Origin of the sequence: Micromonospora sp. SD12 (assembly GCF_052068495.1) — a bacterium.
In the GTDB taxonomy this organism is placed as follows: Bacteria; Actinomycetota; Actinomycetes; order Mycobacteriales; family Micromonosporaceae; genus Micromonospora; species Micromonospora echinofusca.
This window is the reverse complement of the sequence record NZ_JBQHDF010000004.1, coordinates 1-56,430: the sequence shown is the minus strand read 5'-3', so window position 1 is coordinate 56,430 and position 56,430 is coordinate 1. Positions and strand designations below refer to the sequence as shown.

At 74.7% G+C, this 56,430-nt stretch carries 46 protein-coding genes and 5 tRNA genes (1 of these 51 only partly in view); 24 read left to right on the top strand and 27 right to left on the bottom strand.

The genetic code is table 11. The features are described from left to right. From ACTMS2_RS10155 to ACTMS2_RS10140, 4 genes are all read right to left on the bottom strand, one after another. On the bottom strand, positions 1–865 hold the beginning of the coding sequence (locus tag ACTMS2_RS10155) for an AAA family ATPase (RefSeq protein ID WP_441175191.1). It extends 1,610 nt beyond the left edge of the window; 865 of the gene's 2,475 nt are visible here — the first part of the coding sequence; the start codon lies at positions 863–865; its stop codon lies off the left edge, out of view. Then, complete coding sequence (locus ACTMS2_RS10150) at positions 865–2,013, bottom strand: exonuclease SbcCD subunit D (protein WP_441175190.1); 1,149 nt, start codon at positions 2,011–2,013, stop codon at positions 865–867. Before ACTMS2_RS10150 ends, ACTMS2_RS10155 begins: the two co-directional genes overlap by 1 nt. Before the next feature lie 66 nt (positions 2,014–2,079). Next, on the bottom strand, positions 2,080–3,834 hold the full coding sequence (locus ACTMS2_RS10145) for an ATP-binding protein (RefSeq protein WP_441175189.1): 1,755 nt from the start codon (positions 3,832–3,834) through the stop codon (positions 2,080–2,082). Positions 3,835–3,976: 142 nt separating this feature from the next. Next, positions 3,977–4,723 carry a pyrimidine reductase family protein gene (locus ACTMS2_RS10140; protein ID WP_441175188.1) on the bottom strand — a complete coding sequence of 249 codons (747 nt, stop codon included), beginning with the start codon at positions 4,721–4,723 and terminating at the stop codon, positions 3,977–3,979. A gap of 151 nt (positions 4,724–4,874) precedes the next feature. Here ACTMS2_RS10140 and ACTMS2_RS10135 point away from each other — a divergent pair, with 151 nt between their 5' ends. From ACTMS2_RS10135 to ACTMS2_RS10110, 6 genes are all read left to right on the top strand, one after another. Further along, positions 4,875–5,420 carry a plasmid pRiA4b ORF-3 family protein gene (locus ACTMS2_RS10135; RefSeq protein ID WP_441175187.1) on the top strand — a complete coding sequence of 182 codons (546 nt, stop codon included), beginning with the start codon at positions 4,875–4,877 and terminating at the stop codon, positions 5,418–5,420. Between the two features lie 378 nt (positions 5,421–5,798). Further along, positions 5,799–7,091 carry an ABC transporter substrate-binding protein gene (locus tag ACTMS2_RS10130; protein WP_441175186.1) on the top strand — a complete coding sequence of 431 codons (1,293 nt, stop codon included), beginning with the start codon at positions 5,799–5,801 and terminating at the stop codon, positions 7,089–7,091. 158 nt (positions 7,092–7,249) lie between these two features. Next, positions 7,250–8,215: a carbohydrate ABC transporter permease gene (locus tag ACTMS2_RS10125; protein ID WP_089001332.1), complete on the top strand. Its 966-nt coding sequence runs from the start codon at positions 7,250–7,252 to the stop codon at positions 8,213–8,215. 11 nt (positions 8,216–8,226) lie between these two features. Then, the gene (locus tag ACTMS2_RS10120) at positions 8,227–9,069 is read left to right on the top strand and encodes a carbohydrate ABC transporter permease (protein ID WP_089001331.1); all 843 of its coding nucleotides are present in this window, start codon (positions 8,227–8,229) and stop codon (positions 9,067–9,069) included. Beyond that, positions 9,066–10,499 (top strand): GH1 family beta-glucosidase, encoded by a 1,434-nt coding sequence (locus tag ACTMS2_RS10115; RefSeq protein ID WP_441175185.1) that lies wholly within the window; start codon positions 9,066–9,068, stop codon positions 10,497–10,499. Before ACTMS2_RS10120 ends, ACTMS2_RS10115 begins: the two co-directional genes overlap by 4 nt. 85 nt (positions 10,500–10,584) lie before the next feature. Continuing rightward, positions 10,585–11,631 carry a LacI family DNA-binding transcriptional regulator gene (locus ACTMS2_RS10110; RefSeq protein WP_089001329.1) on the top strand — a complete coding sequence of 349 codons (1,047 nt, stop codon included), beginning with the start codon at positions 10,585–10,587 and terminating at the stop codon, positions 11,629–11,631. 158 nt (positions 11,632–11,789) lie between these two features. Here ACTMS2_RS10110 and ACTMS2_RS10105 read toward each other — a convergent pair whose 3' ends face one another. Beyond that, entirely contained in the window at positions 11,790–13,004 is a 1,215-nt protein-coding gene (locus tag ACTMS2_RS10105; RefSeq protein WP_441175184.1) for an acyl-CoA dehydrogenase family protein, read from the bottom strand. After that, entirely contained in the window at positions 13,004–14,089 is a 1,086-nt protein-coding gene (locus tag ACTMS2_RS10100; protein WP_441175183.1) for a phosphotransferase family protein, read from the bottom strand. The genes ACTMS2_RS10105 and ACTMS2_RS10100 overlap by 1 nt, the downstream gene beginning before the upstream one ends. Positions 14,090–14,240: 151 nt before the next feature. Here ACTMS2_RS10100 and ACTMS2_RS10095 point away from each other — a divergent pair, with 151 nt between their 5' ends. Together ACTMS2_RS10095 and ACTMS2_RS10090 are read left to right on the top strand one after the other, a co-directional pair. Then, positions 14,241–14,945 carry an amino acid-binding protein gene (locus ACTMS2_RS10095; protein WP_441175182.1) on the top strand — a complete coding sequence of 235 codons (705 nt, stop codon included), beginning with the start codon at positions 14,241–14,243 and terminating at the stop codon, positions 14,943–14,945. Between the two features lie 123 nt (positions 14,946–15,068). Continuing rightward, positions 15,069–16,130, top strand: coding sequence for a GNAT family N-acetyltransferase (locus ACTMS2_RS10090; RefSeq protein ID WP_441175181.1), 1,062 nt, complete (start codon positions 15,069–15,071; stop codon positions 16,128–16,130). Positions 16,131–16,151: 21 nt separating this feature from the next. On the opposite strand, the gene ACTMS2_RS10085 is transcribed toward ACTMS2_RS10090, so the two are convergent. The 3 genes from ACTMS2_RS10085 to ACTMS2_RS10075 all read right to left on the bottom strand — a co-directional run bounded on the left by ACTMS2_RS10085 (position 16,152) and on the right by ACTMS2_RS10075 (position 19,307). Continuing rightward, positions 16,152–16,547, bottom strand: a complete 396-nt coding sequence (locus ACTMS2_RS10085) for a VOC family protein (protein WP_441175180.1) — start codon at positions 16,545–16,547, stop codon at positions 16,152–16,154. Positions 16,548–16,618: 71 nt separating this feature from the next. After that, positions 16,619–18,184 carry an aldehyde dehydrogenase family protein gene (locus ACTMS2_RS10080; protein ID WP_441175179.1) on the bottom strand — a complete coding sequence of 522 codons (1,566 nt, stop codon included), beginning with the start codon at positions 18,182–18,184 and terminating at the stop codon, positions 16,619–16,621. A 334-nt stretch (positions 18,185–18,518) separates the two neighbouring features. Next, positions 18,519–19,307, bottom strand: a complete 789-nt coding sequence (locus ACTMS2_RS10075) for an LPXTG cell wall anchor domain-containing protein (protein ID WP_441175178.1) — start codon at positions 19,305–19,307, stop codon at positions 18,519–18,521. A 399-nt stretch (positions 19,308–19,706) separates the two neighbouring features. On the opposite strand from ACTMS2_RS10075, the gene ACTMS2_RS10070 reads away from it, so the two are divergent. After that, on the top strand, positions 19,707–22,643 hold the full coding sequence (locus ACTMS2_RS10070) for a glycoside hydrolase family 9 protein (RefSeq protein ID WP_441175177.1): 2,937 nt from the start codon (positions 19,707–19,709) through the stop codon (positions 22,641–22,643). Between the two features lie 130 nt (positions 22,644–22,773). On the opposite strand, the gene ACTMS2_RS10065 is transcribed toward ACTMS2_RS10070, so the two are convergent. Continuing rightward, a complete protein-coding gene (locus ACTMS2_RS10065; RefSeq protein WP_441175176.1) occupies positions 22,774–23,733 on the bottom strand; it encodes a hypothetical protein in 960 nt (319 codons plus the stop codon). Positions 23,734–23,860: 127 nt separating this feature from the next. Between ACTMS2_RS10065 and ACTMS2_RS10060 the strand changes: the two genes are divergently transcribed. Next, positions 23,861–24,370: a DUF488 domain-containing protein gene (locus ACTMS2_RS10060; RefSeq protein WP_441175175.1), complete on the top strand. Its 510-nt coding sequence runs from the start codon at positions 23,861–23,863 to the stop codon at positions 24,368–24,370. A 24-nt stretch (positions 24,371–24,394) separates the two neighbouring features. On the opposite strand, the gene ACTMS2_RS10055 is transcribed toward ACTMS2_RS10060, so the two are convergent. Genes ACTMS2_RS10055 through bioB form a run of 3 tightly spaced genes read right to left on the bottom strand, consistent with a single transcriptional unit; the run spans position 24,395 to position 26,132 of the window. Next, positions 24,395–24,901 carry a GNAT family N-acetyltransferase gene (locus tag ACTMS2_RS10055; RefSeq protein WP_441175174.1) on the bottom strand — a complete coding sequence of 169 codons (507 nt, stop codon included), beginning with the start codon at positions 24,899–24,901 and terminating at the stop codon, positions 24,395–24,397. Positions 24,902–24,906: 5 nt separating this feature from the next. Further along, entirely contained in the window at positions 24,907–25,134 is a 228-nt protein-coding gene (gene bsaP / locus ACTMS2_RS10050; RefSeq protein ID WP_441175478.1) for a biotin synthase auxiliary protein BsaP, read from the bottom strand. Between the two features lie 2 nt (positions 25,135–25,136). Then, positions 25,137–26,132, bottom strand: a complete 996-nt coding sequence (gene bioB, locus ACTMS2_RS10045; protein ID WP_132233178.1) for a biotin synthase BioB — start codon at positions 26,130–26,132, stop codon at positions 25,137–25,139. Positions 26,133–26,286: 154 nt separating this feature from the next. On the opposite strand from bioB, the gene ACTMS2_RS10040 reads away from it, so the two are divergent. The 4 genes from ACTMS2_RS10040 (at position 26,287) to ACTMS2_RS10025 (ending at position 30,778) form a co-directional block, all read left to right on the top strand. Beyond that, complete coding sequence (locus ACTMS2_RS10040; RefSeq protein ID WP_441175173.1) at positions 26,287–27,423, top strand: 8-amino-7-oxononanoate synthase; 1,137 nt, start codon at positions 26,287–26,289, stop codon at positions 27,421–27,423. Between the two features lie 191 nt (positions 27,424–27,614). Beyond that, entirely contained in the window at positions 27,615–28,343 is a 729-nt protein-coding gene (gene bioD, locus ACTMS2_RS10035; RefSeq protein WP_441175477.1) for a dethiobiotin synthase, read from the top strand. 54 nt (positions 28,344–28,397) lie between these two features. Continuing rightward, positions 28,398–30,104, top strand: coding sequence for a sensor histidine kinase (locus ACTMS2_RS10030; protein WP_441175172.1), 1,707 nt, complete (start codon positions 28,398–28,400; stop codon positions 30,102–30,104). Then, positions 30,101–30,778 carry a response regulator gene (locus tag ACTMS2_RS10025; RefSeq protein ID WP_441175171.1) on the top strand — a complete coding sequence of 226 codons (678 nt, stop codon included), beginning with the start codon at positions 30,101–30,103 and terminating at the stop codon, positions 30,776–30,778. The genes ACTMS2_RS10030 and ACTMS2_RS10025 overlap by 4 nt, the downstream gene beginning before the upstream one ends. A gap of 93 nt (positions 30,779–30,871) precedes the next feature. Here ACTMS2_RS10025 and ACTMS2_RS10020 read toward each other — a convergent pair whose 3' ends face one another. The 4 genes from ACTMS2_RS10020 to ACTMS2_RS10005 form a co-directional block, all read right to left on the bottom strand. Further along, positions 30,872–31,624 carry an ABC transporter permease subunit gene (locus ACTMS2_RS10020; protein WP_441175170.1) on the bottom strand — a complete coding sequence of 251 codons (753 nt, stop codon included), beginning with the start codon at positions 31,622–31,624 and terminating at the stop codon, positions 30,872–30,874. Next, complete coding sequence (locus tag ACTMS2_RS10015; RefSeq protein WP_441175169.1) at positions 31,621–32,553, bottom strand: ATP-binding cassette domain-containing protein; 933 nt, start codon at positions 32,551–32,553, stop codon at positions 31,621–31,623. The genes ACTMS2_RS10020 and ACTMS2_RS10015 overlap by 4 nt, the downstream gene beginning before the upstream one ends. A gap of 356 nt (positions 32,554–32,909) precedes the next feature. Next, the gene (locus ACTMS2_RS10010; protein ID WP_441175168.1) at positions 32,910–34,073 is read right to left on the bottom strand and encodes a cytochrome P450; all 1,164 of its coding nucleotides are present in this window, start codon (positions 34,071–34,073) and stop codon (positions 32,910–32,912) included. Between the two features lie 9 nt (positions 34,074–34,082). Continuing rightward, positions 34,083–34,751 (bottom strand): class I SAM-dependent methyltransferase, encoded by a 669-nt coding sequence (locus tag ACTMS2_RS10005; protein ID WP_441175167.1) that lies wholly within the window; start codon positions 34,749–34,751, stop codon positions 34,083–34,085. A gap of 281 nt (positions 34,752–35,032) precedes the next feature. On the opposite strand from ACTMS2_RS10005, the gene ACTMS2_RS10000 reads away from it, so the two are divergent. After that, positions 35,033–35,899 (top strand): hypothetical protein, encoded by an 867-nt coding sequence (locus ACTMS2_RS10000; protein WP_441175166.1) that lies wholly within the window; start codon positions 35,033–35,035, stop codon positions 35,897–35,899. Between the two features lie 203 nt (positions 35,900–36,102). Here ACTMS2_RS10000 and ACTMS2_RS09995 read toward each other — a convergent pair whose 3' ends face one another. Next, complete coding sequence (locus ACTMS2_RS09995; RefSeq protein ID WP_441175165.1) at positions 36,103–39,033, bottom strand: M36 family metallopeptidase; 2,931 nt, start codon at positions 39,031–39,033, stop codon at positions 36,103–36,105. Between the two features lie 261 nt (positions 39,034–39,294). On the opposite strand from ACTMS2_RS09995, the gene ACTMS2_RS09990 reads away from it, so the two are divergent. Further along, positions 39,295–40,470 carry an alkane 1-monooxygenase gene (locus ACTMS2_RS09990; protein ID WP_441175164.1) on the top strand — a complete coding sequence of 392 codons (1,176 nt, stop codon included), beginning with the start codon at positions 39,295–39,297 and terminating at the stop codon, positions 40,468–40,470. A gap of 40 nt (positions 40,471–40,510) precedes the next feature. On the opposite strand, the gene ACTMS2_RS09985 is transcribed toward ACTMS2_RS09990, so the two are convergent. Both ACTMS2_RS09985 and ACTMS2_RS09980 read right to left on the bottom strand, forming a co-directional pair. Beyond that, a complete protein-coding gene (locus ACTMS2_RS09985) occupies positions 40,511–41,086 on the bottom strand; it encodes a TIGR03086 family metal-binding protein (protein WP_441175163.1) in 576 nt (191 codons plus the stop codon). An 81-nt stretch (positions 41,087–41,167) separates the two neighbouring features. Beyond that, positions 41,168–41,770: a TetR/AcrR family transcriptional regulator gene (locus ACTMS2_RS09980; protein ID WP_089003611.1), complete on the bottom strand. Its 603-nt coding sequence runs from the start codon at positions 41,768–41,770 to the stop codon at positions 41,168–41,170. Between the two features lie 315 nt (positions 41,771–42,085). Between ACTMS2_RS09980 and ACTMS2_RS09975 the strand changes: the two genes are divergently transcribed. From ACTMS2_RS09975 to ACTMS2_RS09965, 3 genes are all read left to right on the top strand, one after another. Beyond that, a tRNA-Gly gene (locus ACTMS2_RS09975) sits at positions 42,086–42,158 on the top strand. A gap of 34 nt (positions 42,159–42,192) precedes the next feature. Then, positions 42,193–42,263 (top strand) — tRNA-Cys (locus tag ACTMS2_RS09970). 13 nt (positions 42,264–42,276) lie between these two features. Next, positions 42,277–42,351 (top strand) — tRNA-Val (locus ACTMS2_RS09965). 287 nt (positions 42,352–42,638) lie between these two features. Here ACTMS2_RS09965 and ACTMS2_RS09960 read toward each other — a convergent pair. Then, complete coding sequence (locus ACTMS2_RS09960) at positions 42,639–42,878, bottom strand: DUF6458 family protein (RefSeq protein ID WP_441175162.1); 240 nt, start codon at positions 42,876–42,878, stop codon at positions 42,639–42,641. A gap of 163 nt (positions 42,879–43,041) precedes the next feature. On the opposite strand from ACTMS2_RS09960, the gene ACTMS2_RS09955 reads away from it, so the two are divergent. From ACTMS2_RS09955 to ACTMS2_RS09945, 3 genes are all read left to right on the top strand, one after another. After that, positions 43,042–43,114 (top strand) — tRNA-Gly (locus ACTMS2_RS09955). A gap of 48 nt (positions 43,115–43,162) precedes the next feature. After that, positions 43,163–43,237: transfer RNA gene (locus ACTMS2_RS09950), tRNA-Val, on the top strand. 173 nt (positions 43,238–43,410) lie between these two features. Next, a complete protein-coding gene (locus ACTMS2_RS09945) occupies positions 43,411–44,421 on the top strand; it encodes an NAD-dependent epimerase/dehydratase family protein (protein WP_441175161.1) in 1,011 nt (336 codons plus the stop codon). 59 nt (positions 44,422–44,480) lie between these two features. Here the strand turns inward: ACTMS2_RS09945 and ACTMS2_RS09940 are convergent, their stop codons facing one another. Then, positions 44,481–45,455 (bottom strand): Acg family FMN-binding oxidoreductase, encoded by a 975-nt coding sequence (locus ACTMS2_RS09940; RefSeq protein WP_441175160.1) that lies wholly within the window; start codon positions 45,453–45,455, stop codon positions 44,481–44,483. Between the two features lie 177 nt (positions 45,456–45,632). Between ACTMS2_RS09940 and ACTMS2_RS09935 the strand changes: the two genes are divergently transcribed. Next, positions 45,633–46,271: a response regulator gene (locus tag ACTMS2_RS09935; RefSeq protein WP_101414802.1), complete on the top strand. Its 639-nt coding sequence runs from the start codon at positions 45,633–45,635 to the stop codon at positions 46,269–46,271. Between the two features lie 41 nt (positions 46,272–46,312). Here the strand turns inward: ACTMS2_RS09935 and ACTMS2_RS09930 are convergent, their stop codons facing one another. Then, the gene (locus tag ACTMS2_RS09930) at positions 46,313–47,944 is read right to left on the bottom strand and encodes a GAF domain-containing protein (protein ID WP_441175476.1); all 1,632 of its coding nucleotides are present in this window, start codon (positions 47,942–47,944) and stop codon (positions 46,313–46,315) included. A gap of 139 nt (positions 47,945–48,083) precedes the next feature. Further along, on the bottom strand, positions 48,084–49,094 hold the full coding sequence (locus tag ACTMS2_RS09925; protein ID WP_441175159.1) for an Acg family FMN-binding oxidoreductase: 1,011 nt from the start codon (positions 49,092–49,094) through the stop codon (positions 48,084–48,086). 191 nt (positions 49,095–49,285) lie between these two features. On the opposite strand from ACTMS2_RS09925, the gene ACTMS2_RS09920 reads away from it, so the two are divergent. Beyond that, positions 49,286–51,628 carry a heavy metal translocating P-type ATPase gene (locus tag ACTMS2_RS09920; protein WP_441175158.1) on the top strand — a complete coding sequence of 781 codons (2,343 nt, stop codon included), beginning with the start codon at positions 49,286–49,288 and terminating at the stop codon, positions 51,626–51,628. 42 nt (positions 51,629–51,670) lie between these two features. Here ACTMS2_RS09920 and ACTMS2_RS09915 read toward each other — a convergent pair whose 3' ends face one another. The 3 genes from ACTMS2_RS09915 to ACTMS2_RS09905 form a co-directional block, all read right to left on the bottom strand. Then, the gene (locus tag ACTMS2_RS09915; protein WP_089003609.1) at positions 51,671–52,543 is read right to left on the bottom strand and encodes a universal stress protein; all 873 of its coding nucleotides are present in this window, start codon (positions 52,541–52,543) and stop codon (positions 51,671–51,673) included. A 155-nt stretch (positions 52,544–52,698) separates the two neighbouring features. Continuing rightward, positions 52,699–55,101: a phosphoketolase family protein gene (locus ACTMS2_RS09910; RefSeq protein WP_441175157.1), complete on the bottom strand. Its 2,403-nt coding sequence runs from the start codon at positions 55,099–55,101 to the stop codon at positions 52,699–52,701. Positions 55,102–55,197: 96 nt separating this feature from the next. After that, positions 55,198–56,055: a universal stress protein gene (locus ACTMS2_RS09905; protein WP_441175156.1), complete on the bottom strand. Its 858-nt coding sequence runs from the start codon at positions 56,053–56,055 to the stop codon at positions 55,198–55,200. Between the last annotated feature and the right edge of the window lie 375 nt (positions 56,056–56,430).

The following is a 56,430-nucleotide window of genomic DNA, read 5'->3' as shown; positions in this document are numbered from 1 at the left end:
CCGCCCGGGCCACCTCCGCCACGCCGTCGGGCGCCCGCACGGCCGCCAACACCGCCAGGTCGGCGTCGAGGGCCGCAAGGGCCGCGCCCGCCTCCCGCGCCGACGCCCGGGCCGCCTCCAGCTCCGGTACGGCGCTCGCCACCGCCCCCGCCAGCTCCCGCATCCGGTCGACCTGCCCGATCGCCGCCTCCAGCGCGGCGTCGTCGACGTCGGTGAGCCCGGCGAGCGCCTGGTCGACCGCCTCCAGCTTCGCCTCGGCCTGCGCGGCCCGCGCGGTCGCCCGCTTCTGCACGTCCTCGTAGACCCCGAGGCCCAGCAGGTTGACCAGGATCTGCTGCCGGGTGGCCGGCTTGGCGTGCAGGAAGTCCGCGAACTGCCCCTGCGGCAGCACCACGCAGCTGGTGAACTGCTCGTACGGCAGCCCGACCGCCTCCAGCACGGCCTGCTCCATCTCGGCGGGGGTGCCGGCCACCACCTCGCCGAGGTCCTCCGGGCTCAGCCCGGTGTCGAGCTTGGTCACGTCGAAACCGGCCGGCATCAGCTGCAATCCGGCGTTGGCCGTCTTGACGTTGCCCCGGCCGTCGCGGCGGACCACCCGGGTCGCCACGTAGCGGGAACCGGCCGACTCGAAGACCAGCCGGACCCGCGCCTCGGTGGCCGACGGCGCCAGGGCGTTGGACAGGCCCCGGGCGCCACCCCAGCGGGGCACCGTGCCGTAGAGGGCGAAACAGATCGCGTCCAGCACCGTCGACTTGCCGGAGCCCGTCGGCCCGACCAGCGCGAAGAAGTCGGCGTCGGTGAAGTCGATCGTGGTCTCGTCGCGGAAGACGGTGAAGCCCGCCATGTCCAGCCGCATCGGCCGCATCAGTGGTCGACCTCCTCGAAGAGCTCGTCGAAGAGCTCCCGCACCCCGTCGTCGGTGTGCCCCCGGCTGTCGAGGTAGTCGGCGAAGAGCTGCCGGGGCGAGCGGCCCGCCCGCTGCGCCACCCGGGCGCCGCTGCCCGGGGCGGGCACCAGCTCCGGGTCGATCCGGATCTCCAGGGCCTGCGGGAGCAGCTCCTGCACCTCCTCGCGCAGCCCGGCGCGCGGCTGCTCCCGGACGTAGACCCGCAGCCAGGCGTCCGGCACGTCCATGTCGGCGAGCTGGGCCAGGGTGCCCCGGACGGTACGCAGCGTGGTGGCGGCGGTCACCGGCACCTCCCGCACCTGCGCGGCCGTGGTCGCGGTGACCTCGACGACGGTCACCGACGGCACGTTCTCCTGCTCGCCGAAGTCGACCGCGAGCGGGCTGCCGCTGTAGCGGATCGGGCAGGGGCCCTGCACCCGCTGCGAGCGGTGCAGGTGGCCCAGCGCCACGTAGTGCGCCGTGCCCGGGAAGACGGTCGCGGGCACCGCGTAGCCCAGCACGGTGTGCGCGTCGCGCTCCCCGCCGCCAGTGGTCGCGCCCACCACGGTCAGGTGGGCGGTGACCAGGTGCACCCGGTCCGGTTCGGTGAAGCTCTCCGTGAGCCGGCCCAGCACCCGGCCCAGGTGGTCGGCGTACGTCTGGGTGGTCTCGGCGGCGGTCAGCTCGTACATCTCCACGGCGCGGATGGCGTAGCGCTGGGAGAGGAACGGCAGCGCGGCCAGCCGCCACCGCTCGCCGCCGGCGGTGGTGCCGTCGATGACGTGCTCGTCGGGGTTGTCCCGGACCCCGCCGCGCAGGGTGATGCCGGCGGCCTCGGCCCAGGGCCGCAGCGCGTCGAGGGCCTGGCCGTTGTCGTGGTTGCCGCCGATGGCCACCACGTCGGCGCCGGTGCGGCGCAGCGCGGTCAGCGCCCGGGTGACCAGCCGGGTGGCCTCCGGCGTCGGGGCGGCGGTGTCGTAGAGGTCACCGGCGACGATGACCAGGTCGGGCGCCTCGGCGCGGGCGACGTCGATCACGCCGGCCAGGACCCGCTTGTGCTCCTCGGCCCGCGACTGCCCCTTGAGGACCTTGCCGACGTGCCAGTCGGAGGTGTGCAGGATCTTCACGGGGCCCGCCTTTCGTTCGCGACTGCGGGGCTCGCAAGCTCACTCCTCGCGCTCACCGGATTCCCCCTAGAACGGGATGTCGTCGTCGGAGGTGCCGCCGCCGGAGCCGACCACCGCGAACGGGTCGACGGACTGGGTGAGCGACCGGAGTGTCTCGGACGGGGCGCGGCCGGCCTCGGAGACCCGGGTGGCCCAGGCCGGGAACGGGAACTCCAGGCAGAGCGGCACCGGGATGTCGGGCTGGTTGACGAACATCGTGCCCGGCTTGGCCAGCAGCGCGCGCTGCCGCTGGGCGGGTGGGAGGAAGCCGTATTCCGGGCGGGACGCCTCGGCCGGGTCGAGCCGGCCCACCACCCGGATCGCCGAGTTGGTGACGATGCGCCGCTCCACCTCGCTCGCCGTCTGCTGGGCGCCGACCAGGATCACCCCGAGGGAGCGGCCCCGCTCGGCGATGTCGAGCAGCACCTCCTTGATGGGGGAGGAGCCCTCGCGGGGGGCGTACTTGTTGAGCTCGTCGAGCACCACGAAGAGCAGCGGCTTGGCGGTGCCGGCCTTCTCCTTGCGCTCGAACTCGCTCTTCAGCGTCACGCCGACCACGAACCGCTGCGCGCGGTCGGGGAGGTTGTGCAGGTCGACCACGGTGACCTGAGCGCTCTCGGCGGTGTTGATGCTGTGCGGGCGGCGGGTGGCCAGGTCGCCCCGGATCAGCCGGGACAGGTCCTTCTTGCTGCCGATCAGCCGCCGGGCGAACGCGTTGACCGTGCCCAGCCCGACGGCGCTGCCGGCCCAGTGGGAGCGGGTCTCGTCGTCGTTGAGCTGCTCGACGACGTGGTCGACCAGGTCGGCGTACGAGCCGAGACGCACCCCGTCGATGCTCACCCCGCCGTCGGCGGGCTGGGCGTAGCGGGCCAGGTGGGCGGCGACCGAGTGCACCACCATCGTGTACTGCTGGCGTTCGTCGTCGGCGTCGGCGAACACGTAGGGCAGCAGGCGGTCGGCGCAGAACTCGCTCAGCGTCCAGTAGAAGCTGTCGACCCCGGTGAGCCGGCTGCTCACGTCGGGCGTGCCGGAGGAGTCGCCCACCCGGGGCGGGGCGTAGACCCGCACGTCGGGGAAGGCGCCGGCGACCAGGCCGAGCTTGGCGTAGGAGGCGCGGGTGGCGTCGTCGAGCCGGGTGTTGGGGTGGTCGAGGAAGAGCAGGTCCTCGCCCTTGACGTTGAAGATGAGCGCCTTGGCGTTGACCGCGTCGCCGCCCAGCACTCCGGAGCGGAAGACCGAGTAGAGCAGGAAGGTCGCGAAGCTCGTTTTCGTGGCGACGCCCGAGATGCCGGAGATCGACACGTGCGCGCCCCGGCTGCCGTCGAGGAAGTCGGCGTTGAGGTAGACCGGCACCCCGTCGCGGCCCATGCCCATCGGGATGCGCCGCTCCATCCGGTCGAAGTGCAGCGCGCGGGCCCGGGCGTCGCCCTCGGCGCGGTGCACCACCGCGCCGGGCGACGGCGGTACGTAGAGCTCCGGGTCGACGCGGGTGGTGGTGATCTCGGCGGCCTCCTGCACCTGGGCGGGCAGCGTGCCGTCGGCGATGGCGAAGACGTCGGACTCGAACTGGGCGCCCTCGTGCCGGGCCCGCACCTGGGTGACCACCCCGGCGATCGTGACCGGCTCGCGGTCGGGCAGCTCGCGCCGGGTCACCACGACGTCGTCGAGCTGGAGGTAGCTGCCGGGGGAGACCGCCGTCCAGAACTGCAGGGGGGTGGCGTCGGCGGTGCCCAGCACCCGGCCGACCGCCTCGCCCGGGCCGTCGAACCCGTCGTCAGTCATCGGGCAACTCCGGTCGGCTGGTCGTCGCGGTCGGGGCACACGCCTGCATCCTGCCCGAGGAGTACGACACGTTGCCACGCGACGCGGCGGACGCCACGCCGTCGTCGGTGTCCTCAGCCGCAGGGTGCCCGCCCGGCCACGGTCAGTCGCGGGCGTAGCGGAGCATGAGCACGCCGTCGTCGGCGGCGAGCACGTGCCGTAGCGGCAGGTGGCGCACGTCGCTGGCGTCGCCGGCGGTGATCCGCCCCGGGCCCGCCCCGGCGAGCAGCGGGGCGACGGTCAGGCAGACCTCGTCCACCAGGTCGGCGGCGGTGAGCGCGCCGAACAGCTGCGGGCCGCCCTCGCAGAGCAGTTGGCCGAGCCCGCGGCGGCGCAGCTCGGTCAGGCCCGCCGCCAGGTCCACCCGGTCGTCGCCGCGGCGCACCACGTCGGCGACGTCGCTCAGGCCGGGCGGCGCCGTGGCGCCGGCCCGGGTGAGCACCACGGGCCGCACCGGCGCGTCGGCGAACGCGGCCTGCGCCGGGTCGAGGTCGAGCGAGCCGGAGACGACGACCAGCGTCGGGTACTCGGGCAGGCCGTGCTCGCGGCGCCACGCCCGGCGCCGTTCGTCGAGGCGTACCGCCCGGTAGCCCTCGCGCCGCAGCGTGCCGGCGGCGACGACCAGGGCGTCGCAGAGCATGCGCAGCAGCCCGAAGACGCGCTTGTCCGGCTCCCCGGAGAGCCCGGCGGAGTAGCCGTCGACGGAGACGCCGCCGTCGACGCTGGTCACGAAGTTGACCCGCAGGTGGGGTCGGTCGACCCGGCCGTAGAGCGCGGTGAGCGCGGCGTCGTCCAACGGGCGCGCCGACGGTCGCGGCCAGAGCGCCGAGATCGGGATTCCGACGCTCATTCGCCGGCCGGACCGGTGACCGGAGGGGTGGGTCGGGAGGTACGGTGCTGGCAGTCGCACCAGTTCCGCCCCGGGCAGTCGTCGTGCCGCCTGGCCCGGCACGCTCGGCAGATCATGCCCCGCAGCCTATGCCGAGGAAGGATGGGACAGCATGCCGCGTCAGATCTTCCAGCTGAAGATTTCCCTGGCCGGGGTCCGGCCGCCCGTCTGGCGTCGGGTCCTCGTCCCCGGTGGCTACACGCTGGACCGGCTGCACCGGGTGGTGCAGCACGCCATGGGCTGGCGGGACTGCCACCTGCACTCGTTCGAGATCGAGGGCCGCCAGTACGGCGAGCCCGACCCCGACGGCGAGCTGGCCCTGCACGACGAGTTGGACGTCCGCCTCGACGCCGTCGTCGGCAAGGGCAGCCGCTTCCACTACACGTACGACTTCGGCGACTGGTGGGAGCACGACCTGGTGGTGGAGGACGCCTTCACGGCCGACCCGGACGAGCGGTACCCGTCCTGCTCGGGCGGCGAGCGGGCGTGCCCGCCCGAGGACACCGGCGGCCCGGCCGGCTGGCAGGCGCTGCTGGCCGCGCTGGCGGACCCGGCGCACCCCGGGCACCCGGCGGCGCGGGACCTGGTGGGCGACCGGTTCGACCCGGACGCCTTCGACGCGCGCCGGGCCGGCACCCTGCTGCGCCGCTTCTGCTGAACCGCTTCGGCCCGCGACGCGTCCGCGGCCCGTATCCGGTTGCCGGGCGGGCCGTTGAGCGTGCCTGTCGTCCCCGCACGGGTGTGCTGAACCGCTTCAATCCGACGGATGCCCAGGTGGTGCCGGGGTGCGGATCGGCCCGCGGCGCGCGGCGTTGCGGGCGGACGCGTTCGCGGTAACGATCTGGGAACGCTCCCATAGGCCTATTGACACCCCTGACACCCGCCGGCAATCTCATGGGAGCGCTCCCGCGAACGTGGCACGACTCACCCGCGCCCCGCTCCCGGTCGTCGAGCGCCGGCCCCGGCCGGCACCGACGGCGCGCACGGCACCCCCCACCACACCCAGTCAGCCTCACCACCGAAAGAGGGGTCTCCGATGAGCCTCACCACGCGGCGCACCCGCATGGCGGCTGCCGCACTGGCCGCGATCACCGCCATCGGCGGTCTCGCGGCCTGCGGCAAGGACGACGACGCGCCCGCGGCCGGCGAGAAGCCCGCCAAGCTGGTCGTCGACACGTTCGGCGAGTTCGGTTACGACGAGATCATCAAGCAGTACGAGAAGGACACCGGCATCAAGGTCGAGCTGCGCAAGACCGCCCAGCTCAACGAGTACCGGCCGAAGATCGTCCGGGCGCTGGCCACCGGCAAGGGCGCGGCCGACGTGGTCGCCCTGGAGGAGGGCATCCTCAACGAGTTCAAGGCCAACCCCGCCAACTGGGCTGACCTCGCCCCGCTGGTCGCCGACCACAGCAAGGACTACCTGCCCTGGAAGTGGGAGCTGGGCAAGGCGCCCGACGGCCGGCTGATCGGTCTGCCGACCGACGTCGGCAGCCTCGCCGTCTGCTACCGCCGTGATCTCTTCCAGGCCGCCAAGCTGCCGGTCGAGCGGGACCAGGTCGCCGCCCTCTGGCCGGACTGGAACGCCTTCATCGAGACCGGCAAGAAGTACCGCGCCGCCACCGGCAAGGGCCTGGTCGACTCGGTCACCACCGCCGCCAGCGCGGTCATGTTCCAGCAGGGCGGCGACCTGTTCTACGACAAGGACGACAACATCGTCGCCGACAAGAGCGCGGCGGTGAAGGCCTCCTGGGACACCGCGGTCGCGATGGCCGACGCCAACATCACCGCCGAGACGGCCACCTGGTCGCCGGAGTGGTCGGCCGGCTTCAAGCAGGGCACCTTCGCGGCGACCTTCTGCCCGTCCTGGATGCTCGGCATCGTCGCGGACAACTCCGGCCCCGAGAACAAGGGCAAGTGGGACGTCGCCCCGGTGCCCGGCGGCGCCGGCAACTGGGGTGGCTCCTGGCTCGGCGTGCCGACCCAGAGCAAGTACCCCAAGGAGGCGGCGAAGCTCGCCGAGTACCTCACCAACGCGCAGAGCCAGGTGGCGGCGTTCAAGCTCAAGGGCCCGCTGCCGACCAACCTGGAGGCGCTGAAGAACCCGGAGTTCCTCGCCTACACCAACGAGTACTTCAACAACGCGCCGACCGGCAAGATCTTCGGTGAGAGCGTCGCCAAGATCCAGCCGCTGCACCTCGGCCCGAAGCACCAGGCGGTGAAGGAGAACGCGTTCGAGCCGGCGCTGCGCTCGTACGAACAGGGACAGGCCACGAAGGACAAGGCCTGGGAGCAGTTCGCCAAGGACGCCAAGACGCAGGGCGCCTTCTGACCCACCTCGTCGCCAGGTGGCGTCCGGGTCCTCACACACCCGGGCGCCACCGGCGCCGTCCCCGTTCCGTCCCCGGACGCCATCGGCGCCGTCCCGTTTTCGCGTAAGAGCGCCTGGGCGTCGGCGCGCGCCCGTGCCGACGCCGGGAAAGGACCCCCATGAGCCTCTCGGCCACGACGGCGCCGCCGTCACCCGCCGCACCGCCACCCCGCCCGCCCGCGCGGCGCCGGTCGCACTCGCTGACCCGGCTGGACCTGAAGTACTCGCCGTACCTCTACATCGCGCCGTTCTTCGTGGTCTTCGGCATCTTCGGGCTCTACCCGATGCTGCGGACCGCCTGGATGTCCCTGCACGACTGGAACCTGATCGGCGACCACAGCTTCATCGGGTTCGACAACTACGTCGCCCTGGTCAAGGACGAGTACTTCTGGAACGCCACGCTCAACACGTTCGGCATCTTCCTGCTGTCGACCATCCCGCAACTGCTGCTCGCCCTGTTCCTGGCGAACCTGCTCAACCGCACCTTCCTGCGCGCGCGCACGTTCTTCCGGATGGCGATCTTCATGCCGAACGTGGTCTCGGTGGCCGCCGTGGCGATCGTCTTCGGCATGCTCTTCCAGCGCGACTTCGGCGTCATCAACTGGCTGCTGAGCTTCGTCGGGATCGACGCGATCGACTGGGACGCCGAGCGCTGGAGTTCCTGGACCGCCATCGCCTCGATGGTCAACTGGCGGTGGACCGGCTATAACACCCTGATCCTGCTCGCGGGCATGCAGGCCATCCCGCGCGACCTGTACGAGGCGGCGGCGCTCGACGGCGCCAGCCAGTGGAAGCAGTTCTGGCGGATCACCCTGCCGATGCTCACGCCGACCTTCGTCTTCGTGGTGATCCTCTCCACCATCGGCGGGCTCCAGCTCTTCACCGAGCCGCTCGTCTTCGCCAACGGCAACATCATCGGCGGCGACCAGCGCGAGTTCCAGACCCTGGCCATGTACATGTACGAGCTGGGCATCGAGAACCTCAACACGGCCGGCTACGGCGCGGCGGTCGCCTGGGCGATGTTCCTGATGATCGCCCTCGTCTCGGGGATCAACTTCCTGCTCGTCCGCCGCACGGTGAAGTGAGGAACGCCCAGATGAACTCGGCATCCCGGCGCCTGTGGCGCACCAGCCCGCTGACCTACGTCGCGCTCGTCCTGGCGACGCTCTTCTCGATCTACCCGTTCTACTACATGGTGGTCATCGCCACCCGCAGCCTGGACTCGATCAACGACGTCCCGCCGCCGGTCGCGCCCGCCGGGTCGTTCGGCGACAACTTCGGCCGCGTGCTCGACAACGAGGCGGCGAACTTCCTCACCGGCCTGCTCAACTCGGTGATCGTCTCCGGCATCGTGACCGTCTCCGTGGTGATCACCGGCTCGCTGGCCGGCTTCGCCTTCGCGAAGCTGCGTTTCCGGGGCCGCAACGCCCTGCTGCTGACGATCATCGTCACCATGATGATCCCGACGCAGCTCGGGCTCATCCCGCTGTGGGGCATGATCCAGGACCTGAACTGGTTCGACACCCTCTACGCGGTGACGGTGCCGTTCCTGGTCAGCGCGTTCGGCGTGTTCATGATGCGGCAGTACGCCACCCAGGCCATCTCCGACGAGCTGATCGAGGCGGGCCGGGTGGACGGGGCGAGCACGTTCCGGATCTACTGGAACATCGTGCTGCCCGCGCTGCGCCCGGCCGCCGCCGTACTCGGCCTGCTCACGTTCATGGAGACCTGGAACTCGTTCCTGTGGCCGTACGCGGTGCTCACCTCCGAGAACCCGACCCTGCAGGTCTCGTTGGCCTTCCTGTCGTACGCCTACTACACCGACTACTCGCAGGTGTTCGCCGCCACGGCGGTCGGCACTCTACCGTTGGTGATCGTGTTCATCGTGTTCGGCCGCCAGATCGTCGGCGGCATCATGGAAGGTGCCGTCAAGTCGTGAGCAACCCCGCCAGCCCGCCCGCCGTCGGCGTCGTCGTCGACCGTCCGCCGCTGACCTTCCCGCCCGGCTTCCTCTGGGGCGCGGCCACCGCCGCGTACCAGATCGAGGGCGCGGCGGCCGAGGGCGGCCGGACCCCGTCGATCTGGGACACCTTCAGCCACACCCCCGGCCGCGTGGTCGAGGGGCACACCGGCGACGTGGCCTGCGACCACTACCACCGGATGGGCTCCGACGTCGCGCTGATGGCGGAGCTGGGGCTCAGGTCGTACCGGTTCTCGGTCTCCTGGCCCCGGGTCCAGCCCGGCGGCACCGGCCCGGCCAACGCCGAGGGGCTCGACTTTTACCGGCGGCTCGTCGACGAGCTGCTGGGGCACGGGATCGAGCCGTGGCTCACCCTCTACCACTGGGACCTGCCGCAGCCGCTGGAGGACGCCGGCGGCTGGCCGGCCCGGGACACCGCCGCGCGCTTCGCCGACTACGCCACGCTGGTCTCCGACGCGCTCGGCGACCGGGTGCGCTACTGGACCACGCTCAACGAGCCGTGGTGCTCGGCGTTCCTCGGCTACGGCTCGGGCGTGCACGCGCCGGGCCGCTCGGACGGCGCCGACGCGGTGCGCGCCGGGCACCACCTGATGCTCGGGCACGGCCTCGCCGTGCAGGCGCTGCGCGCGGCCCGGCCGAGCGCCGAGGTGGGGGTGACGGTCAACCTCTACCCGGTCACCCCGGCCAGCGACGCGCCCGCCGACGCCGACGCCGCGCGGCGCATCGACGGGCTGGCCAACCGCTTCTTCCTGGACCCGCTGCTGCGCGGGTCCTACCCGGCCGACCTGATGGCCGACCTCGCCGGGGTGACCGACTTCGGGCACGTGCGCGACGGCGACCTGGCGACCATCTCCACCCCGCTGGACGTGGTCGGCGTCAACTACTACAGCCGCCACGTCGTCGCCGCGCCGGTGCCCGACGCCGAGCCGGAGCCGTACTGGCGGGCGCCGTCGTGCTGGCCGGGCAGCGAGGACGTCCGCTTCGTCACCCGGGGCGTGCCGGTCACCGACATGAACTGGGAGATCGACGCCCCCGGCCTGGTGGAGACGCTGCGCCGGGTGCACGAGGAGTACACCGACCTGCCGCTCTACGTCACCGAGAACGGCTCCGCCTTCGTCGACGAGGTGGTCGACGGGCGGGTCGAGGACGCCGACCGGCTGGCGTACTTCGACGCCCACCTGCGCGCCGCGCACGAGGCGATCGAGGCCGGGGTGCCCCTGCGCGGGTACTTCGCCTGGTCGTTGATGGATAATTTCGAGTGGGCCTGGGGCTACACCAAGCGGTTCGGGATGGTCCACGTCGACTACGACACCCAGGTGCGCATCCCCAAGTCCAGCGCCAGGTGGTACGCCGAGGTGATCCGACGCAACGGTCTGGCCGCACAATAGGCCAGGGCCAGTCATCAACGGGCGGCCCCGGCGCCATCCCGCAGGGGGTGGCGCCGGGGCCGGTCCGCCGTCGGAGGAGCAGACAATGACAACGCAGCGCACCCGGTCGCTCGGGCGCCCGACCCTCGACGCCGTCGCCGCCCGCGCCGGCGTCGGTCGCGGGACGGTCTCCCGGGTGGTCAACGGCTCGCCGCAGGTGAGCCCCGAGGCGCGCGCCGCGGTGCAGCAGGCCATCGCCGAGCTGGGGTACGTGCCGAACCGGGCCGCCCGCGCACTGGTCACCCAGCGCACCGACTCGATCGCCCTGGTGGTCTCCGAATCCGGCGACCGGGTCTTCACCGAGCCGTTCTTCGCCGGCATCGTCCGGGGCGTCAGCTCGGGGCTGCTGGAGACCCCGTTGCAGCTCTGGCTGGCCATGGTGCAGTCGCCGATCGAGCGGGAGCGGGTCGAGCACCACCTGACCAACCAGCACGTCGACGGCGTCCTGCTGCTGTCGCTGCACGACTCCGACCCGCTGCCCACCCTGCTGGAGGAGCGCGGCCTGCCCACCGTGCTCGGCGGCCGTCCGGCCCGGATGCTGCAACCCGGCGCGCAGCCGGCGTACTACGTCGACGTGGACAACGTCGGCGGCGCCCGGCGCGCGGTGGAACACCTGGCCGGCCGGGGGCGGCGGCGCATCGCCACCATCGCCGGCCCGCAGGACATGGGCGCCGGCCTGGGCCGACTGACCGGCTACAAGGAGGCGGTCAAGGCCGCCGGGCGCGGTGTCGACCCCGCCCTGATCGCGTACGGCGACTTCAGCGAGGGCAGCGGGGCGGCCGGGATGCGTCGGCTGCTGGAGGCCTGCCCCGACCTCGACGCCGTCTTCGTCGCCTCCGACCTGATGGCGTTCGGGGCGCTGCGCGCGCTGCGCGAGGCGGGCCGGCGGGTGCCGGAGGACGTCGCGGTGGTCGGCTTCGACGACGCCCCGATCGCCCGGCAGGCCGAGCCGCCGCTGACCACGGTGTTCCAGCCGGTGGAGGAGATGGGCCGGCAGATGGCCCGCCTGCTGGTCTCCCGCATCCGCGGCGACGAGCTCCCGTCCCCCCACATCCTCCTCGACACCCAGCTCATAGAACGAGCCTCCGCCTGACCCGCCCCACCTCGACCCACCCACCCACCTCCGGGTTGATCATGAAGTGGTTGCCCTCGACATCGGCGTGTCGCGACGACAACTTCATGATCAACAGGCTGAGGCGGGCGGGGGAGGGGGCGGCGGGCCGGCTCGCGTGTGGGGCGGTGTCTGGGGGGTCAGTCCGACCAGCGGCGTAGTTCGCGTTTGGCCAGCGAGGAGCGGTGGACCTCGTCGGGGCCGTCGGCCAGGCGCAGGGTGCGTGACTGCGCCCAGAGAGCGGCGAGCGGGGTGTCCTGGCTGACGCCGGCGCCGCCGTACGCCTGGATGGCCTTGTCGATCACCCACTCGGCCATGGCGGGAGTGGCGATCTTGATGGCCTGGATCTCGGTGTGCGCGCCCTTGTTGCCGACCGTGTCCATCAGCCAGGCGGTCTTGAGCACCAGCAACCGGGCCTGCTCGATGCGCACCCGCGACTCGGCGATCCACTCGCGCACCACGCCCTGCTCGGCGAGCGGCCGGCCGAACGCGACCCGGTCGAGGGCCCGCCGGCAGAGCAGCTCCAGGGCCCGCTCCGCCATGCCGATCAGCCGCATGCAGTGGTGGATGCGGCCGGGGCCGAGGCGGGCCTGGGCGATCGCGAAGCCGGTGCCCTCCGCCCCGACCAGGTTCTCCACCGGTACGCGGACGTCGGTGAAGTCGATCTCGGCGTGGCCGCCGTGCGAGGCGTCGCTGTAGCCGAACACCGTCATGCCCCGCCGCACGGCGACGCCGGGGGTGTCCCGGGGCACCAGGATCATGCTCTGCTGGCGGTGCCGGTCGGCCTGCGGGTCGGTCTTGCCCATCACGATGAAGATCTCGCAGCGCGGATCCATCGCCCCGGACGACCACCACTTGCGCCCGTCGACCACGTAGTGGTCGCCGTCGCGGGTGATCCGGGTCGCGATGTTGGTCGCGTCCGAGGACGCCACCTCCGGCTCGGTCATGCAGAAGGCGGAGCGGATCTCGCCCTCCAGCAGTGGCCGCAGCCAGCGCTCCTGCTGCTCCGGCGAGCCGAACTCGGCGAGCAGCTCCATGTTGCCCGTGTCCGGTGCGGCGCAGTTGAGCGCCTCCGGGGCCAGGTGCGGGCTGCGCCCGGTCAGCTCGGCCAGCGGGGCGTACTGGAGGTTGGTCAGGCCGGCGCCGTGGCGCGGATCGGGCAGGAAGAGGTTCCACAGGCCGCGCTTGCGCGCCTCGGTCTTGAGCTCGGCCATCACCGGGGGCCGGGCCCACGGGTCGCCGGCGGCGGCCACCTGCGCGGCGTGCACCGGCTCCGAGGGGTAGACGTGCTGCTCCAGGAAGTCCGTCAGCTCGGCCCGCAGCTGCTCCGTGCGGGCGTCGTACGCGAAGTCCATCACCGCTCCCTGGCGGCGGTCAGCCCGTGTTCGACCAGCGGTGCCACCATGTCGCCGATCCGGTCGAAGCCCCCGCCGAGCGTCTGCCCGAGCGTGTGCCGGTAGTGGATGCCCTCGCAGATCACCGCGAGCTTGAAGCAGCCGAGCGCGACGTGCCAGTGCAGCGGCCCGACGTCGACGTCGCCGCGCCCCGCGTACCGGGCGATCAGTTCCGCGCCGGTGGGGAACCCGGCGCGCGGGCCGAGCCCGTCGGCGACCGGGTTGCCGGCGGCCGAGTCGCTGCCGCCGAGCACGTCCCAGTAGGTCAGCAGCAGCCCGAGGTCGGCCAGCGGGTCGCCGAGGGTGGCCATCTCCCAGTCGAGCACGGCCCGTACGGCCACCGGGTCGACGGTGGCGAGCAGGTTGTCCAGCCGGTAGTCGCCGTGCACGATCCGACCGGCGTTGGCGCCCTCCGGCGCGGTGCCGGCGAGCAGGTCCCGCAGCTCCTCGATGCCGGGCAGGGGCCGGCTGCGGGACCGGTCGAGCTGGCCGGCCCAGCGGCGTACCTGCCGCGCGAGGTAGCCCTCCGGCCGGCCGAAGTCGGCCAGCCCGACCGAGGCGGGCTCGACCGCGTGCAGCGCGGCGAGGGTGTCCATCATCGCCAGCGCCAGCTCCCGCCGCTGCTCGGCGGTGAGCGGATCGGTCTGGGCACGGGTGCGGAACACCTCGCCGTGCACCCGTTCCATCAGGTAGAAGGGCGCGCCGATGACCTCGGCGTCCTCGCAGAGCAGCAGCGCGGCGGGCACCGGCACGTCGGTCGGCGCCAGCGCGGAGATCACCCGGTACTCCCGGGCCATGTCGTGCGCGGTGGCCAGCACGTGCCCGAGCGGCGGGCGGCGCAGCACCACCTCGCGCTCGCCGATCGCCAGCAGGTAGGTCAGGTTGGACTTGCCGCCCGCGATCAGCCGGGCCCGCAACGGGCCGTCGGCCAGCTCGGGCCGGTGCAGGGCCAGGTGATCGGCGAGCCGGTCGAGATCCAGCCCTCGGGGGGAGGCGGGGGCGGGCACGCTGCCCGGCCCGTGCGCGTCGACGGCCGGCTCGGTCATCCGATTAGTTGATGGCAGCTCCGCCATTCTGTCAAGGTCGGGATTTGACCCTCGGGACATGCCGCTGCAACAGGGGCGAAACGGCCACCCACCAGGCTGGGGCCCAGCCTGCCGGCCAGCGGTGCCGGCCCGCCCAGCGGAGGGTTCAGACATGTTGCTGCGAGTTCGGGTCACCCTGCCGGACCGTCCGGGCACGCTCGGTCAGGTGGCGCGCACCATGGGCGTGTCCGGTGCGGACATCGTCCAGGTGGTCGTCCTGGAACGGCTCGGCGGGCGGGCGGTGGACGACTTCACCGTGGTCTGGCCGGGCGCGGCGCGGGTCGAGCGGCTGCTCGCCGGCCTGGCGGCGATCCCCGGCGTCCGGGTGGACGGGGTGTGGCGGGCGATCGGCGCGCCCACCACCTCCGGGCAGGACGCCGAACTGCTGGCCCAGGTCGCGGCCAACCCGGTCGACGGCGTCGCCACGCTGGTCGACGCCGTTCCCGGGCTGCTCGCCGCCGACTGGGCGGTGGCCGCGGTGGTGCCGGTGGACTGGGCCTCCCGGACCGGCGCCGCGGGGGAGGCGACCGTCGGCTACGCGAGCTGGCGCGCCCCCGTACCGCCGCCGCTGCCGGAGGTGACCCCGCTGCGCGCCCGGGCGATCAGCGTCGCGGCCGGCCCGCACGTCGCGGTCGCGCCGTTCGGCCGGGCGGGCCTGGTGCTGGTGGCCGCCCGCGAGTGCGCCGGGACGCCGGCCGCGGCGGCTTTCCACGCCACGGAGGTGGACCGGCTGGCGCAGCTCGTGCGGGCCGCCGCGGTGATCCTCGGCGACCGGCTCGACCTGGTCGGGGCGCCGCCGGTGGCCGCGAGGCCCTGAGCCGGGCCGGCCGGCGGCGGTCGGTGTGGCGCAGGTCGCCGCGCCGGGACCGGAGCCGTCACCCGGGGGCAACCGGCCCGCAACAGCGACCGGCGAGCCTCGTACGGGGGAAGGGAGCGAACCATGACGCTGTGGCGGATCCGGGCGACCGTGGACGACCGGCCGGGCTACCTGTCGGTGCTGACGGCGAGCCTGGCGTTGCGAGGGGTCAACATCCTCGCCGTGCAGGTGCACACCACCGAGCGGGGCGCCGTCGACGACTTCCTGGTCGACGCGCCCGACTCGCTCGACGAGGCCGGCCTCGTCGCCGCCGTGCACCGGGGGCGGGGGCGGGACTGCTGGGTGGCACGCAGCGAGGCGCGCGGGCTCGCCGACCAGCCGACCCGGGCGCTCGGCCTGGCCACCCGGCTGGTGCGGGACCCGGACGCGACCGGCGAGGCGCTGCGCGCCCTGCTCGGCGCGGACGCGGTCGCCTGGCGGCCCGCGTCGACCGGCTCCGGCGGCGGGCTCGCCGAGACCACGATGCTGCTGGACGACCCGACCGGCGGGTCGTTCGCGCTGCGCCGCGCCGTGCCGGGCTTCACCCCGGCTGAGTACGCCCGCGCCCAGGCCCTGGTCGAGCTGTCGGCGGCCGTCGCGCGCCGGGCCGCCGAGCAGGTCACCCTGGTGCTGCCCGACGGCGCCGAGGCGGCCGTACGACCCGCGACCGTCGACGACCTGCCCGGCGTCGTCGAGTTGCACGAGGGCTGCTCGGCGCGCAGCCGGCACCGCCGCTACCTGGGCGGTGCGGCGGCTCCCTCGCCGGCCCGGCTGCGCCGGCTGCTGGAGCCGGCCCGGGGCGTGACCCTGCTCGCCACTGCCGGCGACGCCGGCGCGACCGGGTCGGTGGTGGCGATGGCGAACCTGCTCGCCGAGGGCGACGAGGCCGAGGCGGCGCTGCTGGTGCGCGACGACTGGCAGCGGCGGGGCCTCGGCTCGGCCCTGCTGCGCCGGCTGGTCCGGCACGCCGAGCAGGCCGGCCACGCGGCCCTGGTGCTGCACGTCCACGCGGAGAACGCGCCGATGCTGCGCACCGTGCGGCGGCTCGACCGGCCGGCTGCGGCCGAGCGGGACGGCGCGCTGGTCAGCCTCACCGTCCCGCTCACCGCGGGCGTGCCCTCGGTCAACGGGAGGGGCCCCTGCTGACGCGGCGGGCGCGCGGAGGCGTCACGTCGCGGGTGCGCGCGTCCCCTGCACGCAGAACCGGTTGCCCTCCGGGTCGGCGAGCACCACGTACGGCGGCTCGGTCGGGTGCGGGTCGGTCGGGTAGTGCCGCCAGTCGACCGGGCGCGCGCCCAGCGCCACGAGCCGCGCCACCTCCTCGTCGAGGTCCCGGTCGCCGGCGTCGATGTCGAGGTGGATCCGGGGGAACTCCTCGGCCGGGCTCTCGCTGACGTCCATGGCGATGGCGGTGCCCGGCACGCCGGGCGGCGGCTCCAGCACGATCCAGTCGTCGCCGGCGTACCGGGGCGGGCGGTGGTGGTAGCCGAGCGCGGCTGACCAGAAGGCCGCCGCCCGCTGCGGGTCGGACACTCCCAGGGAGAGCTGCGCGATGATCGACATCACTCGACGGTACGCGACCGTGGTGTCGGCCGGGCCCCCTGCGGCGTGCCCAGGGGGCCCTTGCTCACATCTCAGGTGGCGGGGTAGCTGCTGTAGTCGGGGAAGTTGCCGTAGAGCCGGCCGTCGCCGCCCTGGGTGACGGCCTGCACCAGCAGGTCGCCGCCGACGAAGGCGCCCTTCCAGGACGCGCCCCGGCCGCCGAACGGCTCGTCGCGGTCGCCCCGTGAGCGCGGCTTGTTGATGCCCACCTTGAACGCCTGGAGGTCGACCGCGAGCTTGCCGGCCAGCTCCTCGTCGTCGCAGGCCAGCGAGGCGACCAGCGCGCCGTTCGAGGCGTTCATCGCGGCCAGCAGTTCGTCGGTGGTGTCCACCACGACGATCGTGTCGACGGGGCCGAACGGCTCGGCGTGCATCAGCCGGGACCGCCCGGGCGGAGCCAGCAGCACCGACGGGGCCACGTACGCGGAGGTGTCCTGCCCGTCGAGGAACGGCGCGCCGTGCAGCTTGCCCCGGTGCAGCGGCACGGCGCCGCCGCGTACCGCCTCGTCGACCTTGCGGCGCAGCTCGTCGGCCTTTGCGCCGCTGATCAGCGGGCCGAAGTCCAGCTCGGGCAGCGGGTCACCGGCGGCCCAGTCGTCGCCGACGGCGAGCGGGTGTCCGAACCGGACGGAGCGCACCACGGGCAGATACATGTCGAGGAACTCGTCGACGAGGTCCCGCTGCACCACGAAGCGCGGGTACGCGGTGCAGCGCTGCTTGCCGTACTCGAAGCCCTTCTTCAGGTGCCCGGCGAGCAGGTCCCACTGCGAGAAGTTCCAGATGCCCCACGCGTTGAGGCCCTCCTGCTCGATGAAGTGCCGCTTGTCGGAGTCGAGCAGCGCGGCGGCGACCTTGCCGCCGTTGGAGCGCCCGCCGACGAACGCCACCGCGCCGATCTCCGGCGCCCGTACGAGCACCTCGGACAGCTCCTCGCCGCCGCCGGAGACCAGGGTGGCGGGCAGCCCGGCCCGGCGCATCAGCGCGTGCGCGACGGTGAGGCAGACCGCCCCGCCCTGCGACGGGGTCTTCGCGATCACCGCGTTGCCGGCGAGCAGCTGCACCAGCTCGGCGTGCACGAGCACGCTCATCGGGTAGTTCCACGAGGCGATGTTGCTGACCGGTCCGGGCAGCGGCTCCCGGCCGTCGGCGAGCATCCGGTCGATCTCGCCGACGTACCACCGGACGCCGTCGAGCGCCCGGTCCACGTCGGCGCAGGCCAGCCGCCACGGCTTGCCGATCTCCCAGACCAGCAGCATGGCGAGCAGGTCGCGGTGGGCGGTGAGGGCGTCCAGGGCGTCGCTGACCCGGGCCTTGCGCTCGGCGAGCGGGGTGTCGGCCCAGGCGCGGTGCGCGGCGGCGGCGTGCGCGACCGCGGTACGGGCGGTGTCGGCGTCGAGGCGGGCCAGGTTGACCAGCACGGTGTTGTCCACCGGCGTGCGGACCGGGCTGGGCGAGCCCACGGCGTGCCAGTCGCCGCGTACGAGGTTGTGCAGCGTGGTGACGCCGTCGACCGGGGAGCCGAACGCCTCCGGTGCGGCGGCCACGGCGCGGGCGAGGGTGTCGGACCAGGCGGTGCCGTCGGCGAGTCGTAGAGCCATCGCGATCTCCTCAGGGTTGACCGGGGGAGCGGCGGCGTCGATGGCACCGCTGGTGAGGCGTACTGTCGCGCGCCGGAAAGCGGCGCGGCAACAGTACGTTCGTATGCCGGAACGCCGGCCCCGCGTCCCGCCGGTCCCGCCGCACGTTTCCGGACGCCGTCCGGTGGCCTGGCCTGGACATACGTCGTCAACCCATCGACGTAATTAGATTATGTGATGCACGTCCGGTGGTCGCGGGAGGCCCGCTGGGCGTCCGGGTGGGGGGCGTCCGGGGCGGAGACGAGGACCGGCCGCCGGACGAGGTGTCCGGCGGCCGGTTCGGCGCTGGGTGGGGTCAGCTCGTGAAGGTGATGTCGTCGCGACGACGGCGCAGCATCAGCAGCGCGCCGCCGCCGATGAGGGCGAGACCGCCCAGCGCGATGCTGGTCGTCGCCACGCCCGTCAGCGGCAGGCCGCCCTCACCGCCGCCGCTGCCACCGGGGCTCGCGGTCGGCGAGGCGGTGGCCGGCGTCGACGGCGAGGCCGGGTCCGAGGGCGACGGCGAGTCCGACGGCGGGGCGGACGCGCTCGGGGAGGCCGACTCCGACGGGGACTCCGACGGCTGCGGCGACTCCGAGGTGGTCGGCGACGGGCTCGGGCTCGGCGACTGCGACGGCGCGGTGCCCCCGCAGGTGTGGCTCAGGTTGAACTTGCCGGCGGTGCCGGTGATGACGGCGCTGCCGTCCAGCAGGGTCCAGCCGGCCGGGGTGAAGAGGTAGGCGTGGATCAGCCGGCCCTCGTTCTTCCCCGCCGGGTAGAGGGCGTCGGGGTAGGCGTCGTCGGCGTCCGGCACGGTGACGGTGACCTCGCCCGTGCCGGTCCCGAAGGTCAGCGTCAGGCTCTCGAAGCCGCCCGAGGCCTTGCCGCCGGGCAGGACGAAGTGCCAGCCGTCGTGGTCCGCCGGGCGGTCCGCGAACCGCGGGTCGGCGCAGTCCCGTGTGGAGAAGCCGCCGGCCGTCTCGTCCCGGTGGTCCGGGTTGATCGCGATGGTGCTCGACGCCCAGGCCGGGGTGGCGAGGGCGAGGCAGGCGGTGGCGGCTGCGGTGGAAACGGCCGCGCGCACCACGCGCCGACGGTGTGCCATGAGGATTCCTCCGGAATTGATCGAGGGGACGGCCCATGATCGCACGATGAGTGACGGTCCCGGGCATCGGGCGATCGGCCTGAGCTGCCGATACGCGTCACCTCTCTTCTCGGCGGCAGGAGAATCCGTGACTCTCGGTGGGCGTGTCGCTGTAACGCTTTCGGTCCCGCGGGCGCTCCGGCGGCACCGGATCACCCCGTCCGACGCGGCGACGCTTCCCAAATCGTCCGCGCCCGCCTTACATTGTCGTCTATCCATGGGAGCGCTCCCGGCGACCGTGGTCGTACCGCACCCACCCTGCCCGTGCCACCCACCACCTCGTCGCCACGCGGACCCGCACCGCCCGCAGCGCCGCCCCCGACGGTGCCCGACGGGCGACACCACCGACAGGAGCACCTGATGCGCCATCCGAGCTCTCCACGCCCGCCGGGCGCCCCGCCCCGGTCGCGCCGCCTGCTGGCCGCCGGCACCGCCCTCGTAGCCGGCCTCGCCCTCGCCGTCACCGGCCCGGCGCCCGCGTCCGCCGTGGACGCCACGCGAACCGCCGCGACCGCCGGCACCACCACGACACGGACCGCACCCGCCGCGGCCGGCGCGTTCAACTACGCCGAGGCGTTGCAGAAGTCGCTCTACTTCTACGAGGCGCAGCAGTCCGGCCCGCTGCCGGCCTGGAACCGGGTCTCCTGGCGCGGCGACTCCGCGCTCACCGACGGCGCCGACGTCGGGGTGGACCTCACCGGCGGCTGGTACGACGCCGGCGACCACGTGAAGTTCGGCTTCCCGATGGCGTTCAGCGCCACCATGCTCGCCTGGGGCGCGGTCGAGTACCGCGACGGCTACGTGGCCAGCGGCCAACTGCCGCACCTGCTCAACAACCTGCGCTTCGTCAACGACTACTTCGTCAAGGCGCACCCCGCGCCGAACGTCCTCTACGGGCAGGTCGGCAAGGGCGACGACGACCACAAGTGGTGGGGCCCGGCCGAGGTGATGCCCATGGCGCGGCCCGCGTACAAGATCGACGCGAGCTGCGGCGGCGCGGACCTGGCCGGCGAGACGGCGGCGGCGATGGCCGCGTCGTCGATGGTCTTCCGGCCCACCGACGCCGCCTACGCCGACCGGCTGCTCGGGCACGCGAAGCAGCTGCACACCTTCGCCGACACGGTGCGGAAGAACTACCACGAGTGCATCACCGACGCGACCAGCTTCTACCGCTCCTGGAGCGGCTGGCAGGACGAGCTGGTCTGGTCCGCCATCTGGCTGTACCGGGCCACCGGCGACGCCGCCTACCTCGCCAAGGCCGAGAGCGAGTACGACAGGCTCGGCACCGAGAACCAGAGCACCACCCGCTCCTACAAGTGGACCATCGCCTGGGACAACAAGCAGTTCGGGGCGTACGTGCTGCTGGCCAACCTGACCGGCAAGCAGAAGTACGTCGACGACGCCAACCGCTGGCTCGACTACTGGACCGTCGGCGTCAACGGGCAGCGGGTGCCGTACTCGCCCGGCGGGATGGCGGTGCTCGACTCGTGGGGCGCCCTGCGCTACGCCGCGAACACCGCCTTCGCCGCCCTCGTCTACAGCGACAAGACCACCGACGCCACCCGCAAGGCCCGCTACCACGACTTCGCCGTCCGGCAGATCGACTACGCGCTCGGCGACAACCCGCGCGCCTCCAGCTACGTCATCGGCTTCGGGGCCAACCCGCCGAAGAACCCGCACCACCGCACCGCGCACGGCTCCTGGTGGGACAGCCAGACCGTGCCCGCCGAGACGCGGCACACCCTCTACGGCGCGCTCGTCGGCGGCCCGTCGGCGGCCAACGACGCGTACACCGACAACCGGTCGGACTACGTGATGAACGAGGTCGCCACCGACTACAACGCCGGCTTCACCTCCGCGCTGGCCCGGCTCACCCGGGAGTACGGCGGCACCCCGCTCGCCGGCTTCCCCCGCGCCGAGATGCCCGACATCGACGAGCTGACCGTCGAGACCACGGTCATGCAGGCCGAGCCGCGCGCCACCGGCCTCAAGGCCATCGTCTACAACAAGTCCGCGTTCCCGGCCCGCGCCCTGACCGACGGGAAGTTCCGCTACTACTTCCGTCCCGACGGCACCGGCCCGGTCACCGTCACCCCCGGCTACACCCAGGGCTGCCCGTCGCCGTCCAGCGCCAGGCAGTTCTCCGGTGACGTCTGGTACGTCGAGGTGGACTGCACCGGGCACACCATCGCGCCCGCCGGGCAGTCGCAGCACCGGATGGAGGTGCAGTTCAAGATCGGCGTACCCGAGGGCGGCACCTGGGACCCGACGAACGACCCGTCGTACCAGGCGACGGCGGGACCGAACCGGAAGGTCACGCTCCACTCCGGCGCCACCCGCGTCTGGGGCGAGGAGCCCGGGCCGGCCACCCCGGACACCACCGCGCCGACCGCCCCCGGTACCCCCGTCGCCTCGGCGGTCACCGCGACCGGGCTGACCCTCACCTGGCCCGCGTCCACCGACGCCGGCGGCAGCGGGCTGGCCGGCTACGAGGTCACGCAGGCGCAGGTGGGCAGCGACGCGCTCGTCCTGCTCAACTCGGCCACCAACACCCTGGCCGTGACCCGGCTGCTGCCCGAGCGGACGTACCGGTTCACGGTGCGGGCCCGCGACGGCGCCGGCAACCGCTCGACCGCCTCGCCCGTGGCGGAGGCGACCACGCCGGCCGCCCCGGCCCCCGACACCGTCGCGCCGACGCGCCCCGGCACGCCGACCGCCTCGGCGGTCACCGCCACCGGGCTCACCCTGAGCTGGGCGGCGTCGACCGACAACGTCGGCGTCACCGGCTACCGCGTCTACCGCGAAGCCGGCGCGACCGACGCGCTGGTCGGCTCGCCCACCGGCACCACGCTGGCCGTGACCGGGCTGACCGCCGCCACGGCGTACCAGTTCCACGTGGTGGCCGTGGACGCGGCCGGCAACGTCTCGGCGGCGTCCGCGCCGCTCGCCGTCACCACCGCCGACCCGCCCGCGTCCGGCGGCTGCGCCGTGACCTGGACGGCCAGCACCTGGGACACCGGCTTCACCGCGAACGTCACCCTCACCAACACCGGCACGACGACGATCGACGGCTGGACGCTCGCCTTCACCTTCCCCAGCGCCGGCCAGAAGGTGGGCCAGGGCTGGTCGGCGACCTGGACCCAGACCGGCACCGCGGTCACCGCCACCAACATCTCCTACAACGGCAGGCTCGCGCCGGGGGCGTCGACGAGCTTCGGCTTCAACGGCACCCACACCGGCTCGAACCCCAAGCCCGCCGCGTTCACCCTCAACGGCACGCCCTGCACGGTCTCCTGACGCACCACCCCTCCGGTGGCGCGGACGCATCGCCGTCCGCGCCACCGGCGGCCTGGCGCGGACGTAACCGTCCGTGCCAGCCCGAATCTTGGACAGTTGCCGTTCGCTGGGAACGGCAACTGTCCAAGATTTACGCCTCGGGGCGCCAGCCTGCCGCCGTCAGGGCGCGGCGGAGCGAGTCGGCTACCTCGGCTGGGCGGGCGCGGACCAGCCACGCCGGGAAGCGGAGGATGCGGTCCCCCGAGGTCCAGACGTCGTTCTGGCGACGCATGTCGGCCGCCCAGTGCCGCACGTCCATGTGGTGCGCGCCGTCGATCTCGACGTGCAACCCCCACTCCCGCCAGTACGCGTCGAGCCACCGCGTCCGCTTGGAGGCGTCGGCGCGCCGCTGCTGGAGGTGAGGCGCCGGCAGGCCGTGGCGGCGGCAGAGCCGAACGAAGTCGATCTCCGAGAGCGCCTCCGCGCCGCCGGCGATGTCGGCCACGGTCTGCCGGATCAACGCCCGCCGACGGGCCCGGGGCAGCGCGTCCAGCACCGCCGACAGCTCCTCCGGCGTGACCCGTCGCTGCTGGCAGCCGGCCGCCAGCGCCGCCTGCGCCTGGTCGAGGTCGTGGGCCCAGCCGGCCGCGTCCACCAGTGCCCGGGCGGTGGTGGTGCGCGGCGGTCGGGCGAGCTGGAGATGCGCCGCCGGCAGCACCGACGCGCGGTGCACGACGACCGCCGGCATGTCGATCGGCAGCCGACCCAGCACGCCACGACCCGCCCGGCGGTGTGCCGGCACGAGCACATGCAGCGGCTCGCGCCGCAGTCCGCGTACGCCCGCCTCGGCGGCAGCCGTCGGGCCGGCCAGGACAGCCCCGGAACCGGCGGCGAGCACCGCCACCCACAGTTGCTGGTCCCGGGTCAGCCGGCCGTTGCCCATCAGCACGACGCCCCGGCAGATCGCGCGCCACCGTCCGGAGCGCACGCGTCCGCGTACGGTGCCCTCGGTCATCGACCGGGTCGCCTGGGCGGTGGTGACGACGCCGGCCTGCTCGAACGCCAGCCAGTCGAGCGCGTCGGCCTCGTCGGCCGGAAGGTCGGGGCACACCCGTCCCACCCTCGCCGCCGGCCGCGCCGCCCGCCGCCCCGCCGCGCAGATCCCGGGCGATCTCCGCCTGGCGTGGGCGGTAGCCGGCCGGGATTCGGGGCATTCCCAAGGCGTGACACTGCTGACGGTGGGACACGGGACGGCGGACCGGCAGCGGCTGGGCGAGCTGCTGGCCGACGCCGGGGTCGCGCTGGTCGTGGACGTGCGGCGCTTCCCGGCCAGCCGGACCAACCCGGACGTACGCCGGGAGGAGCTGGCCCGCTGGCTGCCGGCGGCGGGCGTGGACTACCGCTGGGAGCAGCGCCTCGGCGGCCGGCGGCACACCCCGGCCGGCGCCGAGGAGCCGGACACCTGGTGGACCGTGGCCGCCTTCCGGGCGTACGCGGCGTACACCCGTACCGCCGACTTCCGGGCGGCGCTGGACGCGGTGCTGGCCGACGCGGCGGCCCGGACCACGGCGGTGATGTGCAGCGAGAGCGTCTGGTGGCGCTGCCACCGGCGGCTCATCGCCGACGTCGCCGTGCTGGCCCACGGCGTGCCGGTGCGCCACCTGATGCCCGACGGCCGGCTCACCCCGCACCGCCCCGCCGACGGCGCCCGCCGGCTGCCCGACGGCGACCTCGTCTGGGATGGGTGACGGACGGGCGGGCGGGCGTCCGGCTCAGTCGGCCAGTTCGTCGGCGAGCAGGTCCATCAGCAGCCCGTCGTGCCAGCGCCCGTCCTCGCCGCGCTCGTAGCGGCGCAGCACCCCGACGGGGCGGAAGCCCACCTTCGCGTACGCCCGCACGGCCGCCGTGTTCGCCGCCGCCGGGTCGATCGTGAACCGGTGGTGGCCGTGCTCGTCGATCAGGTGCCGGACCAGGGTACGGATCGCGTCACCGCCCAGCCCGGCGCCGCGTACCGCCGGGTCGAGGAAGAGGTCCATGCTGGCGTGCCGGTAGTCCGGGTCGTCCTCGGCGTACCACTGGATCGCGCCGACGACCCGGCCGTCGTGTTCGATCGCGTACACCGAGAGGGACTCGTCGGCGAGGTCGGCCCGGACGGCGGCGGTGAGGTCGTCGCCGCCACGCCACCAGCGCCGGACCTCCGGGGTGGCCCGGATCGCGGCGAGCGCCGCCACGTCCTGGGCCGTCACCGGCCGCAGGGCCACCACCCGACCGCGGAGCATCCGCCTCAGCCCCTGGTCTCGCCGTGCTCGACGCAGACCGCCGCCCAGCCGACCGGCAGCACCTGCACCTTCATCCGGCGGCGGCAGTGCGCGCAGAAGCGCGGCGGCTCCAGCACCCGGGCCGCCGCGCACCCGTCGTGCGACCCGACCGCCACGGCCTCGCCGCAGCGGTCGCACCAGGCGGCCGACGCCCCGTCGGCCGCCGTCGCCGCGTCGCTCGTCGTCACCGGGATGGTCACAGCGTCGCGGAGAGCGCCTTGACCGGCATCTTCAGGTCGTCGAGCAGCTCCAGGTCGGCCGTCGCCGGTCGACCCAGGGTGGTCAGGTAGTTGCCGACGATGACCGCGTTGATGCCGCCGAGCAGGCCGTCGCGGGTGCCCAGGTCGCCGAGGGTGATCTCCCGGCCGCCCGCGTACCGCAGGATGGTGCGCGGCATGGCCAGCCGGAAGGCGGCGATGGCGCGCAGCGCGTCCTTGCCCTCCACCACCGGCCGGTCGCCCAGCGGGGTGCCGGGGCGGGGGTTGAGGAAGTTCAGCGGCACCTCGTGCGGGTCCAGTTCGGCGAGCTGCGCGGCGAACTCGGCCCGCTGCTCCACCGTCTCGCCGAGGCCGAGGATGCCGCCGCAGCACACCTCCATGCCCGACTCGCGGACCATCCGCAGGGTCTCCCAGCGCTCCTCCCACGAGTGCGTGGTGACCACGTTGGGGAAGTAGGAGCGGCAGGTCTCCAGGTTGTGGTTGTAGCGGTGCACGCCCATGTCGACCAGCTCGTCGACCTGCTCCTTGCTGAGCATGCCCAGCGACGCCGCCACCTGGATGTCGACCTCGGCCTTGATCGCGGCGACGCCCTCGCGCATCTGCTTCATCAGCCGGGCGTCGGGGCCGCGCACGGCGGCCACGATGCAGAACTCCGTCGCCCCGGTCGCCGCGGTCTGCTTCGCCGCCTCGACCAGCGAGGGGATGTCCAGCCAGACCGAGCGCACCGGGGAGGTGAACAGGCCGGACTGCGAGCAGAAGTGGCAGTCCTCGGGGCAGCCGCCGGTCTTCAGCGAGACGATGCCCTCGACCTCCACCTCCGGCCCGCACCAGCGCATCCGCACCTCGTGGGCGAGCTGGAGGGCGGCGGGCAGCTGCTCGTCGGGCAGGTTCAGCACGGCGAGGACGCCGGCCTCGTCGAGACCGACGCCGTTCTCCAGCACCTGGGTTCGGGCCTGGTCGAGGATCTCTGGCATGGCTCGTACCCTACAAGGCCGCCCCGCCGGGGCGAACGGCCCGCGTGTCGGGGCTCCGCCGGCGGGGTGGACACGCCGGGCGGTGGCCGGCGGGTGGTAATTTCGCCCGGCGGAAGCGGCCGACGGTGGCCGGCGCGGGCGCGTGGGGGTGACGGTGGCGGACTGGCTGGCGGCGCTCGACCGCCGCGCCGAACTGCGCGCGAAGGCGGGACTGACCCGCGAGCTGCGGGCCCGGGCCGCCGGCGACGCCGTGGTCGACCTGGCCGGCAACGACTACCTGGGGCTGGCCACCCACCCCGAGGTCACCGCCGCGGCGACGCGGGCGCTGTCGGCGTACGGGCTGGGGGCCACCGGGTCACGGCTGGTGCGCGGCTCCACCGACGCCCACCACGCGCTCGAGGACGCCGTCGCCGACTGGCTCGGCGCCGAACGGGCACTCGTCTTCTCCTCCGGCTACCTGGCCAACCTCGCGGCGGTGCGGGCGCTGGTGCGGCCCCGTACGCTGCTCGTCTCCGACGCCCACAACCACGCGTCCCTGATCGACGGGTGCCGCATCTCCGGCGCGGAGACCGTGGTGACCCCGCACGCCGACGTGGCGGCGGTGGCCGCCGCGCTCGCCGCCGCGCCGGGCCGGCCGGCGGTGGTCGTCACCGAGTCGGTCTTCTCCGTCGACGGCGACCTCGCCCCGCTGGCCCGGCTGCACGCCGTCGCCCGGGAGCACGGCGCGCTGCTGCTGGTCGACGACGCGCACGCCCTCGGCGTGACCGGCCCGTCCGGCGCCGGGGGCGTCGCCGCCGCCGGCCTCTCCGGCCAGCCCGACGTGGTCGTCACCGCCACCCTCTCCAAGGCCCTCGGCGGCGCGGGCGGGGTGGTGGCGGGGCCGGCGGAGTTCGTCCGGCACGTGATCGAGACCGGCCGCACCTTCATCTTCGACACCGCGCTGCCCCCGGCCGTCGCCGCCGGCGTGCACGCCGCCGTCGGCCTGGCCCGTGCCGGCGACGACCTGCGCGCGGAGTTGGCCGACCGGGCCGCCCTGGCCGTGCGCCGGCTGAGCGAAGCCGGGCTGGCGGTCTCCGCCCCCGACGGCGCGGTCGTCTCGGTCACCGCGCCGGGCCCCGAGGCGGCGACCGCCTGGGCGGCCGACTGCCACGACCGGGGGGTCGCCGTGGGCTGCTTCCGGCCCCCGTCCACGCCCGACAGCCGGTCCCGGCTGCGCCTGACCATCGGCGCCGGCGTCCCCCGGGCGGACTTCGAGCGCGCCCTGGAGACCATCATGGAGTGTGCCCCGTGAGCGCGAGGAGTGAGCCGGGTTTGCGAGCCCCGCAGTCGCGAACAGAGGTGGCCCCGTGAGCGCGAGGAGTGAGCCGGGTTTGCGAGCCCCGCAGTCGCGAACAGAGGTGGCCCCGTGAGGGCGAGGAGTGAGCCGGGTTTGCGAGCCCCGCAGTCGCGAGCTGAGGTGGCCCCGTGAGCCGGGGTGGTGGCATGACCGGGCCGTGGCGCGGGCCGGTGCTGGTGACCGGCACCGACACCGACGTCGGCAAGACGGTGGTCACCGCCGCGATCGCCGCCGCCGCGCAGGCCGCCGGCCTGCGGGTCGCGGTGGTCAAGCCCGCCCAGACGGGTACGGCCGGCGGTGAGCCCGGCGACGTCGACGCGGTCAACCGGCTGGCGGCCCCGCTGACCGGCCGGACCCTGGCGAGTTTCCCCGACCCGCTCGCCCCGCTGGCGGCGGCCCGGGTCGCCCAGCTGCCGCCGCTGGAGCTGCACACCGCCGTCGACGCGGTCCACGAGGAGGCCGACAAGCACGACCTGGTGCTCGTCGAGGGCGCGGGCGGCCTGCTCGTACCGATGGGGCTGTGGCCGGAGGGGAAGCCCTGGACGGTGGCGGACCTGGCGGTGGAGCTGGGCTGCCCGGCCGTGGTGGTGACCCGGGCCGGCCTGGGCACCCTGAACCACACGGCGCTGACGTTGGAGGCGCTGGAGCGCCGCGAGGTGCCGGCCGGCGTGGTGGTCGGCGCCTGGCCGGCCGCGCCGGAGCTGGTGCACTGGGCCAACCTCACCGACCTGGTGCCGAAGCTGCTGGGCGCTCTGCCCGCCGGCACCGGGGCGATGGACCCGGGGGTCTTCCGCCGGTCCGCGCCCGGCTGGCTCACCCCGACGCTGTACGGGGTGCTCGACGACTGGCGTGCGTGGGCCGAGGAGATCAGCTGAGCACCTGACTTTCGTCGGTGTCGGCGCAGGTCGGGCGTCGGTAGCCTGACCGCCGTGGAGAGCTGGTGGTCCGCCCGGGCGGGCGACGGTCGGTCCCGGGCGGTCGTCCGGCGCCGCGCCGCCGACCTGCTGCTGTGGGTGGGCACCGCCGCCCCGATCGGGTACGCGGGCGTGACCCCGCCGCACTCGGGGCGCACCACCGCCCTGACGCTCGGGGCGCTGCTGCTGCTCGCGGCGGCGGTCGCGGTCGGCCGGCGCCGGCCGGTGGCCGCCCTGGTCGTCGTCGTGCTCGGCTCGCTGCTGGATGGCAACTTCCTCTTCGCGATCCCGGTGTTCAGCTACCTGACCGGCCGCCGCAGCGCCACGGCCGTACCGGCCGCCGTCGCCTTCGCCGTGCTCGCGGCCGGCGGCACGGCGCTCAACCTGGGATGGCTCGGCACCGGCGCGGCCACCTGGTTCCTGCTCGCCTCCGTGCTGCTCTTCGCCGGGGTCTTCCCGTGGCTCGTCGGGCGGTACCGGCGCCAGCAGGCCGTGCTGGCCGAGGCCGGCCGCCGGCACGCCGAGGCGCGGGACCGGGAGCGGCGGGGCGCCGCCGAGCGGATCCGGCTGCGGGAGCGGGCCCGCATCGCGCAGGAGATGCACGACTCCCTCGGGCACGACCTGAGCCTGATCGCCCTGCGCGCCGCCGCGCTGGAGGTCGCCGGCAACCTCGCGCCCCGGCACCGGGACGCCGCCGGTGAGCTGCGCGCCAGCGTCGCCGCCGCCACCGAGCGGCTGCACGGGATCATCGGGGTGCTCCGGGAGCCGGACGGCGCGACGACCATCCGGCCCGCGGACGAGAGCGTCGGCGAGCTGGTCGACGGGGCCCGCGAGGCGGGCATGGCGGTACGGCTGGACGGCGCGGACGCCCTCGCGACGCTGTCCCCGATGGCCGCGCACGCCGCGCACCGGGTGGTCCGCGAGGCGCTGACCAACGCCGCCCGGTACGCACCCGGCGCGGCGGTCAGCGTCGTGTTGCACCGCGACGGCGACCGGCTCGAGGTGGCCGTCGTCAACGCGCCGCCACCGGCCGGGCCGCTGCCGGGACCGCCGTCCACCGGTTCCGGCCTGCTCGCCCTCGCCGAGCGGGTCCGGCTCGCCGGCGGCGCCCTGGCCAGCGGTCCCCGCGACGACGGTGGCTTCGCCGTCCACGCCCACCTGCCGGTGGCGGCCCGGGCGGGCGGCGACGCCCTCCCGCCGCGCGGGGCCGGCTCCGCCGGCGGCCGGTGGCCGGTGGGCGGCTGGCCAGCGGGCGGGGCGGACGAGCCGGGGTTTCCGGTCGCCCCGGGGGCGGGCACCAACGCGTCGGACGGCGGGTCGCTGGGGGAGCGGCCGGGGTCGTCGCCGTTGAAGCCCGCGACCGCGACCGCGACCGCGACCGAGGCCGAGCGGCGGTTGCGCGACGCCCGCCGGCGGGTCCGGCTCAGCCTGCTGACCGCGCTCGGCGCCCCGGCGGGCCTGGCGCTGGTGCTCTCGCTGGTCTACTACCCGGTCGCCACCGCCGGGACGGTCCTCGACGACGGGGCCTTCGCGCGGCTGCCGCTCGGCGCGCAGCGCGCCGAGCTGACCGGGCTGCCCCGACGGCAGCTCGCCCCGCCCGACGGCACGGCGCGTCCGGGCTGCGAGCACTACACCGATGGCAACTTTCCCCTGGCCCAGCCGACGTGGCGGCTCTGCTTCGTCGAGGGCCGACTGGTCAGCAAGGAGCGGATCGACGGATGAACGCCGACACGGCCGGCCCGGTGCGGGTCGTCCTCGCTGACGACGAGGCGATGATCCGGGCCGGGGTCCGGGCCATCCTGGCCACCGATCCGGGCATCGAGGTGGTGGCGGAGGCCGGCGACGGCCGGACCGCGGTGGAGCTGGTCCGGGCGCACCGGCCCCGCGTGGCGCTGCTGGACATCCGGATGCCGAGGCTGGACGGGCTCACCGCCGCCGCCGAGATCCGTCGGCTCGTGCCGGAGACGGCGACGCTCATGCTGACCACGTTCGGCGAGGACGACCACGTCGCCCGGGCGCTCGGGCACGGGGCGAGCGGATTCCTGCTCAAGGCGGGCGACCCGCGCGAGCTGATCGCCGGGGTGCACGCGGTCGCCGAGGGCGGCGCGTACCTGTCGCCGAGGGTCGCCCGGCGGGTCATCGAGCTGGGCGGTGACCGGGTCGCCCGCCGGCCGGTGGCCCGGGAGCGGCTGGCCGGGCTGACCGAGCGGGAGCGGGAGGTCCTCGCGCTGGTCGGGGCCGGGCTGTCCAACGCCGAGATCGCCCGCCGGCTGCACCTAGTCGAGGGGACCGTGAAGAGCTACCTGACCAGCGTCTTCACCCGCCTGGAGGTGCGCAACCGGGTGCAGGCGGCGATCCTCGCGTACGAGGCGGGGCTGGTCGAGCCGACCGGCTGACCCGCCCCGCCCCGCTCTCCGGCGCCTCGCGTATTCCGGCGCCTCGCGCGTCATCGGAGCCTGACGCGTCCGGCCGCTGACGCCTCCGGCGCCTCACGCGTCCCGGCGGCGCAGCGTGGCCCGGCCCAGCAGCAGCGCCGCGCCGGCCCAGGCGGCCAGCAGCAGCAACCCGACCGGAGCCGGGTACGGGCCGGTGTCCCCGGCCATGAAGTGCCCGCCGGCGACCCCGGGGAAGGCGTCGGCGATCCGGTTGAGCACGGCGATGTCCGGCTCCTGCAACGACAGCGGGACGATCATCAGCGTGGCGACGAGCACGACGAGGGCGAGCACCGCGCTGCGCAGGGCCGCGCCGAGCCCGAGGGCCAGCACGCCGACCAGCGCCAGGTAGGTCGCCACCGCGAGCACGTCGCCGACGGTGCCGCCCGCCGGCGCGGCGCCCCAGCGGCCGAGCACCGGGCGGGCCACGAGCGCGCCGACCGTGCCCAGCAGCAGCCCGAGGGCGAACGTGACCGCCCCGGTCACCGCCGCCTTGGCCAGCAGGACCCGGCCGCGCGACGGCGTGCACTGCAGGGTCGTACGGATGGTGCCGCTGGTGAACTCGCTCGTGATCACGAGCAGGCCCAGGGCCAGCACGGCGTACTGGGTCAGCTCGACCGAGCCGATCACGACGCTGCCGACGGTGACGATCCCGGCGTCGTCGGCCGGATCGTCGTTGGTGTTCGCGTTGGCGGCGTAGATGGCGAGCTGACCGGCGGTGGCGGCCATCAGCAGCACCCCGGCCAGCAGCGACCACCAGGTGGAACGTACGGACCACAGCTTGGTCCACTCGGCGGAGATCGTGTTCATCGTGCCTCGCTCCGGGTCGGGGTGCCGGCGTACTCGACGCTGTCGGCGGTGAGTTCCATGAAGGCCTGTTCCAGGGACGCCCCGTGCGGGCTGAGCCCGTGCAGCGGCACCCCCAGCTCGTACGCCAGATCGCCGATCCGCTCGACGGTGGCGCCGGTGACGGTCAGCTCGTCCGGTCCGGCGGCCTCGACGGCGGCCCCGGTCGCGGTGAGCCGCTCGGCGAGCGCCGCGAGGCCGGCCGGCTGCGGGCTGCGTACGCGTACCGCCACCGCGCTGCCGGCGATGACCTCGTCGATCGGGGCGTCGGCGAGCAGGCGACCCCGGCCGATCACCACCAGCCGGTCGGCGGTGAGCTGCATCTCCGTCATCAGGTGACTGGAGACGAAGACCGTCCGGCCCTCGTCGGCCAGGGACCGCATCAGCTGCCGTACCCAGCGCACGCCGTCCGGGTCGAGGCCGTTGACCGGTTCGTCGAACATCAGCACCGGCGGGTCGCCGAGCAGCGCACCGGCGATGCCGAGCCGCTGGCCCATGCCGAGGGAGAGGGTGCGGCCCGGCTTGGCGGCGGCGCGGGCGTCCAGCCCCACGGTGGCGAGCACCTCGTCCACGCGACGGTCCGGTATCCCGTTGCTGCGGGCCATCGCGAGCAGGTGTGCCCGGCCCGACCGGGCGGGGTGCACCGCCCGTGCGTCGAGCAGCGCGCCGACCTCGTGCAGCGGCCGCCGCAGCTCCCCGTACGCCCGCCCGCCCACCAGCGCCTGCCCGGCGGTGGGCCGGTCCAGCCCCAGGATCATCCGCATGGTGGTGGACTTGCCCGCGCCGTTCGGGCCGAGGAAGCCGGTGACCCGCCCGGGTCCGATGTCGACGGTCAGGGCGTCGACGGCGGTCACGTCCCCGAACCGCTTCGTCAACCCACGTAATGTGATCATGCGTTGACGCTAGGTCCGACGCCCCCGCGCCGGCCGCCCCCGAACGGCACCACCCACCCCCGACTTTCGTCGACCCCGCCCCACCCACCCCGTCCGACCACCCACCCACCCCCGTCCGGCCCTCCGCCGCCTGACCTGCTCACCCGGTCGCCAACCCACCCCCGCACGCCCAGCCCCACCAGTGGTGATCAGGACGCCATGGACCTGAAGAACGCCGGGAAAGGTCCTTGGCGTCCTGATCACCGAGCGCTCGTGTCAGTGGGTGGCAGGGTTTGCGGCACTGGCGTGGGTGGTGGGTCGCGCCTGGGCGTTCTGGTCGGCGCAGGACAACGGCGGTACGGCGTGGGTGTGCCGGCTCAGTGGCGGCGGACGACGAAGGCGTCGGGCATGCGGAAGGTCAGGTTGTCCGGGCACCACGGCTCGCGGACGACGGTGACCCCGTCCAGCAGCGCGGCGGTCTCGGCGACCACCACGGCCGCCTCCATCCGGGCCAACTGGTCGCCGACGCAGCGGTGCGCGCCCGCCCCGAAGGCCAGGTGCCGGCGGGAGCCGCGCTGCCCGGGCCGGAACTCGTCCGGCGCCTCGACGATGGCCGGGTCCCGGCCGGCGCGGGCCAGCCAGAGCACGATGCTGCTGCCCGCCGGCACGGCTGTCGCGCCCAGCGTGGTGTCGAGCGCCGCCACCCGCCGCCACGTCACGATCGGCGGCTCCAGCCGCAGTCCCTCCTCGACGACGTCGGCGACCGCGACGGTGCCGTCGCGCAGCCCGGCCAGTACGGCCGGCTCGCCGGCCAGCCGGCGCAGCAGCAGGGTGAGGAACTGCGAGGTGGTCTCCTGGCCGGCCACCAGCAGGAAGAACAGCGCGCCGACCACCACGTCGGGCGGGTGCCCGGCGGCCCTCAGCGAGCCAGCCAGCCCACCCCCGGTCGCGGCGAACTCCCGCAGTACCCGGTGGAAGCGGCCCACTTCGGCGGCGAGGGCCTGCTGCCGTTCGGCGTCCAGCGGCGCCCAGAACAGCTCCAGCGCGGCGCGGGCGAACTCCTTCACCGCGCCGACCGGCGCGTCCGGCAGCTCGACCAGCCGGGCCAGCACCAGCAGCGGCAGGTCGGCGGCGAGTTCGGCGTGCAGGTCCACCGGCGTGCCGGCGTCCAGGGCGGCGCCGATCCTCGCGACGCGCTCCCGCACCAGCCCGGTCAGCCAGGGCCGCTGCGCCGCGACCCGGCCCGGGTGCAGGGCGTCGGCGACGATCGCCCGGATCGCCGGGTGGCTGGCGCCACCGTTGTTCGCCAGGGTCGGCGGCAGCCGGAACCGGTGCCCGGCCAGCACCCGCAGCGCGGCGACCGGGACGGGGGTCACCGCGTCGAGCGCGTTGTCCGGCCGGTACGTCGCCGGATCGGTGAGCACCTGGCGGACCAGGGCGTGCCGGGTCACCACCAGGTGCGTGACCCCCACGTGGTCGGCCACCCGGGCCACGTCCGGCCAGTGCGCGTCGGCGGTCTGCGCCCAGCTCCGGAACAGCACGCCGACACGCTAGCCGCCCGACCCCGGCAGCCCCGCCCGCAACTGCCACACCGTGGTGCGCTTCACCCGTACGCTCTCCAGCGTCTCGGGTACCGGCACGTCGTAGACGGCCAGCTCGTCGAAGCGGTCGTGCGGCAGGAAGGCGCGGCCGGGATCGCCGACCAGCACCCGGGCCCCGGCGCGGGCGGCCCGGAGCAGGAAACGCAGTACCCGGTTGGCCATCGCCTGGCTGTAGAAGACGTCCCCGGCGAGCACCACCTCGGCCCCGCCTGCGTCGCCGTCGAGGATGTCGCCGAGTTCGGCGTCGACGCGTACCCCGTTGGCCTCGGCATTGACCGCGACGGCCGCGACGGCCAGCTCGTCGATCTCCACGGCGCGCACGGCGGCGGCGCCGGCCCGTGCGGCGGCGATGGCGACCAGGCCGGAGCCCGCGGCGAGGTCGAGCACCCGGCGGCCGGCGACCAGCTCCGGGTGATCGGTGACGTACCGGGCCAACGCCTGCCCGCCGGCCCAGGCGAAGGCCCAGAACGGCGGCGGCTGCGAACTGCGGAACTCGCCCTCCGTCAACTCCCACAGCCCGATGGCGTCGTCCGCCTGGTGCAGCCGCACCTCGGGGACGAAGGCGACGGGGGTGAGGCTGGCGTGCAGCCGGACGAAGGCGGTGGAGAGCTCGGACACGCCGGCGATTGTCCCCCCTCACCCGCACCGGCCGACCGCCGCCACCCCGGCCGGTCCCCGCGACCCGGCCGCCGTCCCCATCACCGCCGGTCCCCGCGAACCCGGCCGTCGACCCGCCGGCGTCGGACGATCGGCGTGTCGCGGGGGAGGGGTGACCGGTTCACCACCGTCGGTGAAAGTGGGCCCCGTGGTTGGCGACCGGTGCGAACACGCCCGTCTACCGGCCGGCCGGCGGCGCTGGCAGCGTTGCGGGGTGGCGGCGACGGACGGGAGGTGGCGGGGTGGCGACGGTGTGGCGGTACGCGCTACGGGCCGGGGTGGTGCTCGCCTGCCTGGCCGGGGCGGGCCTGCCCGCGCCCGCGCAGGCGGCCTTCACCACCGAGCTGAGCGGCCTGCCGGACGAGTTCACCGCCGGGGACCGGGTGCGGACCGTCTCCGCCGTGGTCTCCCGCGACGAGGGCGGCTGCGTCAAGGTCCGCTGGTCGATGGTGCTGCGGGTGCGCGGGCTCCGGCTCGACCAGGTCAGGATGGACCGGATCGAGGAGGCCGGCTCGTTCCCGCTGGACGTCCGCGCCGAGGGCGACGTGGCCCGGCTGACCGACCGCCGGCTCGACCCGGGCACGCTCTGCCCGGGGCGGACGGTCACCGCCCGCTACCGGGTGGCCTTCGCGGGGGACGTCACCCGGGGGCGGATCACCCTGGCGGCCGAGGCGTACGACGCGAGCCTGCGGCTGCTGTCGCGGCAGACGGCCACGCGGTCGGTCGTCGGACCGGACGCCCGGACGGCCCCGACGGGGGAGCCGGCGCCCGGCGACACCCCGCCCGAGCCGACCCCACCGGCGGCGGAGGAGACCGGGGCGACGGAGACCGGGGCGACGGAGCGCGGAGCGGAGCCCGCCACCGACGAGCCCGCGTCCGAAGGGCCACCCCCGGCCGGCGCGGGGCGGCCGGTGGCGGAATCCGGCGGTTTCGGGGTGGTGCAGGCCGCGTTCCTGCTGGGTGGGCTGCTGCTCTCGCTCGGCCTCGGCCTGCTGCTGCGGCTGCGCCACCTGACCCGGGCCGCCGGCGCGGGCGACGCCGACGCCGGGCCGGACCGACGCCGGGAACGACCCGTCGCGTCCGGACGGTGGCGGGCGGCGCGCCGCTGACAGGCGGTTACCGGGACGGCTGTCCGACGGCCACCGGGACGGCTGCCCGGCGGCGGTCCAGCGGGGCCACGGGACGCGTGCCCGACGCTGGGCCGCCCGCACCGGCCCCGGCGGGACCGCCCTCGACCTCACCCTGGCCCGGATCGACGGCGCGCGGTGGTCCATCGGGGCCGGCCGGTACGCCGACCGGCCCCGACGGGCGGTCACTTCGAGAACGCCTGGAACTCCGCGATGCGCACCTGCGTACGCGCCGGGCTGGCCGTCGCGCAGTCGGTGGTGGTCGCCGGGTCGTCGTCCTGCTCACCGGCGTAGGCGGGGCCGCCGGTGCACTGGCTGGCGAGCACCTCCAACCGCAGGTGCGTGGCCAGCGTGGTCGGCACCAGGAATTCGCGCAGGTTGATGTCGGGCACGTACGCCCGGTACGCCCCGCCCGGGAACGCGTCGGGTGCGCTGGTGTGGATCCGCCGCCAGTTGGCCGCGTCCGCGCAGTCGGTCGTCTTCGCGTTGCACGCCGACACCGCGAACGAGCGCAGCGCGCTGAGCGCGTTCTGGCTGCCCGGGTCGGCGTCGCCGGCGATCGCCGGGCGCAGCATGGCGCTGACGTTCACCCGCTTGACGACCTGCGGCGCGTCCCCGGGCAGCGCCACGGTGACCTGCCGGCCGGCCACGCCGTCGAGGGAGGCCCAGTTGGTGGCCTCGGTGTCGTCGGCGATGCGGTCGAGGTTGACCCCGTCACCGGTGACGGTCGCGCCGGACGCCGTGGACGCCAGGTTCCGGCTCATCCGCAGGTCGACGTACCCCTGCTTGCCGGCCTTGGCGACGACGGTCAGCCGCTGGTGGCCGAAGCCGGGCGCCACGGCGAGCAACTGGTACGTGCCGGGCACCAGCTCGACGGTGTCCGGCAGCGCGGTGGCCGGGTCGGTGTCGGCCACCGGCACCGCCCGCGCCTCGTACGCCCCGACGTACACCCGGATCGGCGCCTGCGCGCTGTCGCCCTTCGGGCGGAGGGTGAGCACGGCGTTGTCGGCGCCGGGGGCGGCGAAGCTCGGCGTCGGGTCGGTGTCGGCGGCGCCGTTGGTGGCGGCGTCGCGGCCCATCCCGGAGCGGGCGAACTCGGCCCAGAGCAGGTCCTGGTTGGCGCCGCCGAAGCGCAGCAGGTCGGCGGTGAGCATGTTGTCCCGCATGTCGAGCATGCTCACCTGGCTGGCGGCCTGGAGCAGGAACGAGTCGAAGACCAGCTGCGACCAGCGCCGGTTGCCCGGGCACTGCTCCACCGCCACCGTGCCGCGCGCGCAGTCGAGCTGCCGTTGCGGGGTGCCGGCGCCGTAGCGCTTCATCAGCGCGGCGCGCACCCGGAAGTTGGTGGCGCTCCAGATCTCGCCGTCGGCGTGCACGGCGGGACCGCCGGTGTTGTAGCCGACGTCGGAGTAGTTCAGCGGGCTGCGGCTGAAGTCGTGGTTGCGGATGCCGCTGACCAGGTTGCCGGTGACGTAGCCGCCGGTGACGTAGGGCGTCTCGCCGGGGGCGCGCAGCCCGTGCTGGAACAGGTACTCGGCGGCGAGCAGGTCGCTCCACGACTCGCCCATCGAGCCGCCCTGGTGCCCGCTGATGCCGCTGTCCGGGCCGGCGATCATGCGGTTGGTGATGGCGTGGGTGTACTCGTGCCCGATCACCGTCATGTCGTAGTCGCCGTCGACGCAGGGCGGGTACGGCCCGCCGGCCTGCGGCTGCCACAGGTACATGTTGGTGGTCGGCGGCAGGCCGTCGCGCGGCGTGCCCTGGTTGGCGTTGTTCCGGTTGCCGCTGAGCGCGCCCTGCTGGGCGCGGCCCTGCTCGGCGTCGCCGCCCCGCCCCTCCGGCGTCAGGTTCACCGCCTGGAGGTTCCAGGTCGCCTCGGTGAAGCCGAGGTGCCAGGCCCAGTCGTGCATCCGGTTGTGCATGGCGAACAGGTTGGCGATCGCGGCGTCGCCGTCGTTGCGCTGCGCCGAGGTGAAGACCTCGGGGTTGCAGCGGGCCTGGTGCCACTGGTCGGTGAACGGGTACTCGTAGCGGCGCTCCGGGCTGGGCGTGGCCGGTACGGCCGGCGTGCCGCCGCCCCAGGAGAGCACGGTGTTGGCGGAGTTGCCGCGGGCGGTGCCGGTCGGCGTGCCGGTGGCCGCGTCGACGTCCCACGGCTGACCGGTGGCCGGGTCGCGGAAGGCCGCCTCGCAGTTCGGCGCGGGGTCGCCGCACCAGCGCACCCGCGGGTCCTGCCCGGGGCCGAGGTCGCGCGGCGGGGTGGCCGGGAAGACCGCCCAGCTGGGGTTGTCCGAGTCGAAGTCGACGAGGTCCTCGCGGACGAGCACCTGCCCGGTGATCCCGTCGACGTAGGTGGTGAACGCCGCCGGGTGGTCGGCGTCGGCGCCGATCAGGGTCACCTCGTAGGCGGCCCGGGGGCCGTCGAGCGGGGTGGGCACGGCGACGGCCCGGACGCTGTGGCTGCGTACCGCCTCGGCGCTCAGGCCGGCGTCGGCGCGCGCGGCGGCGTACGCCTGCTCGTCCGTGAGGGTGGCCGGCGCCGGCGCGGCGGTGTCCCGGGACAGCGAGGAGTTGACCGCGAGGACCTTGCCGCCGGCGACCGCGACGGTGACCAGGCCGTCGTGCCCGGCCGGCAGGTCGCCGAAGCGCTGCCGGAGGGTGACGACCGCGCCGGCGCCGATCGGGCGGACCAGCACCCGGTCCATCGCGTCGACCGCCGTGGCGTCCAGGCCGAAGAGGTCGTGGTGGCCGGTGAGGTACGCGCGGGCGGCCGCCTCCGGCTCGGCGGGGAGGCCGGTGGCGAGGGGCGCGCTGCCGGGGCCGAGCGCGTGCGGGGTGCCGAGCCGGTTCCAGCGGGCGTCCGGGTCGGCCTTGCGCGCCAGGCCCCGCTGCCGCGCGTCGGGGGCGGCGGTGCCGGGGCGGTTGTCGACGTCGGCGTGCTGGTGCTGCCCCTCGGCGAACGGGCCGGAGCGCCGCTCGGCGGAGGCGCCACCGGTCGGGGCGGCTGCGGTGGGGCCGGTGGGCAGCAGCGCGGCCGCCACCGCGGTCGCCGCCAGGACGGGAATGAGCCGGCGTCGGCGCCGGCTCATCCAGGGTGTCCACTCCGGTTGTGCCACGGGACCTCCTCGTGGGAGCGGGGTGCCGGCTCTCCGCCGGCCCGCGCAGCGCGGTTACGCATGCGCATCTGTGGATATCAGCCTGCCTGGTCGGGAACAAGGGGCGCGCCTACTCAAGGCGGCCCCGCGGCCCGTGCGGGCGCCGCGCCGCGGGACCGCCCCCCCCCCCCCCCGCGTCGTTTTTGACAAAAACAGTCCCTTGTACACGGACGTGGCGGCTGTCACAGTCGAGGGAGGACCGCGACAGATTCGGAGGCGGCCATGGCCCTCGACCCCGCAGCGACAGCCTCCGCCGCCGGCTGGCGGGACGCCCGCCGGCCGTTCTGGCCGCTGGCGTTGCTCGTCCCCTCGCTGCCGTTCGTCGGCTGGGCGACCTGGCGGGCCACCGGCGACGCGTGGGCCTGGTGGCTCACCCCGGCGGCCGTGTTCGTCCTGATCCCGGTGGTCGACCTGCTGGTGGGCGAGGACCGACGCAACCCGCCCGACGAGGCGGTGCCCCGGTTGGCCGCCGACGGCTACTACCGCTGGCTGACCTACCTCTACCTGCCCGCCCAGTACGCGGCCCTCGTGCTGTGCTGCGCGGTCTGGGCCCGGGGCGGCCTGACGGTGGCCGGTGCGGCCGGCCTGGTCGCCACGATCGGGGTGGTCGACGGCATCGCCATCAACACCGCCCACGAGCTGGGCCACAAGCGGGAGGCGGTGGAGCGCTGGCTGTCCAAGGTGGCCCTCGCGCCGGCCGCGTACGGGCACTTCCACGTCGAGCACAACCGGGGCCACCACACCCGCGTCGCCACGCCCGAGGACCCGGCCAGCGCCCGGCTGGGGGAGAGCTTCTGGGCGTTCTGGCCGCGTACCGTCTCAGGCAGCCTGCGCTCGGCGTGGCGGCTGGAGGCGGCCCGGTTCCGCCTGCGGGGCCGCAGCCCGTGGACGTGGCGCAACGACGTGCTCAACGCGTTCGCCATGACCCTCGCGCTCTACGCGGCGCTGGCCGTCGCCTTCGGCCCGGGCGTGCTGCCGTTCCTGGTGCTCCAGGCGGTGGTCGGGTTCTCCCTGCTCGAGGTGGTCAACTACCTGGAGCACTACGGGTTGGCCCGGCAGCGCACCCCCGCCGGACGCTACGAGAAGGTCGACCCCCGGCACAGCTGGAACAGCGACCGCAGCGTGACCAACATCTTCCTCTTCCAGCTCCAGCGCCACAGCGACCACCACGCCAACCCGCTGCGCCGCTACCAGACCCTGCGCACCTTCGAGTCGTCCCCGCAGCTGCCCGCCGGCTACGCCACGATGGTGGTGGCCGCGTTGGTGCCGCCGGTGTGGCGGCGGCTGATGGACCACCGCGTGCTCGCCCACTACGGCGGCGACCTGAGCCTCGCCAACGTCCACCCGCCGGCGCTGCGCCGACTGCGGGAGCGCCGCCGGGGCCCGGGGGTCGACTGACGCGGATCCGCGTCGCGGCGGCTGGCCGTCGGAGGGATCCTCAGGGCGTCCAGTCGGGGTCGCGGCCGAAGGCGGCCACGAGGCGGTCCTGCTGGTCCGCCCGCGCCGGCATGTCGACCTCCGGGCGGACGAGCCGGCCCCGCTGGTAGTCGCCGATCCGCTGGTCGAACCACCGCGCGCAGGCGGCGACCGCGTCGGCGTCCAGCCGGGGGTCCGCGCCGATCGCCACGGCGAGGTCCCAGCCGTGGATCAGGTGTTCCGCGATCAACTGGTGCAGGTACTCGTCGGCGGGGGTCTCGCCGGAGGAGAGCGCCACCGTGCGCTCCAGCGCCCCCGGATGGGTGAAGGCCAGCTCGGCCTGCCCCGCCGCCTCCCGGGCCGTGCCGGCCGGGTCGGGGCCGAGCACGTCGCCGTCGTAGCGGTCGCCCACCTCTTCGATCGTCCGCCCCGCGAGCAGCGCCACGCTCCAGCGGTCCTCGCCCACCACGTGGTTGACCAGCGTCCGGACGTCCCAGTCGGGGCACGGGGTGGGATCCGACCACTGGTCGGGGCCGACCCGGTCCACCCGGTCGGTGAACTCGGCCAGGCTGCGGCGGTACGTCTCCAGCGGCTCCATGCCGACGATTGTTCCGGCTGCCCCCGGCAGCCGAGCGGTTTTGCCGGCTTCGCAGCCGCTCCGGCCGCCGCCCGTGCCCGGTCAGTCCAGCTGTGCCGGGTCCAGCCCCAGCTCGCGGGCGGTGAGCAGGCGTACCCACTCGGCGAACTGCCGACGGGAGATCACCCGCTCGTGCACCGCGAGCTGCACCGCCAGCCCGTCGACCACCGCGCTGATCCGCCACGCCGCCCCGGCCGGATCGGCGCACTCGAAGGTGCCGTCGCGGACCCCGTCCGCGATGACCGTGGCCAGGTCCTCCCGCCAGCGCAGGTCGAGCCGGCGGGAGACCTTCTCCAACTCGGGGGTACGCAGCGACTCCGCCCAGCCGTCGATCCACATGGCCCAGGACGTCGCCCGGCCCGCCGGCGTGTAGAGCCGCACGATCCGGCGGAGCTTGGTCAGGGGCGGGGCGCTCGAGCGCATCACCGCGTCGAGCCGGGCCAGGTCCTGCTCCACCGCGTACGCGAACGCCTGCGCGAGCAGCCGGTCCTTGGTGGCGAAGTGGTAGAAGACCAGAGCCTGACTCACCCCGGCGGCCTGCGCCACGTCGGCCGTGCGGGTGTTGGCCAGACCGCGCTCCACGATCACGTCACAGGCCGTGCGCAGCAGGGCATCCAGGCGGATCTCGGCCGCACGTCTCGTCACGCCGTTACCGTAGCCCATCCGGCTGAACACGAGCAGTTACGGATCACGGTCCAGTTGCCTCGATACAGTCGGAAGCCGGACAGTTTCGGGCCCTCACCGGCCGCGAGGCGGGCCCGAGGATTGCGACCCATCCTCCTAGGAAGGCTAGGGCGCGAGGCGGGCCTCACCCCGACCCGCACACCGGCGTCGGAGCCGATCACGTCGTGGTCGAGCCGGCCCGACTCCCGCCGGACGCGCCGGGAGTCACCCCGATTTGGCAACCGCTCGCCGGCTCGGCTAAAGTTCTCACCCGTCACCGGTTAACGCCGGAGACAAGCGGACGTAGCGCAGCTGGTAGCGCATCACCTTGCCAAGGTGAGGGTCGCGGGTTCGAATCCCGTCGTCCGCTCGGAGCTGCCGCCACGCATGACGGGGGCAACCTCGGTGGGGTGGCCGAGAGGCGAGGCAACGGCCTGCAAAGCCGTGTACGCGGGTTCAAATCCCGTCCCCACCTCGGTAACAAGCGAGGGCGATTGGCGCAGTGGGAGCGCGCTTCCTTGACACGGAAGAGGTCACTGGTTCAAACCCAGTATCGCCCACCAGCACGAAGGCCCGTCACCATCCGGTGACGGGCCTTCGTCGTCTGCTCGCCCGGTAACCGAGGGGCTCGCTCGGGACGGTCGCCGGGCCCACGGCCCGCCCCCGGGAGGCCTCGCGGGCGGCGCACCACCGCCGACATCGACCAGCGCGACGGCGCGACCCGGCCGGCGACGTCGTGCCGGTCGTACGGGCTGCGCGGACGCGACGTGCCGGCCACCCCGGCAGGGTGACCGGCACGTCCACGGTGTGCCGCGCGACCGTTCAGCTCCGGCGGCCGCGTGGAGCCGCGTCAGAGCGGCGGGGCGACGTCCCGACGCTCCTCGACCCGCCGGTACTCGACCGGCTCGGCCGTGCTGACCACCCTGCGGCGGCGCCCCCAGATGAGCGTGGTCATGATGAGGCCGAGCACGCCGGCGGCCATCAGGATCCACCCGACGACGTCGAGGTTGAGGCCGCCGAGGCTCGCGTCGAGCGCGAAGGTGAGGATCGCGCCGAGCGCGATCAGGAAGATGCTGGTGCCGATACCCACGACAGCCTCCTTCGTCAGGGATGTGGTGTGCTGTCGATGGACCTCAGTACCCGAAGCGTGAGCAGCGCAATCCTCGCCCCGTCGGGCTCCCGGCGGGGCGGCGTGTGAGGCGATCTTGCCGTCGGGTAGAGTTTCCCTCGTCGCCGACGAACACCGGCGGCACGCGGACGTAGCGCAGCTGGTAGCGCATCACCTTGCCAAGGTGAGGGTCGCGGGTTCGAATCCCGTCGTCCGCTCGCGATCCGCCCCACGTGCTCCGGTCCGCCGGAGCGGGCGGTCACCCCGGGCGATTGGCGCAGTGGGAGCGCGCTTCCTTGACACGGAAGAGGTCACTGGTTCAAACCCAGTATCGCCCACCATCCGCCTGCCGACCCGTCCCGTGCTCGCAGCGAGCGGGAACACCGCCGCGAGCGGACCGCCCTGACGGTCCCACCACGCGTACGCCCTGAGCCCGTCGGGTTCTGCCGAGGGCAGATCCGCCGACGGTGAACACGGGACCGCGTCGCCGCCGGCAGCCGGCACAGTGGAGCGCATGAGGCTGCTGGTGCTGGGTGGAACGGGATTCGTGGGCGGCGCGACGGTCGCCGAGGCGGTGCGCCGGGGCTGGTCGGTGACGGCGTTCAACCGCGGGCTGCACGGCGCGACCCCGCAGGGCGTACGCCGGTTGCGGGGTGACCGGAGCGCGCCCGACGGCCTGGCGGCGCTTGCGGACGGCGAGTGGGACCTGGTGGTCGACACCTGGGACGGCGCGCCCCGCGCGGCCCGGGACGCCGCCCGCGCGCTGGCCGACCGGGTCGACCGGTACGTCTACGTCTCCAGCGGCTCGGTCTACGCCGAGCCCGTCGCCCCCGGCGTGGGCGAGGACGCCCCGCTGGTGGACGCGGAGCCGGACGCCGACGACGGCGACTACCCGACCAACAAGGCCGGCGCCGAGCGGGCCGTACGGGAGACGCTCGGCGAGCGTGCACTGATCGCCCGGGCGGGGCTGATCCTCGGGCCGGGGGAGGACATCGGCCGGCTGCCCTGGTGGCTGACGCGCGTTGCGCGGGGCGGGGACGTGCTGGCGCCCGGCCCGGTCGACCTGCCGGTGCAGTACGTCGACGTGCGTGACCTCGCGGGTTGGCTGCTGGACCGGGGCGCGGCGGGCACGGGCGGAACGTTCAACGTGGTCAGCCGCCCCGGGCACGCGACGATGGGGGAGTTGCTCGACGCCTGCGTCACGGTCACCGGCGCCGACGCCCGGCTGCGCTGGACCGATCCGGAGCCGATCCTGGCCGCCGGTGTCGTGCCGTGGAACGACCTGCCGATCTGGATCCCGGTCGGGCACGAGTACCGCTGGTTGCAGGAGCGCGGCGTCGAGCGGGCGTACGCGGCCGGGTTGACCTGCCGTCCGGTGACCGAGACGGTCGCCGACACCTGGGCGTGGCTGCGGGAGGTCGGCACCGTCCCGCCCCGGGCGGGCCGACCGCAGCGCGCCCCCGTCGGCCTGGACCCCGACCGGGAGGCGGCGCTGCTCTCCGCCACGGACGCGACGCGCGCCTGAGCGGGCCGACGCGCTGCGCGCGCTGACCGGGTGACGCGGCGCCGCCGGCCCGCTGCCGGTCAGGACCGGACGACCGCCAGATCGAGCACCTCGTCCACCTCGCGGCGCGGGGTCGGCCAGCCCGGCTGGCCGTAGCCGACGCGCATCACCATCTGCGGCGTACCGAACCGTCCCAGCGACAGCCGCAGCTGCTCGCGCGCCGACGGCACCTCGATCGGCTGGGACAGCATCGACACCGACAGCCCCGAGTCCGTCGCGGTCAGCAGCACCCGCTGCAACGCCTGCCCGGCGACGACCTGGTCGACGGCCGTGTTGCCCGGCGAGCCGAGCACCGCGACCAGCGGCTCCGGCTCGAAGTCCCGCCCCGGTGCCCGGTTGAGCCCGCCGAAGCCCCGGGAGGGCAGCAGGTCCTGCGGCTCGCCCTGCGGGCCGCCGGAAGCGGCCGGGATGCCGTCCGGGGCGGGCGTGGCGCGTACCCACTCCTGGCGTTCGGCCCGGTATTCGGGGCTGCGCTCCAGCACCCGGTGGGCGCTGCGGGCGATCTCGGCGAACGCGTTCACGGCGCTCACGCCGACCAGCAGCTCCAGCCAGCACTGCTCGGCGCGGGCCGCCTCGGCGAGGCGCCAGCGGGCGTCGGCGGGCACCGGGTCGGGCCAGAACGGCGCACGGTTGCTGAACCGGCGGGGGATGGCCGCGTGCAGGGCCTGCTCGGCGGGGGTGGGGCGGCGCGGCACGTCCGGGACCAGCCGGGCCACCACGTCCGGCTCGGCCGGGTAGGGGCGCAGCCGCACCTTCGCCGGGGTGCCGGCCGCGGCCAGGGAGAGCCGCAGGTTGAACAGGGCCGCCCCGCAGGCGATGCGGACGCCCCAGCCGTTCGGGTCGGTGGCCGGCAGGCGCCGGGCCGGGTCGACGAGCACCTCGATGCCGCCGTCGCGCAGTCGGAACCGCCACGGCTGGGTGTTGTGCAGCGACGGCGCGCGGACGGCGTCGGTGGCGGCGGCCCGTAGCTGCTCGACGGTGAAGCCGGTGTCCATGGTCGTGCTCCTTCCGTGACAGGTCCTGCGCCGGCGGGGGTGGTACGTATCCACGGTGCGTCACGACGACGGATCCCGGGCAGGGCCGGACGTCCCGTCCCGCAGGGCGGCGCGGGTGTTGCCGGTTCGGGACCTTCGGCCCGTGCGGAAAGCGGTGGGCGGGGGTAGAAACGAGGGATGATCCGCGTGTTCCTGCTCGACGACCATGAGGTCGTCCGTCGTGGCCTTGCCGACCTGCTGGAGAGCAGCGGGGACATCGAGGTGGTCGGCGAGTCCGGCCTCGCCCAGGAGGCGGCCCGGCGTATCCCGGCCCTGCGGCCGGACGTGGCGATCCTCGACGCGCGGCTGCCCGACGGCAACGGCATCGACGTGTGCCGGGACGTGCGGGCCGTGGACTCCTCGATCAAGGGTCTGATCCTGACCTCGTACGAGGACGACGAGGCGCTCTTCGCCGCGATCATGGCCGGCGCGTCGGGCTACGTGCTGAAGCAGATCCGCGGCACCGACCTGGTCGACGCGGTGCGCCGGGTCGCGGCCGGGCAGTCGCTGCTCGACCCGGCGATCACCACCCGGGTGCTGGAGCGCATCCGCAGCGGCGTCGAGCAGCCCCGCGAGCTGAAGTCGCTCACCGAGCAGGAGCGGCGGATCCTGGAGTACGTGGCCGAGGGCCTCACGAACCGGGAGATCGCCGGCAAGATGTTCCTGGCCGAGAAGACGGTGAAGAACTACGTGTCCAGCGTGCTGGCCAAGCTGGGCCTGGAGCGCCGCACCCAGGCGGCGGTCCTCGCCACTCGCCTGCTGGGCAAGACCCCCTGACCGACCCGCCTGTGGGGCAGGACCCCCTGACGGCCGCGGGCTCAGTCGCCTAGCGGCACCGACCAGGACACCTCGGTGCCGCGGGGCTCGGCCCGGCGTACGTGGAACTCGCCGCCGTGGCGCTCGGCGCGCTCGCGCAGGTTGACCAGGCCGCCCCGCGCGGCGGCTGGATCGCAGCCCACCCCGTCGTCGGTGACGGTCACGGTCACCCGGCCGGCGTCGACCCGTACCGCCACCACCACGCGGTCGGCCCGCGCGTGCCGTACGGCGTTGGAGAGCGCCTCCCGCAGCACGGCGGTGAGGTCGGGGCGGACAGCGTCGGGCACGGCGCTGTCGATCGGCCCGCTCAGCTCCAGGCGGGGACGGTGACCGAGCGACTCGGCGGCCACCTCGATCGCCTCGCGGATCTCGGTGCGCAGCGCCGCGCTCATCGGGGTACGCAGCTCGAAGATGGTGCGGCGGATGTCCTTGATCGTGGCGTCCAGGTCGTCGACCGCCGCGTTGATCCGCCGGGCGACCTCCGGCTTCGTCGTCATCGGGGCGGCGCTCTGCAACTGCAGGCCGGTGGCGAAGAGCCGCTGGATGACCACGTCGTGCAGGTCCCGGGCGATGCGCTCGCGGTCCTCCAGGACCACCAGCAGCTCCCGTTCCTCCTGCCCGCGGGCGCGTTCCATGGCCAGCGCGGCCTGCCCGGCGAAGCTGCCCAGCAGGGCCATGTCGTCGTCGTTGGCGACGGGCGCCCGGTCGGCCCGGTGCGCGATCACCAGCACCCCGTGCAGGGTGTCGGCGGTGGCCAGCGGCGCGACCATCGCCGGGCCGGTGCGCAGCAGCGCCGGCCAGGGCGCGGCGTGGGCCAGGTCGTCCACCCGGTCGTGCCGGCCCTCGACGACGGCGGCGGCGAAGCTCGTCTCGGCCGCCGGCAGCACCGTGCCGACGAGGGCAGCGGCCTGCTCGTCGGCGCCGTCCACCACCTCGACGGTGAACTCCTCGGCGTCGGGGTCGTAGAGCAGCACCAGCGCGACCTCGGCCTCGGCGACCTCGCGGGCGCGTCGCGCCACGAGGGTGAGGGCGTCGGTGCGGCGTACCTCGCCCAGCAGCACGGCGGTGATCTCGGCGGTCGCCGCCAGCCAGCGTTCCCGGCGGTGGGCCAGCGCGTAGAGGCGGGCGTTCTCGATCGCCACGCCGGCCGCCGCGGCGAGCGCGACGACGATCTCCTCGTCGTCCTCGGTGAACTCCGCGCCGCCCTGCTTCTCGGCCAGGTAGAGGTTGCCGAACACCTGGTCGCGGATGCGTACGGGCACGCCGAGGAAGCTGTGCATCGGCGGGTGGTGCGGCGGGAACCCGTAGGACTTCGGGTGCTGGGTGATGTCGGGCATCCGCAGCGGACGCGGATCGTCGATGAGCAGGCCCAGCACGCCCCGCCCATGGGGCAGGTCACCGATCCTGGCGTGCAGCTCCGGGCCGATGCCGTGGGTGATGAAGTCGTGCAGCAGGCGGTCGTGGCCGATCACGCCGAGCGCGCCGTAGCGGGCGCCGACCAGCTCGCAGGCCGACTGCACGATCCGTTGCAGGGTGCTGCGCAGGTCCAGGTCGGTGCCGATGCCCACCACCGCGTCGAGCAGGGCGCGCAGCCGCTCCCGGCTGGTCACCACCTCGCCGACCCGGTCCAGCATCTCCTGGAGCAGCTCGTCGAGCCGCACCCGGGACAGCGGGCTGAGCCCCAGCGAGGGGGTCACGTGCGGTTCGGGGCGGGGATTCGGGGTGCTGGCCACCGGGCGATGGTATCGCCCGGTGGCCGTGGCCCGGGCTTCGCTACGCGTCGGGGGAGCGCACCGCGGACGTGTCGACGACCTGCGCGACGTCCAGGCGCGGGGTGTGCGGCGGGCCGGCGTGCGCCGGGTCCGCGAGCCCCAACCGGATCACGAGGTACGGGTAGCCGAGGCCGGCCAGCAGCCCGCGCAGCGTCTGCCGGGTGCCCCCGACCTCCACCACCCCGCTCAGCGGCACCACGGAGACCCCGAGCCGGGTCGCGGTCAGCCAGGCGGCCGAGAGCGCCTCGCCGGCGCGCAGCCAGCTGTCCGGCTCGTCCTCGTCGCCGTAGAGCACCCCGTACACGGCCGCCCGGTCGTGCCCGGGGCCGACGGGCAGGGTGCCGGGGCGGCCGAAGTCACGGGCCGGCACGGTGGTCCGGGGCGCCTCGGCGGGCAGCACCTCCGGCGGCAGTCCGGTGCCGGTGCCGGCCCGGCTGGTCCAGTACTCCAGCTCCTCGCGCAGCTGCGAGTCCTCCGCCTCGACCGAGGCGGCGCGGCTGGCGACGGCGGCCAGCTCCAGGACGTTGTCGCGGTCGAGGAACTGCAGCTGGCAGCCCTCGGCGGCGACCGCCGACGCGATCTCGCCGAGCGCGGCGGTCGGCACGGGCTCGTCGCTGACCGGGCGCCGGTCGGTGTGCCGCACCTGCATGCACTGCACGAGGCGCATGGCCTCCGGGTTGGCCTGCGCGTGGGCCAAGCCGGTCAGCCGGGCCAGCAGGTCCCCGTCGGCCGGGTCGGGCATCCGCTCCACGACGGCGGTCCAGCCCTCCGCGGTCAGCGCGACCCGCGCGTGGTGCAGCGCCGCCCCGCAGCTGTACGCCACCAGCCGGCCCTCCGGGTCGGTGGCCGCCAGCCGGGGATCGCGGGTCGCCCGCAGCTCCAGCGCGTCCGGCAGGACGCGCCACCGCCACGGTTGGCTGTTGTGCAGCGACGGGGCGTGCCCGGCCGTCGCGGCGGCCTCCGCGAGTGCGGTGGTCAGCGGACGATCCGTCGCCGGCGTCTCGTGGCTCATGGTCACGACCTTTCCGTTTCTCCCCATCGTGCCCCAGCCCGACGGTGCCCCGGGCGGGGTTGCCGCTCCATCCTGCGCCATCGGCCGTGCCGACGCACGGTACGCAGGTCCCGGCGCCGCAGGGCATGTCGCCCCCCTCCGGTTCGCCCGGATGCCCTCCGGGGCGCGGTGGGCGCTGAGACGATCCGCAGGTGGGAACGGAGCCGCGGGAGTGCGTGCCGGAGCAGCCGGTACGGCGGGACCGGTCGCGCCTGCTGCTCTGGGCACCGCTGGCCGGGGTGACGGCGTTGGTGCTGGCCGGGGCGGCGCTGAGCCTCGCCGGGCGGCGGGACGCGGCCGAGGCGGTGTGGGCGTCCGCGACCGTGGCCGCCTTGGCGCCCGCCGCCTGGTCGGTGCTGCGTCAGTTGTGGCGCCGGCAGTTCGGGGTGGACGTGATCGCCGTGCTGGCCCTGGTCGGCGCGCTGGTCGTCCGGGAGTACCTGGCCGGGGCGGTGATCGCGGTGATGTTGGCCACCGGGCGGGCGCTGGAGACGTACGCCCAGGGGCGGGCGACCCGCGACCTGCGTGCGCTGCTCGCCCGCGCCCCCCGCACCGCCCGCCGGCGTACCCCCGGCGGGGGCGTCGAGGAGGTGCCGCTGGACCGGGTGGTGGCGGGGGACCGGCTGCTGGTCGGCCCGGGGGACGTGGTGCCGGTCGACGGGCAGGTCGACGAGCCGGTGACCCTCGACGAGTCCGTGGTGACGGGCGAGTCCCGGCTGGTGCGGCGCGCGGCGGGCGAGCAGGTCGCCAGCGGCGTGGTCAACGCCGGCGCCGGCTTTCCGATGCGCGCGACGCGCGACGCGGCGGGGAGCACCTACGCGGGGATCGTCCGGCTGGCCGAGGAGGCGACCGCCCACAAGGCGCCGATGGTCCGCCTCGCCGACCGGTACGCCGCCGCGTTCGTGCCGTTCACCCTGGTCCTGGCCGGGCTGGGCTGGCTGCTCTCCGGCGAGTTCGTCCGGGCGGTGGCCGTGCTGGTGGTCGCCACCCCGTGCCCGCTGCTGCTGGCCACCCCCATCGCCATCGTGTCGGGGCTGTCGCGTACCGCCCGACGTGGCGTGCTGGTCCGCGACGGCGGCTCGCTGGAACTGCTCGGCCGGGCCCGTACCCTGCTGGTCGACAAGACCGGCACGCTGACGGCGGGGCGCCCCCGCGCCGCCGAGGTGGTGGCCGCCCCCGACGGCGACCGCGACGACGTGCTGCGGCTGGCCGCCTCGGTGGAGCAGCTCTCCCCGCACGTGCTGGCCCGCGCGCTGGTGGCGCAGGCGCGCGAGCGGGGCCTGCCGCTGACCGAGCCGGCGGGGGTGACCGAGGAGCCGGGCCGGGGCGTACGCGGGTCGGTCGACGGGCGGCAGGTCCGGGTCGGTCAACTCGACGGCGACCTGCCCGACTGGGCGGGGCGGGCCCGGTCCCGGGCCGAGTTGGCCGGCCGCTCGGTGGTGTGGGTCAGCGGCGAGCGGGGCCCGCTCGGGGCGATCCTGCTGGAGGACCCGGTACGCCCCGACGCCCGCCGCACCGTGCGCCGGCTGCGCGAGGCGGGGCTGCGGCGCATCGTGATGGTCACCGGGGACCGGCCCGACGTCGCCGCCCAGGTCGCGCGGGTGGTCGGCGTGGACGACGTGGTGGCCCGGTGCTCGCCGCCGGAGAAGGCGACCCGCGTACGCGCCGAGGCGCGCCGGGCGGTCACCGTGATGGTCGGCGACGGGGTCAACGACGCCCCCGCCCTCGCCGAGGCACACGTGGGCGTGGCCATGGGCGCCACCGGGGCGACCGCCTCGGCCGACGTCGCCGACGCGGTGCTCACCGTCGACCGGCTCGACCGGCTCGCCGACGCGGTGGAGATCGCCCGGTACGCGCGCCGCATCGCGGTGCAGAGCGCCACCGTCGGGATGGGCCTCGCGGTGCTGGCGATGCTGGCCGCCGCGCTGGGCCGGCTGCCCCCGGTCGCCGGCGCGTTCCTCCAGGAGGGCATCGACGTGCTGGTGATCCTCAACGCGTTGCGCGCCCTCGGGGGCGGGTTGCGCCGCCGCGACGTGCCGCCGGGCACCCGCGAACTGCTCGACCGGTACGCGGCCGAACACGGCGGCGTCCGCGACGTGCTCGCCGCTCTGCGGGACACCGCCGACCTGGTCGCCACCGCACCGGACGCGCCGCAGTGCCTGCCGGCGCTGCGCGGGACGCACCGCAGGCTGACCGGGGAGGTGCTGCCGCACGAGGCGGCCGAGGAACGTCAGCTCTACCCGGCGCTGGCCGACCCGCTGGGCAGCGCCGAGGCGACCTCGACGATGAGCCGCGCCCACGTGGAGATCCGGCGACTGGTGGAGCGGCTCGGCGCCCACCTCGCGCAGGCCGGCGACGGCCCGCTGCGCCGCGACCAGCTCACCGACCTGCTCGCCACCCTCTACGGCCTGGAGGCGATCCTGCGGCTGCACCTCGCCCAGGAGGAGGAGGACTACTTCTCGCTCAGCCCCGCGGAGCCGGCCGAGACCCGGTGACCGTGCCGGAGGCCCCCCGCACGTCGGCGGGGGGCCTCCCGTTCAGCGTTCCCGGACCACCGCCACCGGGCAGTGCGCGTGCTGGATGAGCTGCTGGCTGACCGAACCGAGCAGCATCCCCTTCAGGCCGCCCCGGCCCCGGGTGCCCACCACCACCAGGCACGCGTTGCGACTGCCGTCGACCAGCAGGGACGCCGGGCGCCCCTCCGCCACCTCCACGGTGACCGGCACGTCGGGGAACGTCGCGCCCCACCGGGCCAGCGGTTCGTCCAGCTCGGCCCGGTCGGCCGCCGCGGCCTCCCGCGCCTCGGGGCCCGACGGCGGGCGCTGGCCGGTCGGCGGATGCCAGGCCCGCACCACGTGCAGGGGCACCCGCCGGGCGGCGGCCTGCTCGAAGGCGAAGCCCAGCGCCAGCAGCGAACAGTCGGAGCCGTCGACACCGACCGCCACGTGCCCGCTGCGCCCACCGGCGGCGGCCTCGCCGCGCACGACCACCACCGGGCAGTGCGCGTGGGCGGCCACGGCGACCGCGGTCGAGCCGACGAGCAGCCCGCCGAAGCCGCCGTGCCCCCGGGTGCCCAGCACCAGCAGGTCGGCCTGCGCCGAGCGTTCCTGGAGCACCAGCGCGGGCGGCCCGTCGAACACCTCGCCCGTGACGGTCAGCTCCGGGTGCGCGGCGGACGCGTCCGCCGCCGCCTTGCGGACCAGCTCCTCGACCTGCCGGCGGGCCGTCTCGTCCGGCCAGATGCCGGGGGCGACGCCGGGGCCGATCCAGCCGGCCACCGTGAGCCACTCGAAGACGTACGCCAACCGCACCGGCCGCCCGCTGCGGCCGGCCTCCTCCAACGCCCACTCCAGCGCGGCGGAGGCGTCGGCGGAGCCGTCGTAGCCGACCAGGATCTCGTTGCCGCTCATCGGGTCCACCTCTCGTTCACTGCCTCGGGGGTTCGCAGCTCGCTCACTGGGCTCGCCTTTCGTGCGCGACTGCGGGGCTCGCAAGCTCACTCCTCGCGCTCACTGGGCTCGCCTTTCGTGCGCGACTGCGGGGCTCGCAAGCTCACTCCTCGCGCTCACTGGTCACCCCGCAGCCCTGGGTCCGTCTCGCGCACCCAGCGCCACTCCGCGACCCGCGGGTCGTCCTCGCCGTGCTCGCGGGTGTGGTCCCGGCAGGACTGCCGCGCGTCGACCATCTCCTGCCGCAGGTGGGCGGCCCGGTCGGCCAGCCCCGGCACCCGGTCGATCACGTCGATGACCAGGTGGAAGCGGTCCAGGTCGTTGAGCATCACCATGTCGAACGGCGTGGTGGTGGTGCCCTCCTCCTTGTAGCCGCGCACGTGCAGGTTGGCGTGGTTGGTCCGGCGGTAGGTGAGCCGGTGGATCAGCCAGGGATAGCCGTGGTACGCGAAGATGACCTGCTTGTCGCGCGTGAAGATGGTGTCGAACTCCTTGTCCGACAGCCCGTGCGGGTGCTCCGTCGGCGGCTGGAGCCGCATCAGGTCGACCACGTTGACGACCCGCACCTTCAGCTCCGGCAGGTGCTTGTGCAGCAGGTCGGCGGCGGCCAGCGTCTCCAGGGTCGGCACGTCGCCCGCGCAGGCCAGCACCACGTCGGGCTCGCTGCCGGCGTCCGTGCTGGCCCAGTCCCAGATGCCGATGCCGCGCCGGCAGTGCTGGACGGCCTCGTCCATCGACAGCCAGTTCGGGGCGGGCTGCTTACCGGCCACCACCACGTTGATGTAGTGCCGGCTGCGCAGGCAGTGGTCCATGGTCGAGAGCAGGGTGTTGGCGTCCGGCGGCAGGTAGACGCGTACCACCTCGGCCTTCTTGTTCATCACGTGGTCGATGAAGCCCGGGTCCTGGTGGGAGAATCCGTTGTGGTCCTGCCGCCACACGTGGCTGGAGAGCAGGTAGTTCAGCGAGGCCACCGGCTTGCGCCACGGAATGCCCCGGGTCACCTTCAGCCACTTCGCGTGCTGGTTGAGCATGGAGTCGACGATGTGGATGAACGCCTCGTAGCTGGTGAAGATGCCGTGCCGGCCGGTCAGCAGGTAGCCCTCCAGCCAGCCCTGGCACAGGTGCTCGGAGAGGACCTCCATCACCCGTCCGTCGGGGGAGAGGTGGTCGTCGCCGGGCACGGTGCCGGCAACCCAGGCCCGGTCGGTGACCTCGAACGCCGCGCCGAGCCGGTTCGAGGCGACCTCGTCCGGACCGAAGAGGCGGAACGTCTCCGGGTTGGCGCTGATGACGTCGCGTACCCACGGGCCGAGGGCGCCGGTCGCCCCGGCCACGGTTTCGCCGGGCCGCTGCACGTCGACGGCGTAGTCGCGGAAGTCCGGCAGCACCAGGTCACGCAGCACCAGCCCGCCGTTGGTGACCGGGTTGGCGCTCATCCGCCGCTCGCCCCGGGGCGGCAGCTCGGCCAGCTCGGCGACCGGGGCGCCGGTGGCGTCGAAGAGCTCCTCCGGCCGGTAGCTGCGCAGCCAGCGCTCCAGCTCCGCCAGGTGCTCCGGGTTCTTGCGTACCTCGGACAGCGGCACCTGGTGCGCGCGGTAGGTGCCCTCGACCTGCTTGCCGTCGACGTCGTGCGGCCCCGTCCAGCCCTTCGGCGTACGCAGGACGATCATCGGCCAGCGGGGGCGCTCGACGGCGCCGCCCGAGCGGGCCCGCCGCTGGATGGCGGCGATCTCGTCCAGCGCCCGGTCCAGCGTGCCGGCGAGCGCCTGGTGCACCGTCGCCGGGTCGTCGCCGGCGACCACGTACGGCTCGTAGCCGAAGCCGCGCATCATGGCCAGCAGATCGTCCTCGGGGATGCGGTCCAGCACCGTCGGGTTGGCGATCTTGTAGCCGTTGAGGTGCAGGATCGGCAGCACCGCCCCGTCCCGGGCCGGGTTCAGGAAGACGTTGGAGAGCCAGCTCCCGGCCAGCGGACCGGTCTCCGCCTCCCCGTCGCCGATGACGCAGGCCACCAGCAGGTCGGGGTTGTCGAACGCCGCGCCGTAGGCGTGGCTGAGCGCGTACCCCAGCTCGCCGCCCTCGTGGATCGAACCCGGCACCTCCGCGGCCACGTGGCTGGGGATGCCGCCGGGGAACGAGAACTGGCGGAACAGCCTGGACATGCCGGCCTCGTCGCGGCCGATGTGGTGGTACACCTCGCTCCAGGTGCCCTCCAGCCAGGTGTTGGCGACGATCGCCGGGCCGCCGTGACCGGGGCCGGTGACGAACAGGGCCGACAGGTCACGGGCGACGATGACCCGGTTGAGGTGGGCGTAGAGCAGGTTCAGGCCGGGACTGGTGCCCCAGTGGCCCAGCAGGCGCGGTTTGACGTGCTCGGGGGCCAGCGGCTCGCGCAGCAGCGGGTTGCCCAGCAGATAGATCTGCCCGACGGTCAGGTAGTTCGCCGCCCGCCAGTAGGCGTCCAGCCGACGCAGCTCGTCTTCGGTCAGGGGGCCGTGCAGGTCGAGAGCGGTGTCCATACTGCATGAGCCTCTCGCGGGTAGGGGAATCCTGCATCCTCAGAGCGCGGATTCGTCCGGGCCGGCCTCAGCATCTCCGGTCGACGCCGATGTGGATCAGGGCCGTTGGTCCCGTGGGTGGCGGGCATTGCGCCCGTCCACCGGAATTCCCGTCAGCCCGCGCACCACGATCAGCGGCGCGGGGGAGTGGTAGAGCAGCGCCTGACTCACCGCCCCGAGCATGCCCCGCCACGGCTCGTCGCCCCGGGAGGCGACCAGCACCACCTGCGCCGAGCGGGACTGCTCCACCAGGACGGTGCCGGGGTCACCCCGGATCGTGTGGCACTCCGTGGCCACCGACGGGAACCGGTGCGCCGAGCGCGCCACCATCCCGACCAGTGGCCCGGCATCCTCGTCGCCGTCCTCCGGCTCGACGACGCGGACCGCCAACAGTCGCGCCTCCCGCCCGGCCGCGCACTCGAACGCCCACTCCAGCGCGGCCAGCGAGCTGTCCGAGCCGTCGACCCCGACCAGCACCGGCCCCTGAGGCGGCGGATCCCGGCGGGCCACCAGCACCGGGCAGCCGGCCCGGGCGGCGAGCTGCACCGCCGGTGCGTCGACCGACACGCACTCGCCGCTGGCCGCCATGCCGCCGTCCCCGACGGCGAGCAGGAACGCCGACTCCGACCGGCGGACCAGGGTGGGGACGAGGGCACCCTCGACGATCTCGCTGCTCACCGGCAGCGCCGGCTCGACCTCGTTGGCGATCTGCGTGGCCTGGGAGATCAGCTCCTCGGCGTCCGCGCGCGGCCCCGCGACCGACGGCGCCTCCAGCGCGGCCGCCCAGTCGAACGCGTGCAACAGGCACAGCGGACGCCCGTGCGCGGCGGCCTCCTGCGCCGCCAGTCGAACCACCGGCAGGTTGCGTTCCGTGCCGAGCCCGACCAGCACCGCCGCGTCGGTGGATGCGGCCATCCGAATCACCTCCGCAGGCGTCGCGCCCGGCCCTCCTGTCGAGGCTAGTCGCGTCCGTACGTGGGTGGGGCGGGATCGCGTGTCGTGGCCTGCCGGGTCTGCCGTTGCGGGTCCGGTCCGGGTCCGGTCCGGGTCCGGGTCCGGGTCCGGGGAGATCTTGGTAGGAACGTGCCCCTCCAGGGGCCGGTATCTACCAAGATCTGCTGCGAGTCGTCGCCGCATCCGACTGCGTGGGGTGTCCGGTGTCGTGGCGGGGCGTCCGGTGCGGTGTCGCCGGCCGGTCGTCATCGCGTCGCATCGGCGCGGATGTCCGGTTTCGGCGTGTGATCGGGGGCATCGTGGGGGCGGAATCGTGGGCGGGGCGGGGTCGTTACA

Excerpts from the sequence above, each read along its gene's own strand:
- ACTMS2_RS09930 (WP_441175476.1), bottom strand. The coding sequence starts at position 47,944 with ATGCTGGACCGGGTCGGCGAGGTGGTGACCAGCCGGGAGCGGCTGCGC.
- ACTMS2_RS10100 (WP_441175183.1), bottom strand. The coding sequence starts at position 14,089 with ATGACCGAGCCGGCCGTCGACGCGCACGGGCCGGGCAGCGTGCCCGCC.
- ACTMS2_RS10085 (WP_441175180.1), bottom strand. The coding sequence starts at position 16,547 with ATGTCGATCATCGCGCAGCTCTCCCTGGGAGTGTCCGACCCGCAGCGG.
- ACTMS2_RS10090 (WP_441175181.1), top strand. The coding sequence starts at position 15,069 with ATGACGCTGTGGCGGATCCGGGCGACCGTGGACGACCGGCCGGGCTAC.
- ACTMS2_RS10130 (WP_441175186.1), top strand. The coding sequence starts at position 5,799 with ATGAGCCTCACCACGCGGCGCACCCGCATGGCGGCTGCCGCACTGGCC.
- bioD (WP_441175477.1), top strand. The coding sequence starts at position 27,615 with ATGACCGGGCCGTGGCGCGGGCCGGTGCTGGTGACCGGCACCGACACC.
- ACTMS2_RS09925 (WP_441175159.1), bottom strand. The coding sequence starts at position 49,094 with ATGAGCCACGAGACGCCGGCGACGGATCGTCCGCTGACCACCGCACTC.
- ACTMS2_RS10025 (WP_441175171.1), top strand. The coding sequence starts at position 30,101 with ATGAACGCCGACACGGCCGGCCCGGTGCGGGTCGTCCTCGCTGACGAC.
- ACTMS2_RS10015 (WP_441175169.1), bottom strand. The coding sequence starts at position 32,553 with ATGATCACATTACGTGGGTTGACGAAGCGGTTCGGGGACGTGACCGCC.
- ACTMS2_RS10055 (WP_441175174.1), bottom strand. The coding sequence starts at position 24,901 with ATGCTCCGCGGTCGGGTGGTGGCCCTGCGGCCGGTGACGGCCCAGGAC.
- ACTMS2_RS10070 (WP_441175177.1), top strand. The coding sequence starts at position 19,707 with ATGCGCCATCCGAGCTCTCCACGCCCGCCGGGCGCCCCGCCCCGGTCG.
- ACTMS2_RS10020 (WP_441175170.1), bottom strand. The coding sequence starts at position 31,624 with ATGAACACGATCTCCGCCGAGTGGACCAAGCTGTGGTCCGTACGTTCC.
- ACTMS2_RS10110 (WP_089001329.1), top strand. The coding sequence starts at position 10,585 with ATGACAACGCAGCGCACCCGGTCGCTCGGGCGCCCGACCCTCGACGCC.
- ACTMS2_RS10080 (WP_441175179.1), bottom strand. The coding sequence starts at position 18,184 with ATGGCTCTACGACTCGCCGACGGCACCGCCTGGTCCGACACCCTCGCC.
- ACTMS2_RS09940 (WP_441175160.1), bottom strand. The coding sequence starts at position 45,455 with ATGGACACCGGCTTCACCGTCGAGCAGCTACGGGCCGCCGCCACCGAC.
- ACTMS2_RS10095 (WP_441175182.1), top strand. The coding sequence starts at position 14,241 with ATGTTGCTGCGAGTTCGGGTCACCCTGCCGGACCGTCCGGGCACGCTC.
- ACTMS2_RS10140 (WP_441175188.1), bottom strand. The coding sequence starts at position 4,723 with ATGAGCGTCGGAATCCCGATCTCGGCGCTCTGGCCGCGACCGTCGGCG.
- ACTMS2_RS09935 (WP_101414802.1), top strand. The coding sequence starts at position 45,633 with ATGATCCGCGTGTTCCTGCTCGACGACCATGAGGTCGTCCGTCGTGGC.
- ACTMS2_RS10135 (WP_441175187.1), top strand. The coding sequence starts at position 4,875 with ATGCCGCGTCAGATCTTCCAGCTGAAGATTTCCCTGGCCGGGGTCCGG.
- ACTMS2_RS09905 (WP_441175156.1), bottom strand. The coding sequence starts at position 56,055 with ATGGCCGCATCCACCGACGCGGCGGTGCTGGTCGGGCTCGGCACGGAA.
- ACTMS2_RS09945 (WP_441175161.1), top strand. The coding sequence starts at position 43,411 with ATGAGGCTGCTGGTGCTGGGTGGAACGGGATTCGTGGGCGGCGCGACG.
- ACTMS2_RS10105 (WP_441175184.1), bottom strand. The coding sequence starts at position 13,004 with ATGGACTTCGCGTACGACGCCCGCACGGAGCAGCTGCGGGCCGAGCTG.
- ACTMS2_RS10145 (WP_441175189.1), bottom strand. The coding sequence starts at position 3,834 with ATGACTGACGACGGGTTCGACGGCCCGGGCGAGGCGGTCGGCCGGGTG.
- ACTMS2_RS09910 (WP_441175157.1), bottom strand. The coding sequence starts at position 55,101 with ATGGACACCGCTCTCGACCTGCACGGCCCCCTGACCGAAGACGAGCTG.
- ACTMS2_RS09915 (WP_089003609.1), bottom strand. The coding sequence starts at position 52,543 with ATGAGCGGCAACGAGATCCTGGTCGGCTACGACGGCTCCGCCGACGCC.
- ACTMS2_RS10120 (WP_089001331.1), top strand. The coding sequence starts at position 8,227 with ATGAACTCGGCATCCCGGCGCCTGTGGCGCACCAGCCCGCTGACCTAC.
- ACTMS2_RS10075 (WP_441175178.1), bottom strand. The coding sequence starts at position 19,307 with ATGGCACACCGTCGGCGCGTGGTGCGCGCGGCCGTTTCCACCGCAGCC.
- bioB (WP_132233178.1), bottom strand. The coding sequence starts at position 26,132 with ATGCCAGAGATCCTCGACCAGGCCCGAACCCAGGTGCTGGAGAACGGC.
- ACTMS2_RS09985 (WP_441175163.1), bottom strand. The coding sequence starts at position 41,086 with ATGGAGCCGCTGGAGACGTACCGCCGCAGCCTGGCCGAGTTCACCGAC.
- ACTMS2_RS09990 (WP_441175164.1), top strand. The coding sequence starts at position 39,295 with ATGGCCCTCGACCCCGCAGCGACAGCCTCCGCCGCCGGCTGGCGGGAC.
- ACTMS2_RS10125 (WP_089001332.1), top strand. The coding sequence starts at position 7,250 with ATGAGCCTCTCGGCCACGACGGCGCCGCCGTCACCCGCCGCACCGCCA.